The 55,938-nt window shown below is 55.3% G+C and carries 57 protein-coding genes (1 of these 57 only partly in view); 23 read left to right on the forward strand and 34 right to left on the reverse strand.

Annotated elements, in window-relative coordinates; genetic code table 11:
• Positions 1-32 precede the first annotated feature (32 nt).
• The gene (bhsA, locus tag ACOTY5_RS04435; protein ID WP_006809234.1) at positions 33-290 is read left to right on the forward strand and encodes a multiple stress resistance protein BhsA; all 258 of its coding nucleotides are present in this window, start codon (positions 33-35) and stop codon (positions 288-290) included.
• A gap of 77 nt (positions 291-367) precedes the next feature.
• On the opposite strand, the gene ldtC is transcribed toward bhsA, so the two are convergent.
• From ldtC to ACOTY5_RS04450, 3 genes are all read right to left on the reverse strand, one after another.
• The gene (gene ldtC, locus ACOTY5_RS04440) at positions 368-1,333 is read right to left on the reverse strand and encodes a L,D-transpeptidase LdtC (RefSeq protein WP_045141466.1); all 966 of its coding nucleotides are present in this window, start codon (positions 1,331-1,333) and stop codon (positions 368-370) included.
• Between the two features lie 145 nt (positions 1,334-1,478).
• Positions 1,479-4,925, reverse strand: a complete 3,447-nt coding sequence (gene mfd, locus ACOTY5_RS04445) for a transcription-repair coupling factor (protein WP_017693631.1) — start codon at positions 4,923-4,925, stop codon at positions 1,479-1,481.
• A 145-nt stretch (positions 4,926-5,070) separates the two neighbouring features.
• The gene (locus ACOTY5_RS04450; protein ID WP_045141467.1) at positions 5,071-6,144 is read right to left on the reverse strand and encodes an acyltransferase family protein; all 1,074 of its coding nucleotides are present in this window, start codon (positions 6,142-6,144) and stop codon (positions 5,071-5,073) included.
• A 256-nt stretch (positions 6,145-6,400) separates the two neighbouring features.
• Between ACOTY5_RS04450 and lolC the strand changes: the two genes are divergently transcribed.
• The 5 genes from lolC to cobB are packed head-to-tail and all read left to right on the forward strand — an operon-like array spanning position 6,401 to position 11,340.
• The gene (gene lolC, locus ACOTY5_RS04455; protein WP_033487228.1) at positions 6,401-7,600 is read left to right on the forward strand and encodes a lipoprotein-releasing ABC transporter permease subunit LolC; all 1,200 of its coding nucleotides are present in this window, start codon (positions 6,401-6,403) and stop codon (positions 7,598-7,600) included.
• A complete protein-coding gene (lolD, locus tag ACOTY5_RS04460) occupies positions 7,593-8,294 on the forward strand; it encodes a lipoprotein-releasing ABC transporter ATP-binding protein LolD (RefSeq protein WP_045141468.1) in 702 nt (233 codons plus the stop codon). Before lolC ends, lolD begins: the two co-directional genes overlap by 8 nt.
• Positions 8,294-9,538 carry a lipoprotein-releasing ABC transporter permease subunit LolE gene (gene lolE, locus ACOTY5_RS04465; RefSeq protein WP_017384711.1) on the forward strand — a complete coding sequence of 415 codons (1,245 nt, stop codon included), beginning with the start codon at positions 8,294-8,296 and terminating at the stop codon, positions 9,536-9,538. Before lolD ends, lolE begins: the two co-directional genes overlap by 1 nt.
• 54 nt (positions 9,539-9,592) lie before the next feature.
• A complete protein-coding gene (nagK, locus tag ACOTY5_RS04470) occupies positions 9,593-10,504 on the forward strand; it encodes an N-acetylglucosamine kinase (protein WP_045141469.1) in 912 nt (303 codons plus the stop codon).
• 14 nt (positions 10,505-10,518) lie between these two features.
• The gene (cobB, locus tag ACOTY5_RS04475; protein ID WP_045141470.1) at positions 10,519-11,340 is read left to right on the forward strand and encodes a Sir2 family NAD+-dependent deacetylase; all 822 of its coding nucleotides are present in this window, start codon (positions 10,519-10,521) and stop codon (positions 11,338-11,340) included.
• A gap of 34 nt (positions 11,341-11,374) precedes the next feature.
• On the opposite strand, the gene potD is transcribed toward cobB, so the two are convergent.
• Genes potD through potA form a run of 4 tightly spaced genes read right to left on the reverse strand, consistent with a single transcriptional unit; the run spans position 11,375 to position 15,183 of the window.
• Positions 11,375-12,409, reverse strand: a complete 1,035-nt coding sequence (gene potD, locus ACOTY5_RS04480; protein ID WP_015570806.1) for a spermidine/putrescine ABC transporter substrate-binding protein PotD — start codon at positions 12,407-12,409, stop codon at positions 11,375-11,377.
• Entirely contained in the window at positions 12,406-13,197 is a 792-nt protein-coding gene (gene potC / locus ACOTY5_RS04485; RefSeq protein ID WP_015570805.1) for a spermidine/putrescine ABC transporter permease PotC, read from the reverse strand. Before potC ends, potD begins: the two co-directional genes overlap by 4 nt.
• Positions 13,194-14,051 carry a spermidine/putrescine ABC transporter permease PotB gene (potB, locus tag ACOTY5_RS04490; protein ID WP_015570804.1) on the reverse strand — a complete coding sequence of 286 codons (858 nt, stop codon included), beginning with the start codon at positions 14,049-14,051 and terminating at the stop codon, positions 13,194-13,196. Before potB ends, potC begins: the two co-directional genes overlap by 4 nt.
• Positions 14,035-15,183, reverse strand: coding sequence for a spermidine/putrescine ABC transporter ATP-binding protein PotA (potA, locus tag ACOTY5_RS04495; RefSeq protein ID WP_162837483.1), 1,149 nt, complete (start codon positions 15,181-15,183; stop codon positions 14,035-14,037). Before potA ends, potB begins: the two co-directional genes overlap by 17 nt.
• Positions 15,184-15,420: 237 nt before the next feature.
• Between potA and pepT the strand changes: the two genes are divergently transcribed.
• Complete coding sequence (gene pepT / locus ACOTY5_RS04500; protein WP_045141471.1) at positions 15,421-16,644, forward strand: peptidase T; 1,224 nt, start codon at positions 15,421-15,423, stop codon at positions 16,642-16,644.
• Positions 16,645-16,741: 97 nt separating this feature from the next.
• Entirely contained in the window at positions 16,742-17,233 is a 492-nt protein-coding gene (locus ACOTY5_RS04505) for an REP-associated tyrosine transposase (protein ID WP_017384707.1), read from the forward strand.
• Positions 17,234-17,321: 88 nt separating this feature from the next.
• Here the strand turns inward: ACOTY5_RS04505 and ACOTY5_RS04510 are convergent, their stop codons facing one another.
• The 3 genes from ACOTY5_RS04510 to phoP all read right to left on the reverse strand — a co-directional run bounded on the left by ACOTY5_RS04510 (position 17,322) and on the right by phoP (position 20,670).
• Positions 17,322-18,443 carry a cupin domain-containing protein gene (locus ACOTY5_RS04510; RefSeq protein WP_017384706.1) on the reverse strand — a complete coding sequence of 374 codons (1,122 nt, stop codon included), beginning with the start codon at positions 18,441-18,443 and terminating at the stop codon, positions 17,322-17,324.
• A 91-nt stretch (positions 18,444-18,534) separates the two neighbouring features.
• On the reverse strand, positions 18,535-19,986 hold the full coding sequence (gene phoQ / locus ACOTY5_RS04515; RefSeq protein WP_074132676.1) for a two-component system sensor histidine kinase PhoQ: 1,452 nt from the start codon (positions 19,984-19,986) through the stop codon (positions 18,535-18,537).
• A gap of 12 nt (positions 19,987-19,998) precedes the next feature.
• Positions 19,999-20,670, reverse strand: coding sequence for a two-component system response regulator PhoP (phoP, locus tag ACOTY5_RS04520; RefSeq protein ID WP_026094318.1), 672 nt, complete (start codon positions 20,668-20,670; stop codon positions 19,999-20,001).
• Between the two features lie 412 nt (positions 20,671-21,082).
• On the opposite strand from phoP, the gene ACOTY5_RS04525 reads away from it, so the two are divergent.
• On the forward strand, positions 21,083-21,538 hold the full coding sequence (locus ACOTY5_RS04525) for an anti-adapter protein IraM (RefSeq protein ID WP_032653230.1): 456 nt from the start codon (positions 21,083-21,085) through the stop codon (positions 21,536-21,538).
• Between the two features lie 86 nt (positions 21,539-21,624).
• Here ACOTY5_RS04525 and purB read toward each other — a convergent pair whose 3' ends face one another.
• From purB to rluE, 5 genes are read right to left on the reverse strand one after another with little or no spacing between them, the layout of a single operon-like run.
• Entirely contained in the window at positions 21,625-22,995 is a 1,371-nt protein-coding gene (gene purB / locus ACOTY5_RS04530; protein WP_017693620.1) for an adenylosuccinate lyase, read from the reverse strand.
• Positions 22,996-23,014: 19 nt separating this feature from the next.
• Entirely contained in the window at positions 23,015-23,644 is a 630-nt protein-coding gene (hflD, locus tag ACOTY5_RS04535; protein WP_006809213.1) for a high frequency lysogenization protein HflD, read from the reverse strand.
• A gap of 27 nt (positions 23,645-23,671) precedes the next feature.
• Positions 23,672-24,784 (reverse strand): tRNA 2-thiouridine(34) synthase MnmA, encoded by a 1,113-nt coding sequence (gene mnmA, locus ACOTY5_RS04540; RefSeq protein WP_032667904.1) that lies wholly within the window; start codon positions 24,782-24,784, stop codon positions 23,672-23,674.
• Between the two features lie 40 nt (positions 24,785-24,824).
• A complete protein-coding gene (locus ACOTY5_RS04545) occupies positions 24,825-25,298 on the reverse strand; it encodes an NUDIX hydrolase (protein ID WP_032619915.1) in 474 nt (157 codons plus the stop codon).
• Positions 25,298-25,960 (reverse strand): 23S rRNA pseudouridine(2457) synthase RluE, encoded by a 663-nt coding sequence (rluE, locus tag ACOTY5_RS04550; protein WP_017693618.1) that lies wholly within the window; start codon positions 25,958-25,960, stop codon positions 25,298-25,300. The genes ACOTY5_RS04545 and rluE overlap by 1 nt, the downstream gene beginning before the upstream one ends.
• A gap of 117 nt (positions 25,961-26,077) precedes the next feature.
• On the opposite strand from rluE, the gene icd reads away from it, so the two are divergent.
• Positions 26,078-27,328, forward strand: coding sequence for an NADP-dependent isocitrate dehydrogenase (icd, locus tag ACOTY5_RS04555; protein ID WP_003857898.1), 1,251 nt, complete (start codon positions 26,078-26,080; stop codon positions 27,326-27,328).
• A 75-nt stretch (positions 27,329-27,403) separates the two neighbouring features.
• Positions 27,404-27,649, forward strand: coding sequence for a DUF2543 family protein (locus ACOTY5_RS04560; RefSeq protein ID WP_045141473.1), 246 nt, complete (start codon positions 27,404-27,406; stop codon positions 27,647-27,649).
• Between the two features lie 4 nt (positions 27,650-27,653).
• On the opposite strand, the gene ACOTY5_RS04565 is transcribed toward ACOTY5_RS04560, so the two are convergent.
• Both ACOTY5_RS04565 and yncL read right to left on the reverse strand, forming a co-directional pair.
• Positions 27,654-29,153 (reverse strand): EAL domain-containing protein, encoded by a 1,500-nt coding sequence (locus ACOTY5_RS04565; RefSeq protein WP_023296321.1) that lies wholly within the window; start codon positions 29,151-29,153, stop codon positions 27,654-27,656.
• A gap of 124 nt (positions 29,154-29,277) precedes the next feature.
• Complete coding sequence (yncL, locus tag ACOTY5_RS04570; RefSeq protein ID WP_071524166.1) at positions 29,278-29,370, reverse strand: stress response membrane protein YncL; 93 nt, start codon at positions 29,368-29,370, stop codon at positions 29,278-29,280.
• A gap of 369 nt (positions 29,371-29,739) precedes the next feature.
• Between yncL and ACOTY5_RS04575 the strand changes: the two genes are divergently transcribed.
• Complete coding sequence (locus tag ACOTY5_RS04575) at positions 29,740-29,988, forward strand: GlsB/YeaQ/YmgE family stress response membrane protein (protein WP_003857896.1); 249 nt, start codon at positions 29,740-29,742, stop codon at positions 29,986-29,988.
• 53 nt (positions 29,989-30,041) lie between these two features.
• Here ACOTY5_RS04575 and yoaJ read toward each other — a convergent pair whose 3' ends face one another.
• The 3 genes from yoaJ to ACOTY5_RS04590 are packed head-to-tail and all read right to left on the reverse strand — an operon-like array spanning position 30,042 to position 31,289.
• Positions 30,042-30,116, reverse strand: coding sequence for a protein YoaJ (gene yoaJ / locus ACOTY5_RS04580; RefSeq protein WP_015570794.1), 75 nt, complete (start codon positions 30,114-30,116; stop codon positions 30,042-30,044).
• Positions 30,117-30,215, reverse strand: a complete 99-nt coding sequence (locus tag ACOTY5_RS04585) for a YoaK family small membrane protein (protein ID WP_015570793.1) — start codon at positions 30,213-30,215, stop codon at positions 30,117-30,119.
• A gap of 45 nt (positions 30,216-30,260) precedes the next feature.
• The gene (locus ACOTY5_RS04590) at positions 30,261-31,289 is read right to left on the reverse strand and encodes a sensor domain-containing diguanylate cyclase (protein ID WP_062934096.1); all 1,029 of its coding nucleotides are present in this window, start codon (positions 31,287-31,289) and stop codon (positions 30,261-30,263) included.
• A gap of 311 nt (positions 31,290-31,600) precedes the next feature.
• Here ACOTY5_RS04590 and ACOTY5_RS04595 point away from each other — a divergent pair, with 311 nt between their 5' ends.
• Together ACOTY5_RS04595 and ACOTY5_RS04600 are read left to right on the forward strand one after the other, a co-directional pair.
• The gene (locus tag ACOTY5_RS04595; protein ID WP_045141475.1) at positions 31,601-31,855 is read left to right on the forward strand and encodes a DUF333 domain-containing protein; all 255 of its coding nucleotides are present in this window, start codon (positions 31,601-31,603) and stop codon (positions 31,853-31,855) included.
• An 80-nt stretch (positions 31,856-31,935) separates the two neighbouring features.
• Positions 31,936-32,241, forward strand: coding sequence for a hypothetical protein (locus tag ACOTY5_RS04600; protein WP_015570790.1), 306 nt, complete (start codon positions 31,936-31,938; stop codon positions 32,239-32,241).
• Here the strand turns inward: ACOTY5_RS04600 and ACOTY5_RS04605 are convergent, their stop codons facing one another.
• A complete protein-coding gene (locus tag ACOTY5_RS04605; RefSeq protein WP_015570789.1) occupies positions 32,242-32,586 on the reverse strand; it encodes a DUF488 domain-containing protein in 345 nt (114 codons plus the stop codon).
• Positions 32,587-32,737: 151 nt separating this feature from the next.
• On the opposite strand from ACOTY5_RS04605, the gene ACOTY5_RS04610 reads away from it, so the two are divergent.
• Entirely contained in the window at positions 32,738-33,445 is a 708-nt protein-coding gene (locus ACOTY5_RS04610; RefSeq protein ID WP_023296323.1) for a CTP synthase C-terminal region-related (seleno)protein, read from the forward strand.
• Between the two features lie 31 nt (positions 33,446-33,476).
• Here ACOTY5_RS04610 and ACOTY5_RS04615 read toward each other — a convergent pair whose 3' ends face one another.
• Positions 33,477-34,664, reverse strand: a complete 1,188-nt coding sequence (locus tag ACOTY5_RS04615; RefSeq protein WP_045141477.1) for a CynX/NimT family MFS transporter — start codon at positions 34,662-34,664, stop codon at positions 33,477-33,479.
• Positions 34,665-34,763: 99 nt separating this feature from the next.
• Between ACOTY5_RS04615 and ACOTY5_RS04620 the strand changes: the two genes are divergently transcribed.
• A complete protein-coding gene (locus ACOTY5_RS04620) occupies positions 34,764-35,555 on the forward strand; it encodes an AraC family transcriptional regulator (protein WP_017384695.1) in 792 nt (263 codons plus the stop codon).
• Here the strand turns inward: ACOTY5_RS04620 and ACOTY5_RS04625 are convergent.
• The 3 genes from ACOTY5_RS04625 to ACOTY5_RS04635 all read right to left on the reverse strand — a co-directional run bounded on the left by ACOTY5_RS04625 (position 35,539) and on the right by ACOTY5_RS04635 (position 39,475).
• Positions 35,539-35,985 (reverse strand): DUF441 domain-containing protein, encoded by a 447-nt coding sequence (locus ACOTY5_RS04625; protein WP_017693614.1) that lies wholly within the window; start codon positions 35,983-35,985, stop codon positions 35,539-35,541. The genes ACOTY5_RS04620 and ACOTY5_RS04625 overlap by 17 nt on opposite strands.
• A gap of 106 nt (positions 35,986-36,091) precedes the next feature.
• Complete coding sequence (locus tag ACOTY5_RS04630; protein WP_045141478.1) at positions 36,092-38,128, reverse strand: TIM-barrel domain-containing protein; 2,037 nt, start codon at positions 38,126-38,128, stop codon at positions 36,092-36,094.
• 15 nt (positions 38,129-38,143) lie between these two features.
• A complete protein-coding gene (locus ACOTY5_RS04635) occupies positions 38,144-39,475 on the reverse strand; it encodes a glycoside-pentoside-hexuronide (GPH):cation symporter (RefSeq protein ID WP_015570785.1) in 1,332 nt (443 codons plus the stop codon).
• Between the two features lie 286 nt (positions 39,476-39,761).
• On the opposite strand from ACOTY5_RS04635, the gene yoaI reads away from it, so the two are divergent.
• Positions 39,762-39,863, forward strand: coding sequence for a small membrane protein YoaI (gene yoaI, locus ACOTY5_RS04640; RefSeq protein ID WP_017384693.1), 102 nt, complete (start codon positions 39,762-39,764; stop codon positions 39,861-39,863).
• A 20-nt stretch (positions 39,864-39,883) separates the two neighbouring features.
• Here the strand turns inward: yoaI and ACOTY5_RS04645 are convergent, their stop codons facing one another.
• The 3 genes from ACOTY5_RS04645 to yeaG form a co-directional block, all read right to left on the reverse strand.
• Positions 39,884-40,384 (reverse strand): YbaK/prolyl-tRNA synthetase associated domain-containing protein, encoded by a 501-nt coding sequence (locus ACOTY5_RS04645; RefSeq protein ID WP_023303492.1) that lies wholly within the window; start codon positions 40,382-40,384, stop codon positions 39,884-39,886.
• A 99-nt stretch (positions 40,385-40,483) separates the two neighbouring features.
• Entirely contained in the window at positions 40,484-41,767 is a 1,284-nt protein-coding gene (locus ACOTY5_RS04650; protein ID WP_017384692.1) for a YeaH/YhbH family protein, read from the reverse strand.
• A gap of 89 nt (positions 41,768-41,856) precedes the next feature.
• A complete protein-coding gene (yeaG, locus tag ACOTY5_RS04655) occupies positions 41,857-43,791 on the reverse strand; it encodes a protein kinase YeaG (RefSeq protein WP_006809140.1) in 1,935 nt (644 codons plus the stop codon).
• Between the two features lie 432 nt (positions 43,792-44,223).
• On the opposite strand from yeaG, the gene ACOTY5_RS04660 reads away from it, so the two are divergent.
• The gene (locus ACOTY5_RS04660) at positions 44,224-44,970 is read left to right on the forward strand and encodes a MipA/OmpV family protein (protein WP_017384691.1); all 747 of its coding nucleotides are present in this window, start codon (positions 44,224-44,226) and stop codon (positions 44,968-44,970) included.
• A gap of 66 nt (positions 44,971-45,036) precedes the next feature.
• Here ACOTY5_RS04660 and ACOTY5_RS04665 read toward each other — a convergent pair whose 3' ends face one another.
• The gene (locus tag ACOTY5_RS04665) at positions 45,037-45,921 is read right to left on the reverse strand and encodes a D-hexose-6-phosphate mutarotase (RefSeq protein WP_040117548.1); all 885 of its coding nucleotides are present in this window, start codon (positions 45,919-45,921) and stop codon (positions 45,037-45,039) included.
• 74 nt (positions 45,922-45,995) lie between these two features.
• Positions 45,996-46,991: a glyceraldehyde-3-phosphate dehydrogenase gene (gene gapA / locus ACOTY5_RS04670; RefSeq protein ID WP_006809136.1), complete on the reverse strand. Its 996-nt coding sequence runs from the start codon at positions 46,989-46,991 to the stop codon at positions 45,996-45,998.
• 341 nt (positions 46,992-47,332) lie between these two features.
• Between gapA and msrB the strand changes: the two genes are divergently transcribed.
• Complete coding sequence (gene msrB / locus ACOTY5_RS04675; RefSeq protein WP_017384689.1) at positions 47,333-47,746, forward strand: peptide-methionine (R)-S-oxide reductase MsrB; 414 nt, start codon at positions 47,333-47,335, stop codon at positions 47,744-47,746.
• Between the two features lie 41 nt (positions 47,747-47,787).
• Positions 47,788-48,060, forward strand: a complete 273-nt coding sequence (locus ACOTY5_RS04680) for a YeaC family protein (protein ID WP_017384688.1) — start codon at positions 47,788-47,790, stop codon at positions 48,058-48,060.
• Positions 48,061-48,110: 50 nt separating this feature from the next.
• Here ACOTY5_RS04680 and ACOTY5_RS04685 read toward each other — a convergent pair whose 3' ends face one another.
• From ACOTY5_RS04685 to sppA, 4 genes are all read right to left on the reverse strand, one after another.
• Positions 48,111-49,364, reverse strand: coding sequence for a glycoside hydrolase family 18 protein (locus tag ACOTY5_RS04685; protein ID WP_017693611.1), 1,254 nt, complete (start codon positions 49,362-49,364; stop codon positions 48,111-48,113).
• Positions 49,365-49,583: 219 nt separating this feature from the next.
• Positions 49,584-50,225 (reverse strand): bifunctional nicotinamidase/pyrazinamidase, encoded by a 642-nt coding sequence (gene pncA / locus ACOTY5_RS04690; RefSeq protein WP_017384686.1) that lies wholly within the window; start codon positions 50,223-50,225, stop codon positions 49,584-49,586.
• A gap of 9 nt (positions 50,226-50,234) precedes the next feature.
• Positions 50,235-51,251 (reverse strand): asparaginase, encoded by a 1,017-nt coding sequence (gene ansA, locus ACOTY5_RS04695; RefSeq protein WP_023303507.1) that lies wholly within the window; start codon positions 51,249-51,251, stop codon positions 50,235-50,237.
• 62 nt (positions 51,252-51,313) lie between these two features.
• Positions 51,314-53,170, reverse strand: a complete 1,857-nt coding sequence (gene sppA / locus ACOTY5_RS04700) for a signal peptide peptidase SppA (RefSeq protein WP_045141479.1) — start codon at positions 53,168-53,170, stop codon at positions 51,314-51,316.
• Positions 53,171-53,337: 167 nt separating this feature from the next.
• Between sppA and ACOTY5_RS04705 the strand changes: the two genes are divergently transcribed.
• The 3 genes from ACOTY5_RS04705 to ACOTY5_RS04715 all read left to right on the forward strand — a co-directional run.
• Positions 53,338-53,889: an NAD(P)H nitroreductase gene (locus tag ACOTY5_RS04705; protein WP_032670093.1), complete on the forward strand. Its 552-nt coding sequence runs from the start codon at positions 53,338-53,340 to the stop codon at positions 53,887-53,889.
• 116 nt (positions 53,890-54,005) lie between these two features.
• Positions 54,006-55,049, forward strand: a complete 1,044-nt coding sequence (gene selD / locus ACOTY5_RS04710) for a selenide, water dikinase SelD (RefSeq protein WP_015570773.1) — start codon at positions 54,006-54,008, stop codon at positions 55,047-55,049.
• Between the two features lie 4 nt (positions 55,050-55,053).
• On the forward strand, positions 55,054-55,938 hold the 5' portion of the coding sequence (locus ACOTY5_RS04715; RefSeq protein ID WP_421631848.1) for a DNA topoisomerase III. 1,038 nt of this gene lie beyond the right edge of the window; only the first 885 of its 1,923 coding nucleotides appear in the window; the start codon lies at positions 55,054-55,056; the stop codon falls past the right edge of the window.

Below are 55,938 nucleotides of genomic sequence, written 5' to 3' on the forward strand. Positions count from 1 at the left end.
CCACTACATCATCTGCCTAAAGGTATAAAATCATGAAAAACGTTAAAACCCTCATCGCTGCCGCCGTTCTGAGTTCACTCTCTTTCGCAAGCTTCGCTGCTGTTGAAGTGCAATCCACGCCAGCAGACCAGCAGAAAGTCGGTACCATCTCTGCCACTGCCGGGACTAATCTGGGCTCTCTGGAAGATCAGCTGGCACAAAAAGCTGACGAAATGGGTGCGAAATCATTCCGCATCACCTCTGTGACCGGTCCTAACACCCTGCACGGTACCGCTGTTATCTACAAATAAGCGTAACGCAACCCTCCGTTATGCCACTGCAATAAAAAACGCCCTGCTGATGCAGGGCGTTTGTCGTTATTACTGCTTTACATTGATTGCTGAGCAACCTCATGATGCCGCGTGACATCGGTTGGCATCCCCGAGCGCGCTTCCATCGCCCGCTCCATCACCGCGCCATCGGTATTGACATTCGTTTTAAAGCTCACCATCGAGGCATTCAGATTAATTGGCAGCGTCTGCGGATCGTCATTGATGTTTTTCGATAGCGGCTGGTGGATCTCAACCAGACGGACGCCACCCGGCTCTTCAGACACTTTAATCGGCGTATTAATGATATTCACTTTCGTGCCAGGGGCGATCACGCGGTAGAGCGTTTTGATATCGTCATCGCGCAGGCGAATGCAGCCGGAGCTGACGCGCATCCCGATCCCGAAATCCGCATTCGTTCCGTGCAGAAGATAAACCCCACCGTATGCCGCCAGGCGAATCGCATGGTGCCCCATCGGATTATCCGGGCCAGCAGGCACCACGGCAGGCAGGTCGATACCTTGAGCTTTATAACGGGCGCGAATGTTTGCCGTCGGGGTCCAGGTTGGATTAGCGCGCTTATCAGAGACGGTGGTGACCATGGTAGGCGTGAGCGTATCGCCCCCCAACTGACCAATACCGATAGGGTAGACGGTCACTTCGTTCTTGCCCGGCGGGTAGTAATACAGACGCAGCTCGGCGAGATTAATCACAATGCCCTGACGCGGCGCGTCCGGCAGGATGGTTTGCAGCGGAATCGTCAGTACGCTGCCTGCCCGGGGCACGTATGGATCTACGCCCGGGTTGGCCTGCAACAGCGCCAGGAACCCGACGTTATATTTTTTGGCAATCGCTTCCAGCGAACCGCCATCGTTTTCAACCACGTGAAAGCGGTTTTCACCTACGACGTTGCTGCCGGCAGGCGGAAGAGGCCAGGTATTTGCGCGAGCAGGGAGCGCGACGGCAACCGTCGCGGCCAGCGCAAACAGAGTTAACCAGCGGGTAAAACGCGAAGAAATCATCATTATCATAATCCATGCAAATGATAAGGTTATTGTTTTATAAGGCGTTAATGATAATTATGGCGAATGTATAGTCGGGAAGTTCGGGCGAAGTGCAAAGAGTTTGTAAATTGTCCCCCCGCCAGCCGGGCGCTGGCGGGGGATACCGTTATGCGATGGCGTTCTCTTCCAGCTGACGCATAAAGTTACGCACCCAGTCCATGCGGGTTTTACGTTCCGTCAGATCCTGAGTGAATTTCAGACGCGTCGGGCCATCAAGACGGAAATGCTGCGGCTGTTTTTGCAGGAGGCCAATCAGCCACATCGGATCGACGTGGTTCTTCTCGGCAAACTCAATGACGCCGCCTTTCTCATTGCCTTCAAGCTTGCGAATGCCCAGCTTCTGCGCCTGCTGACGCAGGCGGGCAATATCCAGCAGGTTGCGCGCCGCATCGGGCAATATCCCAAAACGGTCAATCAGTTCGACTTTGATCTCTTCCAGCTCGCCTTCGCTTTTCGCGCTGGCAATGCGTTTGTAGAACGACAGACGGGTATTCACGTCAGGAATAAAATCATCCGGCAGCAGAGAAGGCATGCGCAGTTCCACTTCGGTCTGCTGGCTGGTGAGATCTTCCAGAGACGGTTCACGTCCGGCTTTAAGCGCGTCGACGGCATTTTCCAGCAGCTCCATATACAGCGAGAAACCGATGGTTTCCATGGAGCCGCTCTGGTCTTCACCCAGCAGCTCACCGGCGCCGCGGATCTCCAGGTCGTGGGTCGCCAGCGCAAAGCCAGCACCCAGATCTTCCAGCGAGGCGATAGCTTCCAGACGCTTTTGCGCGTCGGTGGTCATCGCCTTCGGATGCGGCGTCAGCAGCCAGGCGTAGGCCTGATGGTGCGAGCGCCCGACGCGCCCGCGCAGCTGGTGCAGCTGGGCCAGGCCGAAGTGATCCGCACGTTCGATGATGATGGTGTTCGCCGTCGGAATGTCGATCCCGGTCTCAATGATGGTGGTACATACCAGCACGTTGAAACGCTGGTGGTGGAAATCGTTCATCACCCGCTCCAGCTCGCGCTCGCGCATCTGGCCGTGACCAATGGCGATGCGCGCTTCCGGTACCAGCTCTGCCAACCTGTCGGCGGCTTTCTGAATATTTTCAACGTCGTTATACAGGTAATACACCTGGCCGCCGCGCAGCACTTCGCGCAGGATCGCCTCGCGCACCACCAGATTGTCGTACTCGCGAACAAAGGTTTTCACCGCCAGACGGCGCGCCGGTGGGGTGGCGATTATCGACAGATCGCGCATGCCGCTCATCGCCATGTTCAGGGTGCGCGGGATCGGCGTTGCGGTCAGGGTCAGAATGTCGACGTCGGCGCGCATCGCTTTGATGCGCTCTTTATGGCGCACCCCGAAGCGGTGCTCTTCATCCACGATCAGCAGCCCCAGATCTTTCCACTTCACGTCGCTTTGCAGCAGCTTGTGAGTGCCGATCAGAATATCAATTTTGCCTTCGCTTGCCTGTTCCAGGATTTGCGTCTGCTCTTTGGCGCTGCGAAAACGCGACAGCATCTCAATGCGCACCGGCCAGTTGGCGAAGCGGTCGCGGAAGTTGTCGAAGTGCTGCTGGGCGAGGAGGGTAGTCGGCACCAGCACCGCCACCTGCTTGTTGTTTTCCACCGCCAGGAAGGCGGCACGCATCGCCACTTCGGTTTTGCCGAAGCCCACGTCACCGCAGACCAAGCGGTCCATGGCCAGCGGCTGGCACATGTCGCTCAGCACGGCGTTAATGGCCTGGGCCTGATCCGGCGTAGTTTCAAACGGGAAGCTGTCGCAGAACAGCTGATACTGCTCTTTATCATGCTTAAACGCATAGCCCTCTTTGGCCGCACGCTGGGCGTAAATATCCAGCAGCTCGGCGGCCACGTCGCGCACTTTTTCCGCTGCCTTCTGGCGCGCACGCGCCCAGGCATCGCCGCCCAGCTTATGCAGCGGCGCGTTGTCTTCCGCGCCCCCGGCGTAGCGACTGATCAGGTGCAGGGACGACACCGGCACGTACAGTTTGGCGTCGTTGGCGTAGGTCAGCATCAGGTATTCACCTTTGATGCCGCCTGCTTCGAGGGTGGTCATCCCCTGATAGCGACCCACCCCGTGTTCCAGGTGAACGATCGGCTGACCGGGGTGCAGTTCGGCCAGGTTACGGATCAGGGTGTCCGGGTTGATGGTGCGACGGCTGTCCTGACGACGGCGCGCGACGCGCTCGCCCAGCAGGTCGCTTTCACAAATCAACGCCAGGTTATTGAGCGTATCAATGAATCCGTGCTCGGCGGCGCCGATCATCAGGTAACGGCCATTTCCGGTCGCTTCGCTCAGGCGAAGAATGCGCTTCGGCGCAACTTTGATCCGTCCCAGCAGTTCGCCCAGCGCTTCACGGCGACCCTCACTTTCAACGGAGAAGACCACCGGCCCGGTGAAGGACTCAAGAAACTTGCGCAGATTATCAAGCGGGGATTTCTGCTGCGCCTGAACGGCCAGGTCAGGCAGCGTCCGGAACGCGAGATTGGTGTTCGCCGCCTTCTCGGCAAGCGCGTCGGTTTTGAGCTGCATGCGCGGCCAGCGTTTCAGCTCGGCGTTCAGCTCGTCGGTACGTAGCCACAGCATTTCCGGCGGCAGCAGCGGACGCATCGGGTCAACGCCCCGGTTTTCAAAGCGGGCGCGCGTTTCGCTTTCAAAGCGGCTGGCACTGGCGTCGATATCCCCGGTGTTAACAATCAGCGTATTCGCCGGGAAGTAGCTGAACAGCGCCGGCAGCGGTTCGTTAAAGAACAGGGGCTGCCAGTACTCGATCCCGGCCGGAAGGGTGCCCTTGCTGACTTGCTGGTAGATATGTTCGGCATCGCGCTTCACGTCGAACCTGTCGCGCCACTGGCTGCGGAACAGCTCGATGGCGGTTTTATCCGTCGGAAACTCATGGGCGGGCAGTAGGTTAATGGAGTCCACTTCCTCCAGCGTGCGCTGGGTGTCAGCGTCGAACACGCGCAGGCTGTCGATCTCATCATCAAAGAAATCCAGACGATATGGCCGATCGCTGCCCATCGGATAGAGATCCAGCAGCGCACCGCGCGTCGCGTATTCGCCGTGCTCCATCACCTGGTCGACATGTCGATAGCCGGCTCCGTCCAGCTGCACGCGCAGGGCATCGCGTGACAGGCGCTGGCCTTTTTTCATCACCAGCGCATGGCCGTGCAAATAGCTGTGCGGACAGACGCGCTGCATCAGGGTATTCACCGGCACAATCAGCACGCCGCGCTGCATGGTGGGAAGCTGATACAGCGTCGACAGGCGCGAAGAGATGATCTCCTGGTGCGGAGAAAAACTGTCGTAGGGAAGCGTTTCCCAGTCGGCCAGGCTGAATACCAGACTGTCGGTGAACTGACGAATTTCATCGTGCAGGCGCAGGGCGTTTTGCATGTCCGGGGCAACCAGCACCACCGGCCCAGGATGCCGCTCAGCAATTTCCGCCACCAGGGTGGCGCAGGCCGCGCCTGTGAGTTCGCCCAGCTGGCGCTGGTCGCCCGCTTTGACAGGCAAGGAGTAACGATAGTGTTCAGGCATGGCTATGTCAGAGTCTCTTGGGGATATACCAACAGTATTGGGGCATATCACTGATACGCAATGTCTTTATTATCCTCGATCGTTTTACATAAGCAAATCGTAACCGCACAAGAGGGAAAGTGCCCCCGGATGGGGGCCGAGGAGATTAACGGGTAGCAGTCTGTGGCGAAAGCCGCGCGGGAGGGGAGAAGAAAAGATCGCCAAAGAGGGCGGTCGAGAGCTTACGTGCCCCCAGCCCAACCAGCGTGCAGACGAGCAGGCTGATAAATGGATAAACCAGAATCAGCGTTAACTCCGCCCAGATCGGCCAGTACGCCGCATTCATTTCGCGGATCAGGAGCAGGCTAAATGCCTCGATTAAAATGCGGTGGGTGGTATATATCGCGATGGTGTTTGAACCGATGACGTTCAGCAGGTTATTGGGATGAACGGCATAACGCTGCTCGAAGCTGTAAAAGAGCTTCATGATAACTACGATTGACAGCAGAGAGAGCGGCAGAGGGACGTTAGCGAACCACAGTACCACCGACACCGCACCAGAGGCGATGAGGATCAGCCAGCTGCGGCGCAAATTCATCCCTTTCATCCACGCCATCAACTGCGCGCCGTACCATGCGCCGAGGCTGTAGTAGACCATGTTGCGCACCACGCTGTTCATTCCCCACCACGGTAACGGCAGGAAGTTGATGGCGATGCTTGCCAGCGCCAGAAGCCCCAGCATCGGCAGTTTCCAGCGGCTCAGCAGCTTACAGAGCGTAAAGTAGACCACTAAGGCGTACAAATACCATAGGCTGGTGCTGGCCGTGAGCATTCCCCGTACAAACCCTGAAACGGAATCGGCGTAGGCCGCATTGGATGCTGTCGCCAGCTCTCGCTCGGGGGCGAGCCAGGCATTCAGATGAGTCAGCGCCTGCCATTGCAGGACGCCCCACAGGGCCAAAACCCAGACAATGCTCCAGATCCGCTTGTCGAGACTGGTGCGCCAGTTCACCTCGTCAATATATCGACGGATCAAATAGCCGGAGATAAAGAAAAACACCGGCATACGGAACGGGGCAAGGTAAAGATTAAAGTAGACCCAGCATTTGGCGAGCAGGCCCGATAATGGATGCTGTAGCCCGTCCAGGTGAGGATAAAAGGTGATCACCGAGTGGTAAATCACCACCAGGCAGATGCACAGACCTTTTATCTGGTTAATCCATAATGCTTTTTGTTTCATTGTGCGTGACGACCTTGTTGCCATAAACGAAAGGACGATTGTTGTAAAATGAAACCCTGATGTAACGGGTAACAGTCTGTATCAGGACGATTTTCGGAAAAGGTGGAGGCTGTCTGGCGGAAGTTCAGTCAGTAGCATGATGATTTATCTGAATTTTTCGGAAAAATGATTACCGAATCTTACGGTTTCAGTCATTTACGCTTAACGGATTCGCTTATATACTCGTGGGTCTGCTATCAGCAAACAGACGGATTTCATGTATCAACCTGTCGCACTTTTTATAGGCTTACGTTACATGCGTGGGCGCGCCGCGGACCGCTTCGGTCGCTTTGTCTCCTGGCTTTCGACTATTGGCATTACGCTTGGCGTGATGGCACTGGTGACGGTGCTTTCCGTCATGAACGGCTTCGAGCGCGAGCTGCAAAACAATATTCTGGGGCTGATGCCGCAGGCCGTTCTCTCTTCCACTCAGGGCTCCGTTAACCCGCAACAGCTGCCGGAAAGCGCGGTGAAGTTACAGGGTGTCACGCGCGTTGCGCCGCTCACGACGGGCGATGTGGTGCTGCAAAGCGCCCGTAGCGTGGCGGTCGGGGTGATGCTGGGTATCGATCCGGCGCAAAAAGATCCGCTGACGCCGTTCCTGGTCAATGTGAAACAAACCGACCTGGAAGCGGGTAAATACAACGTCATCCTCGGCGAGCAGCTTGCCGGGCAGCTCGGGGTCAACCGTGGCGATCAGCTGCGCGTGATGGTGCCGTCAGCCAGTCAGTTTACGCCGATGGGGCGTCTGCCAAGCCAGCGCCTGTTCAACGTGATTGGCACGTTTGCGGCGAACAGCGAAGTTGATGGTTACCAGATGCTGGTGAACATTCAGGACGCCTCGCGTCTGATGCGCTACCCCGCGGGGAATATCACCGGCTGGCGTCTGTGGCTTGATGCGCCGCTGAAGGTGGATACCCTTAGCCAGCAGATGCTACCGGAAGGGACGAAATGGCAGGACTGGCGCGACCGGAAGGGCGAACTGTTCCAGGCCGTGCGCATGGAGAAAAACATGATGGGGCTGCTGCTGAGCCTGATCGTGGCCGTTGCCGCGTTTAATATCATCACCTCGCTCGGGCTGATGGTGATGGAGAAGCAAGGCGAAGTCGCCATTCTGCAAACTCAGGGGCTGACTCCGCGCCAGATCATGGCGGTATTTATGGTCCAGGGCGCGAGCGCTGGCATCATCGGCGCGCTGCTCGGCGCGGCGCTGGGGGCGCTGCTCGCCAGCCAGCTCAACAATCTCATGCCGATTATCGGCGCGCTGCTTGATGGCGCGGCGCTGCCGGTGGCAATCGAGCCGCTCCAGGTGGTCGGTATTGCGCTGGCCGCGATGGCCATTGCGCTGCTTTCTACGCTTTATCCTTCCTGGCGGGCTGCCGCCACTCAACCCGCTGAGGCTTTACGTTATGAATAAGATCCTGTTGCAGTGCGACAACCTGTCCAAACGCTATCAGGAAGGCACTGTGCAGACCGACGTGTTGCACAATGTGAGTTTTAGCGTGGGCGAAGGCGAGATGATGGCGATTGTCGGTAGCTCTGGCTCCGGTAAAAGTACGTTGCTGCACCTGCTTGGCGGGCTGGACGCGCCAACCGAAGGCGATGTGATCTTCTCCGGGCAGCCGCTGAGTAAAATGTCGTCTACGGCGAAAGCCGAGCTGCGTAACCGCGAGCTGGGCTTTATCTATCAGTTCCACCATCTGCTGCCGGACTTTACGGCGCTGGAAAACGTCGCAATGCCGCTGCTGATTGGTAAAAAGAAACCCGCGGAAATTAATGCCCGCGCCAGCGACATGCTAAAAGCGGTAGGGCTGGGTCATCGCGGAAATCACCGTCCGTCTGAGCTTTCCGGCGGTGAGCGTCAGCGTGTGGCCATCGCCCGTGCGCTGGTCAACAACCCGCGCCTGGTGCTGGCGGATGAACCGACAGGTAACCTCGATGCGCGTAACGCAGACAGCATTTTCCAGCTTCTCGGCGAACTGAACGCCGCGCAGGGAACCGCGTTTCTGGTGGTCACCCACGATTTACAACTGGCTAAGCGGATGGGGCGTCAGCTGGAAATGCGCGACGGTCGTCTGAATGCTGAACTGACGCTGATGGGAGCGGAGTAATGGCTTCACCGTTATCGTTACTCATCGGGTTACGCTTTAGCCGCGGTCGTCGCCGGAGCGGGATGGTATCCCTTATCTCCGTGATCTCCACCATCGGTATCGCCCTGGGCGTGGCGGTGTTGATCGTGGGCTTAAGCGCCATGAACGGCTTTGAGCGTGAACTGAATAACCGCATTCTGGCCGTTGTCCCCCACGGTGAAATCGAGCCGGTTAACCAGCCGTGGTCCAGCTGGCGTGATGCCCTTAACAAAGTGGAAAAGGTGCCCGGCATTGCGGCGGCTGCACCTTACATCAACTTTACCGGGCTGGTAGAGAGCGGGGTAAACCTGCGCGCCATTCAGGTGAAAGGGGTAAATCCTCGTCAGGAAGAGCGTCTGAGCGCGCTGCCGCGCTATGTGCAAAATGGCGCATGGGCAAACTTTAAGGCTGGCGAGCAGCAGATCATTATGGGCAAAGGCGTTGCCGATGCGCTGAAGGTGAAGCAGGGCGACTGGGTCTCGATCATGATCCCGAACGCCAGCGCTGATCACAAATTGCAGCAGCCTAAGCGCGTACGTCTGCACGTCACCGGTATTTTGCAACTGAGCGGCCAGCTCGATCACAGCTTCGCGATGGTGCCGCTGGAAGATGCGCGCCAGTATCTGGATATGAGCGACAGCGTGACGGGCATTGCCATTAAGGTTAACGACGTCTTCAACGCCAATAAACTGGTGCGTGACGCTGGCAGCGTGACCAATAACTATGTCTACATCAAAAGCTGGATCGGCACTTACGGGTATATGTACCGTGATATCCAGATGATCCGCGCGATTATGTATCTGGCGATGGTGCTGGTGATTGGGGTGGCGTGTTTTAATATCGTCTCGACGCTGGTCATGGCCGTTAAGGATAAGAGCGGCGACATCGCCGTGCTGCGTACCTTAGGGGCGAAAGACGGTCTTATTCGCGCCATCTTCGTCTGGTACGGTTTGCTGGCGGGGCTGTTTGGCAGCCTCTGCGGCGTGGCGATCGGCGTGGTGGTTTCCCTTCAGCTGACGCCGATTATCAACGGGATTGAAGCGCTTATTGGCCATCAGTTCCTGTCAGGCGATATCTATTTTATTGACTTCCTGCCGTCTGAACTGCACTGGCTGGACGTTATTTATGTGCTGGTTACAGCACTTTTACTGAGTCTGCTGGCAAGCTGGTATCCGGCGCGTCGCGCAAGCCGAATTGATCCGGCGAGGGTATTAAGTGGCCAGTAATTTCGTCATGGTTTAGCGGTCTTTTGGCCGCTGAATCAAACAGAGGAATGCATCATGTATTACGGATTTGATATTGGCGGCACCAAGATTGCGCTCGGCGTGTTCGATAAAGACCTTAAGCTACAATGGGAAACCCGCGTACCCACGCCGCGCGAAAGCTACGATGAATTTTTAACCGCCATTGCCGCGCTGGTGGCGCAAGCGGATGAACGCTTTGGCGTCAAAGGCAGCGTCGGCATTGGTATTCCGGGTATGCCCGAAACCGACGATGGCACGCTGTATGCCGCCAACGTTCCTGCTGCCAGCGGCAAACCGCTGCGTGCCGATCTTTCTGCTCTCCTTGAGCGCGACGTGCGCTCAGACAACGATGCCAACTGTTTTGCTCTCTCAGAGGCCTGGGACGACGAGTTTCGTCACTATCCGCTGGTGATGGGGTTGATTCTAGGAACCGGCGTGGGGGGCGGGATAATCATTAACGGTAAGCCCATTACCGGGCGCAGCTACATTACCGGCGAATTTGGTCATATCCGTCTGCCGGTGGATGCGCTGGATGTTGTCGGACGTGATTTCCCGTTTATCCGCTGCGGTTGTGGTCAGCACGGCTGTATTGAGAGTTACCTTTCAGGCCGTGGGTTTGCATGGCTTTATGAACACTTCTATCATCAGAAACATGACGCCCCCCAAATCATTACCCTGTGGGAACAAGGGGATGCGCAGGCGCGAGAGCACGTTGAACGCTATCTCGACCTGCTGGCCGTGTGCCTGGGGAATATCCTGACCATCGTCGACCCGGATCTGCTGGTGATCGGGGGAGGGCTGTCAAATTTCACTGCGATTACAGAACAGTTGTCCGGGCGTCTGCCCCGACATTTATTGCCGGTCGCCCGCGTGCCGCGCATTGAACGCGCGCGACACGGGGACGCAGGAGGCATGCGCGGAGCCGCATTCCTTCATCTCACCGATTAGTTTACGAGGTTATTATGCTGTCGCGTCGCCAGGGTCGACTCAGCCGTTTTCGCAAAAATAAACGCCGCTTACGTGAACGCCTGCGTCAGCGGATCTTTTTCAGAGACAGGATGATGCCAGAAGCGATGGATAAACCCAGAGTGGTGGTGTTGACCGGGGCGGGGATCTCCGCCGAATCCGGTATTCAGACCTTCCGCGCGGCGGACGGACTGTGGGAAGAACACCGAGTTGAAGATGTGGCGACGCCGGAAGGTTTCACCCGCGACCCGGCGCTGGTGCAGGCGTTCTACAACGCCCGCCGTCGCCAGCTTCAGCAGCCGGAGATTGCGCCGAATGCGGCGCACCTGGCGCTGGCAAAGCTGGAGGAAGCGCTGGGGGATCGTTTTCTGCTGGTCACGCAGAACATCGACAATCTTCACGAAAGGGCCGGAAACCGCAACATCATTCACATGCACGGCGAACTGCTCAAGGTGCGGTGCGCATGGAGTGGTCAGGTGCTGGACTGGAAAGAGGACGTGCTGGACGAAGACCGCTGCCACTGCTGTCAGTTCCCTTCGCGTCTGCGTCCGCATGTGGTCTGGTTTGGCGAAATGCCGCTGGGAATGGATGAGATCTACAGCGCCCTGGCTATGGCGGACGTCTTTATCGCCATTGGCACTTCGGGACATGTCTATCCGGCGGCAGGATTTGTTCACGAAGCGCGACTGCAAGGTGCCCATACGGTGGAGCTTAATCTGGAGCCAAGCCAGGTCGGGAGCGAGTTTGAAGAGAAACATTACGGTCTGGCGAGCGAGGTGGTGCCAGCCTTTGTGGATAAACTCCTGAAGGGGCTGTAAGAGTAACGGGCGACATTGCGTCGCCCGTTGTGCATTAACGGCCTGCTTTTAGCTTCTGATAATACTCTTCATACAGGCGGCTCGCGTCACCGACGTCGTTCTGCCATTCCCCTTTGCTGATGGTTTCAGCGTCCGGATAAAGCGATTTATCATTTGCCACTTCAGGGCTTAACAGCTTCCGCGCGGCCAGGTTTGGCGTCGGGTAGCCGATGGTTTCCGCCACCTCTTTTGCCACATCCGGGCGCAGCAGGAAATTGATCAGCTTCAGGGCGCCCTCGACGTTTTTCGCATTCGCCGGGATCGCGAGGCTGTCCATCCAGAAGATGCCGCCCTCCTTCGGCCAGACCACCTCCAGCGGCGTCCCGGCCTGACGCGCCACAAACGCAGAGCCGTTCCAGACCATACCCAGATTCACTTCACCTTCCATATACGGGTTAGCCGGGTTATCCGAGTTGAACGCCGCCACGTTTGGCATCAGCTTTTTCAGTTCGTTATACGCCGCTTCGATCTCTTTCGGATCGGTGGTGTTACCGGAATAGCCGAGTTTACGCAGCGCAACCTGGAACACTTCGCGCGCATCGTCGGTTAACAGCAGGCTGCTTTTGTATTCCGGCTTCCACAGGTCAGCCCAGGATGAAACCGTTTTTGGATCAATGGCATCGCTGTTGACGCCAATTGCCGTCGCGCCCCAGATGTACGGAATGGAGTAGTCGTTGTTCGGGTCGAACGGCTTGTTTAGCATCTCAGGATCGAGGTTTGAAAAATTGGTTAGCTTCGTTTTGTCGATCTTCTGGATCATGCCTTCTTTGCGCATCTTGTCGACGAAATAGGTCGACGGCACCACCAGGTCATACGCGCCATCTTTATAGGTTTTGAGCTTGGCGTACATGGTTTCATTCGACTCGTAGGTCGAATAGATCACCTTGATGCCCGTCTCTTTGGTGAACTGCTCCAGCAGGCCCGGCGGCACATACTCGGTCCAGTTGTAGAAATAGAGCGTTTTGCTGTCATCAGCATGCGCGGCGCCCATTCCGAGCACCAGTGCCGCAGCGGCAAGCATTTTTTTCATTTCTGTGTCCCCTGAGATTTTGTTTTATCACGAGCAATAACCTGGCTGGCAATTACCAGAACCAGCGATAACACCAACAGAATAGTCGCCAGCGCGTTCACTTCGGGTGAAACACCGACTTTAACCATTGAGTAGATCTTCAACGGCAGAATTTCATAGCTCGGCCCGGTGACGAAGGAGGACACGACCACGTCGTCCATCGACAGGGTAAAGCTGAGCAGCCATCCTGCTGCCACGGCGGGCATCGCCAGCGGCAGAATGATTTTGCGCAGAATGGTCATCTCGCTCGCACCCAGATCTTTCGCCGCTTCCAGCATGCGTACGTCGAACCCTTTCAGACGCGCGTAGACGGTTACCACCACAAACGGCAGACAGAAGGTGATATGCGAGAACAGCAGCGACCAGAAACCGAGCTGGACGCCCAGCAGCATAAACAGCACCAGCAGTGAAATGGCCATCACGATATCCGGGGACATCATCACCACAAACAGCATGCCACTGACGAACGGCTTACCGCGAAAACGGTAGCGGTACAGCGCCACGGCGGTCAGTGAGCCAATCAGCGTCGCGAAGGTGGCAGAAAATACCGCCATCGTCAGCGAGTGCTGAGCGGCCTGTAGCAGGCTGTCATTGTTCATCAGCAGGCCATACCATTTGGTGGTAAACCCTTGCCAGTTGATCCCGAAGCGTGAGCTGTTAAAGGAGTTCACGATCAAAATGATTATCGGAATATAGAGATACGCATAAATGGCGGTCATAAAACCGCCGCGAAGCAGTCGACCGATCATTCCAGCTCCACCTTCTTATTCAGCAGGCGTGATGCACGCCAGTAAACCAGCAGCATCAGCCCCATCACCACCGTCAGCGTTATGCTGGTGGCCGAGCCGAACGGCCAGTCGCGGATATTCAGGAACTGGCTCTTAATCACGTTACCGATCAGCAGGTTTTTCGCCCCGCCCATCAGGTCCGATACGTAGAACAGGCCCATCGCAGGCAGCATGACCAGCAGACAGCCGGCGATAATACCCGGCATGGTCAGCGGAATAATGATGCGGACAAAGGTTTGTAACTTACTGGCGCCCAGGTCTTTCGCCGCTTCCAGCAGCGGTTTATCGAGCTTTTCAATGCTGGAGTAGAGCGGCATCACCATAAACGGCAGCAGGATATAGACCAGGCCGACAATTACCGCGCCCGGGGTGAACATGATGCGGATCGGCGTCTCGATCACCCCCAGCCACAGCAGGAACTCGTTCAGATAACCTTTGGTGCTGAGAAAGATTTTCAGCCCGTAGATGCGGATTAACGAGTTGGTCCAGAACGGCACAATCAGTAAAAACAGCAGCAGCGGCCGCACTTTTTGCGGCAGGCGGGCCAGGAACCAGGCGAATGGATACCCCAGCACCAGACAGGCGAGGGTGGCAATCAGCGCCATATTGAGCGAGTGCAGCAGCACGTCAAAATAGAGCGGATCGAGCAGGCGCGCGTAGTTGTCCAGCGTAAAGACCATCGTCACGAAGTTCGCGTCGTCGCGGGTCAGGAAGCTGGTCACGATGATCATCAGGTTGGGAAGAAAGACAAACAACACAAGCCAACCGACGATCGTGGCAATCACCACATTCTGGAACTTACTTGTGTTCTTCATCAGCCAGTACAACCTCCCAGCTTTCTACCCAGTTGATGACCATTTTCTGATCCAGCGAGTGGTCGAAGTCCGGATCGTCCTCGTTAAAGAACTCGCTGACCATCACCATTTTACCGTTTTCCAGTTCCACAACGGATTCGAGGGTCATTCCCTTGTAGTTGCGTTCGCGAACGTAACCGATCAGACCTTCGACGTCAGCCGTGTCGTGGATCTCATCAACGCGGAGATCTTCCGGGCGCAGCAGGACGTTGAGCTTTTGACCCTTCTCGACGGCAAAGTTGACGGTAATATTGCATTCGCGGCCTTCCACGTTCGCGCGAACGCGCCGATCGTCCAGATGCTCGATCACCGTGGCGTTAAAGATATTGATTTCGCCAATAAAGCTGGCGACGAACAGGTTTTTCGGCTCTTCGTAAATTTCACGCGGGGTGCCATCCTGCTCAATCTTGCCGTCGCGCATCACCACGATACGGTCTGACATGGTCAGGGCTTCTTCCTGATCGTGCGTGACAAACACGAACGTGATGCCGAGCTTACGCTGAAGCGCTTTCAGCTCGTTCTGCATCTGCTTGCGCAGCTTGTAGTCCAGCGCGGAGAGGGATTCATCCAGCAGGAGCAGGCGAGGTTTGTTGACCACGGCGCGGGCAATGGCCACACGCTGCTGCTGACCACCGGAAAGTTGATGCGGCTTGCGCTGGGCGAACGCCTCCAGCTGTACCATGCGCAGGGCTTCGGTAACCCGAGGTGGGATCTCGCTGGCCGGTGTTTTTTGCATCCGCAGGCCAAACGCCACGTTCTCAAACACGGTCATGTGCGGGAACAGGGCATAGCTCTGAAAGACGGTATTGACGTGGCGATCTTCGGCTGGAACCTGGGTTATGTCCTGGTTCTCAAGATGGATATGGCCGTTATCGACGCTTTCCAGCCCGGCGATAAGGCGCAGGACGGTGGTTTTGCCGCAGCCGGAGGGGCCGAGCAGCGTGAGAAACTCACCGTCATTGATGGTCAGATTAAGGTCGGAAATGACATCTTTGCCATCGAAACTTTTACGAATTCGTTCCAGTTGCACCAGCGGTGAAAGGGAACGGGGTTGTGTATTCAATTTTCGCGCTGTCCCATATAGACGCCTCAGGCAGCAGACTGAAGCGGGGTTTGTGTGTAACCACCTTGGTGACTCGTAATGAGGGCGGACATTCTACGGCAAACCCATTGAATCGCCAATCCTTCTCACTTATTCATAAGCTACATTTATTAACGCACAACGATATAAACGTAAAAAGTTCTCGTTTGCGGGATAAAAGTGACCTGACGCAATATTTGCGTTTTGCTGCTTAATGATAATGTTGTCACAAAAAGTGAGGGTGACTGCATGGATAAACTACTTGAGCGTTTCTTACATTACGTTTCGCTGGATACCCAATCTAAGCCGGGGGTCCGACAGGTGCCAAGCACCGAAGGCCAGTGGAAGCTGCTAAATCTGCTGAAAGAGCAGCTGGAGGCCATGGGGCTGGTTGATGTCACGCTCAGCGAAAAAGGGACCGTGATGGGAACGCTGCCGGCGAATATTGACGGCGATATCCCGGCAATTGGCTTTATTTCTCATGTCGATACCTCACCTGATTTTAGCGGTAAACACGTAAACCCGCAGATTGTTGAAAACTACCGCGGCGGTGATATTGCGCTGGGCATTGGCGACGAAGTGCTGTCGCCGGTGATGTTCCCGGTACTGCATCAGCTGCTGGGGCAGACGTTAATCACCACTGACGGCAAAACCTTGCTGGGGGCCGATGACAAAGCGGGCGTCGCCGAGATCATGACGGCGCTGGCGGTGCTGAAGGGCAAAAATATCCCACATGGCGATATCCGCGTGGCCTTCACGCCGGATGAAGAGGTTGGAAAAGGCGCGAAACACTTTGACGTTGAGGCGTTTAACGCGCAGTGGGCCTACACCGTCGACGGTGGCGGCGTGGGTGAACTGGAGTATGAAAACTTTAACGCGGCATCGGTGACGATCAAAATCGTTGGGAATAACGTGCACCCGGGGTCTGCGAAAGGGGTGATGGTGAATGCGCTGTCGCTGGCTGCGCGTATTCATGCGGAAGTGCCCGCCGAAGAGAGCCCGGAGATGACGGAAGGGTATGAGGGTTTTTATCATCTGACCAGCATCAAGGGGACCGTGGACAGCGCGCAGATGCACTATATTGTCCGCGATTTCGACCGCAAAGCCTTTGAAGCACGCAAACGTAAGATGATGGAGATCGCGAAAAAGGTCGGCAAGGGGCTACATCCGGATTGCTATATTGAACTCATCATCGAAGACAGCTATTACAATATGCGCGATAAGGTGATGGAGCATCCGCATATTCTTGATATCGCCCAGCAGGCGATGCGCGATTGTGACATCGAGCCGGTGATGAAACCGATCCGTGGCGGTACCGATGGTTCACAGCTGTCGTTTATGGGCCTGCCGTGCCCGAACCTGTTTACCGGTGGATATAACTACCACGGCAAGCATGAATTCGTGACGCTGGAAGGGATGGAGAAAGCGGTGCAGGTGATCGTGCGGATAGCGGAGTTAACCGCGAAGCGGTAATGTTTTATGCCGGGTGGCGGCTACGCCTTACCCGGCCTACATTTCGATCGTAGGCCCGGTAAGCGCAGCGCCACCGGGCAATGGGCAAGGAGTGCCAATGTCAAACTACCGCCGCCACTACATCCCCGGTGGGACCTGGTTTTTCACCGTCAATCTGCAAAACCGCCAGAGCGATTTACTTACTCGCCACATCGACAGCCTGCGTTCCGCTACCGCCACGGTTAAGCGTGCGAAGCCCTTCACCATTAACGCCTGGGTTATCCTGCCTGAACATATGCACTGTATCTGGACCCTGCCGGAAGGGGACAGTGACTTTTCAGCGCGCTGGCGCGACATCAAAAAAACGTTTAGCCGCAACATTGAAATGCGCCACGTCTGGCAACCGCGTTTCTGGGAGCACACTATTCGCAATGAGCAGGATTATCGGCGGCATATGGATTACGTCTACATCAATCCGCTGAAGCATGGCTATGTCGGGAAAGTCGTCGACTGGCCATATTCAACGTTTCATCGGGACGTGCGGGAGGGGTTATATCCGGCAGACTGGGCGGGTGAGATTGAGGATTTTGCGGCGGGGGAGCGGAAGTAAAACAAAGCCGGGTGGCGGCTACGCCTTACCCGACCTACATTTCGATCGTAGGCCCGGTAAGCGCAGCGTCACCGGGCATTAAAGCGGCTCAGTCCTCAAAAAACCAGTACCCGCTGTTCACCAGCGCGGCCAGCATGGCGAGGAAGGAGGGATCGTCCAGTGCGTCGCCAAAGGTATCCGCAGTCAGCACCATATGGCTGGCAATCGCTTCCAGCGCCGGGCGATGCGGAGAGTCCAGGCGCTCGCCGTTGACGAATACCTCTTCGCCAATGCGTAGTACGCGTAATCCGCCCAGACGAACCAGCTTATCGCCCTGCTGGAGCGCATCATAAATTTCATCTGCCTGATAAGGCGGCTCTGGCGGTGCGACGTCCAGTTCGTGACGCGACTGGCTGATAAACTCGCCAAACCACTGTCTGAAGTGCTCGGGTTCGTTGATCAGATCCAGCATCATCCCGCGCAGCTTATCCAGCTCCTCTGGCAGAATATCCGCCGGGTGCTCACGCGCCGGAACGTCCGGATCGCTGTAACGGTAGCTGCCCAGCTCACGCTGTAAAACATAGTCAGCAAATCCGCTGATCATCTCGCGCCCGCTTGGCGCGCGGAAACCAACCGAATAGTTCAGCGAGTTTTCCAGGGAATAACCTTCATGCGGGAAGCCCGGTGGGATATAAAGAATGTCACCTGGCTCCAGCTCTTCATCAATGATCCCTTCAAACGGGTCAACCTGAAGCAGATCCGGGTGCGGGCAGTGCTGCTTCATTGGCACTTTTTCGCCCACGCGCCAGCGACGGCGACCGGTACCCTGAATGATAAACACGTCGTACTGATCCAGATGCGGACCCACGCCGCCACCGGGAACGGAGAAGGAGATCATCAGATCGTCCATTCGCCAGTCTGGCAGGGCGCGGAAGGGACGCATTAAGGCTGCGGTGGGTTCGTGCCAGTTGTTGACCGCCTGCACCAGTAAAGACCAGTTGTTTTCGCCCAGATGATCGTAGCTTTCAAAGGGACCGTGGCTGACCTGCCATTTCCCGTCCTGGTGGCTCACCAGACGGCTGTCTACCTCGTTTTCCATCGCCAGACCAGCGAGTTCGTCAGGAGAAATAGGGTCGATAAAATTGCTGATCCCGCGTTTAAGAACGACCGGGCGTTTTTGCCAGTAACGTTCAATAAATTCGGGCCAGTTAAGCGTTAATTGATAATCCATATTTTTGTATTCCGCAGGCTCTTACTGAGACGGATTATAACGGAAGCACCGCCCCCTGACTGCGAGATCCGCGTATTTTTCACATTTCGGGTCAACTATCGTTCGATACGGGATGCTGGCGGCCAAAAATGACTTCCATACGGGCACCGCCCAGCAAACTTTCACCGGTTTCAATCTTGCCCTCGTACTGATCGACGATTTCCCTGGCGACGGATAATCCGACGCCCTGGCCTGGCCGCAGCGTATCGGCGCGCTGGCCGCGATCGAACACCACTTCGCGTTTATTACGGGGAATGCCAGGACCATCATCCTCAACGATAATATGCAGTTCGTTATCCGTTACCCGCGCGGACACCTCGACAAACTCCAGACAATATTTGCAGGCGTTATCGAGCAGGTTTCCCATCACTTCCATAAAGTCATTTTTCTCACCGACAAAGCTAATTTCCGGTGAGATATCCAGACTGATGTTGACCCCTTTACGCTGGTACACCTTGTTCAGCGCAGAGGTGAGGTTATCCAGCAGCGGGGCTACCGGGTGCAGTTCACGGCTCAACAGGGCGCTTCCGGAACGCATGCTCGCGCGGTGCAGGTAATAGCCGATCTGCTGTGAAATACGGCTGATTTGTTCCAGCATCACCGGCTCGGCGTCATCCATGCTCATTTTCGAACTGCGCATGGAACGCAGGGTACTCTGCATCACGGCCAGCGGGGTTTTCAGGCTGTGCGTAAGGTCGGTGAGCGTCGTGCGATACTTGTCGTAGCGTTCACGTTCGCTTTTCAGCAGGCGGTTGAGGTTGCGCACCAGGCTGGTCAGCTCACGCGTGGTCTCCGGGTTTAGCTTCTCGCGGTGATGTTCCTCCAGCTCGCGCACCTCTTTGGCAAGGGATTCAATCGGGCGGAGGCTCCACCACGCAGCCACCCACAGGAGAGGGATCACCAGCAGCAGATTGGCAGCCAGAACATACACAAACCAGTTCCAGACCATATACGAGCGTTTCAGCTCAACCGGTATGGTATCGATCACCACAATGGTTAACTGCGGCATGTTCAGGGTGGCGGGGTAAAGGTTGATGGCCACAGAGTGGGTCATCTCCGTGTCGTCATCTTCGGCACGGATCTCATTAAGCTTGATCTGTAAGGCGCGATCGTCACGCAGCAGGCTGCTGGTGGAGTTGAGGTCGGCTTCTATTTCATGAAAACCGTTGGTTTTCAGCCATTCCGGACGGATGCGCTTTTTCAACCACGGGACATCGCGCTGGGCCCACAGCAATTTCCCTTTTTCATCATAGATCAGCGCCAGCGTCGGGCTCTGCTGATTCAGGTTTTCCGGCATCTCGACGGTGATTCGGTTGTTCTCCCACTTCGCCAGGGTATAAAACAGGTTACTTTCGCCGCGAAGCAGGCGGAAGGTGGTTTTATCGAAGCTCACGCTATAACCGACCAACGCCACCATCCCGTAAGAGAGCGACAGCACCAGCACGACGGCGGCGGTTGCCAGCAAAAAGCGAACCCGCAGCGAAAGGGGTAAAATGTGGCGCAATATCCCTTTCGTTTAGCGTAATTCGAACAGGTAGCCCTGACCACGCACGGTGGTGATCACGTCATGCGGGTACTGCGCCTGAATTTTTTTACGCAGGCGACCCATCAGTACGTCAATGGTGTGGCTTTCGCGCAGCTCGGCATCCGGATAGAGCTGAAGCATCAGGGAATCTTTGCTCACCACTTTACCGTTGTTACGGATCAGCGTTTCCATGATGGTGTATTCGAATGCGGTCAGCTTGATCACTTCATCATTAATAGAAAATTCGCGGCGAGAGAGGTCCACCTGGAACGGCGGCAGAGAGATAACCTGTGACGCCAGCCCGCTGTTGCGGCGCAGCAGCGCCTGCATACGCGCAGCGACTTCTTCAATATGGAAGGGTTTGGTCACGTAGTCATCCGCGCCAGCGCTCAGGACTTCAACCTTGTCCTGCCAGCCTTCGCGGGCAGTCAGCACCAGTACCGGCAGGGAAACGTCATGGCTACGCCAGCGGCGGATAAGGGACAATCCGTCTTCATCCGGCAGGCCTAAATCGACAATGGCGATGTCCGGCAGGTGTTCATTGAGATAATAATCGGCCTCTTTTGCGTCTTCAGCATCATCCACCTGATGACCCATCTCCTGAAGTTGAACTTTCAGGTGATGACGTAGCAATGCGTTATCCTCAACAACCAGTACGCGCATCATCACTTCTCCCTTTATAAATGGTATGAATAGTTTAACGCTGATTATTCAGGTTGACACCAGCGCAATGAAATTAAATGATTTTTTCATGCTCCCGAACACAGGGGGGGATGACGCCAGGCACCTGATTATTAAGTATGTTGACCTGAGCCTGGTTCATATCACCCACCCAACTCACGTAAGCCTCATGCGCCCCCAGCAGGCGCGGGTAATATAAACTGACTTGTTTTCGCAAGCTTTCGCAATCCCGATAAAACAGCCATCCGTTTATGAACTGTTGAAGGCGAGTCGCTTTTTGGACAGCACGGGCACGCCAGTTTTGTAAATATTGCCCTTTTTTTTGTAAGGATGTTCTCACTATGCCTGGCTTTGTCTACGCTTATTTTATGGTGCGAAATTAGATTTGCATAAGATGTGCCAGAAAAGCAGTATTTTTACACAACAAAACAGCAATATAGCGAGTAAAGAGGACTTTATGGAATGGAAGGTTGTTGAGACTATTGCGAGCCCGGAAAGCGGAACCATCTTTTGCAAAGTTGAAACACAGTATGGCCTGAATTATATCCTGTGGTTAAAGGGAGATTATTACGTTCGTACAGGTGAAATCATCACCACTTCAAACCAGGGGATCCTGATTAACGATCGGCGGCGTAGAGTATGGATAGCGCAGGCAATGCCCTTTACATCAATAGGCTGGATGGGGTTCAAACAGAAAAACGCGTGTCCAGGCAACCGACAGGAGATGGATCGCCTGTGCACGGCTGAAACCCCGTGCCAGTTCAAACTGTGCCCGTTCGGCTTAAAACGGTATATTCCGGAAAGTTATTCCACGGCAAAAAATAACAATCAGCCTGACGGCAGGCTCTAATCCCGGCAAAACAGATAATGTGACGTGAAATGTCGGCTCGATGATGTAAAGCAGCCCCCTTTCCGGGTGGAAAGGGGGAAGGGCGATTACTTCAGCTCGTCAACCATAGCGATGGCACGGCCAATATAGTTTGCCGGGGTCATCTCTTTCAGGCGCGCTTTTTCTTCTTCTGGCAGCGCCAGACCGTCGATAAACTGTTTCATACCTTCAGCATCAACACGTTTACCGCGGGTCAGCTCTTTGAGTTTCTCGTACGGTTTTTCGATGCCGTAACGACGCATCACGGTCTGAATCGGCTCCGCCAGCACTTCCCAGTTGTGATCCAGCTCGTCCAGCAGACGGTCGCGGTTAACTTCCAGTTTGCTCACACCTTTCAGGGTGGACTGGTAGGCGATCAGCGCGTAGCCAATACCTACGCCCAGGTTACGCAGCACCGTGGAGTCAGTCAGGTCGCGCTGCCAGCGAGATACCGGCAGCTTGCTCGCCATATGCTGCAACACGGCATTCGCCAGACCCAGGTTACCTTCGGAGTTTTCGAAGTCGATTGGGTTCACTTTGTGCGGCATGGTGGACGAACCGATTTCCCCGGCGATGGTCTTCTGCTTGAAGTGGTTCAGGGCGATGTAACCCCATACGTCACGATCGAAGTCGATCAGGATGGTGTTGAAGCGCGCAATGCAGTCAAACAGCTCGGCGATGTAGTCGTGCGGCTCAATCTGGGTGGTGTACGGGTTCCACTGGATCCCCAGAGAGGTCACAAACTCTTCGCTGAACTGGTGCCAGTCCACTTCCGGGTACGCGGCGATGTGGGCGTTGTAGTTACCCACCGCGCCGTTGATTTTGCCGAGGATCTCAACCTGCTCCAGCTGACGATACTGGCGTTCCATGCGGTACGCCACGTTCGCCATCTCTTTACCCATGGTGGATGGGGTTGCTGGCTGGCCGTGAGTACGGGACAGCAGCGGAATGTCGCGGTATTCCACGGACAGCGCTTTCACCGCATCAATGATTTTACGCCAGTAAGGGAGTACTACCTCTTTCCGCGCGGTAGAGAGCATCAGTGCGTGAGACAGGTTGTTAATATCTTCAGACGTACAGGCGAAGTGAATAAATTCAGATACCGCGTGCAGGGCAGGGACGCTTGCCACTTTCTCTTTCAGGAAGTATTCAACCGCTTTCACGTCGTGGTTGGTGGTGCGTTCGATGGTTTTAATGCGCGCGGCATCTTCTTCGCTGAACTCAGCAACGATTTTATCAAGGTAATCGTTTGCCTTTGCGTCAAAAGCAGGAACTTCCTTGATTGCTGTCTGGGCGGCCAGCTTTTGCAGCCAGCGTACTTCAACCTGAACACGGAACTTCAGCAGGCCATATTCGCTGAAGATCCCGCGCAGCGCGCTGACTTTATCGCCGTAGCGTCCATCGACAGGGGATACGGCGGTCAGTGAGGATAATTCCATAATTCGCAACTCCGGGAGGTTAACAATGAGCAAGAATTTGTTTTGCCTGAGTCGTCAGGCGATGACGAGAAAACATTAACTGTAGGCGGCCACCGCCGACCTGTTGCCACAGCACGGCGGCACGGATGCCTGCCAGCAGCGAAGCGCGTACCTTCGCCTGTACCTGTGGGCTTTGCAATACGGCAGGCGAACCGGTGACCTGAATACGCGGGCCGAGCGGGCTAATCACGTCAACGTAGATACCGGCCATCGCGCTGAGCAGGGTCTCAGACTGGAGGTCAAAGTGGTCGAGCTGGCGCTGTAGCCCGGCGATGCGGTCGCCCAGGGTATTCATTGCGCCTTTTGCCGCATTAAGCTTACGTTCCAGCACCATCAGGCTTAAGGTGTAGCGGGTCAGTTCCGCGTTCAACCCCTGACGGTTGCTGGCGTTGAGCACGCCGAGCAGAGTTTCAAGACCGAGACGAAGATTGGTTTCACTGCCGCCAAAGACGCCCAGCGTGGAGCCTGGGTTAAGATCGATAACGCTGTTGAGTGAAACGTGCAGGGCATCAGCGTCGCAATGACCCTGATGCGCCAGCTGTTGCACCAGACGGGCTGACTGGCAAATTCCCGCCAGCGCCAGGGTGATGTCATAATAGTTCTTCGCCACACGGTCTCCTTTATGTGTGCAAACGGTTTAAACAGCAGGCAGCGGCAGGCGCTGTTCAATGATCCCACCGCCGAGGCAAATTTCGCCGCGGTAGAAAACAGCAGACTGGCCAGGGGTAACGGCGGAAACCGGCTCGTCGAAACGCACGTCAATGCGATCGTCATCCAGTGCGGTTACGGTGCAAGGGATGTCCGTCTGGCGGTAGCGCGTTTTCACTGTGCAGCGTAGCGTGCCTTTCAGCGGCTCGCGATCGACCCAGTGCAGCTGTTGCGCGATCAGTCCAACGGACATCAGGCGCGGGTGGTCGTGACCCTGAGCCACAACCAGAATATTGTTTTCGACGTCTTTGTCGACCACGTACCACGGATCTTCGCTGCCCTCTTTGGTGCCGCCGATACCCAGACCTTTACGCTGGCCGAGAGTGTGGTACATCAGCCCCTGGTGCTGACCAATCTCATCGCCGTCAACGGTGACGATTTTGCCCGGCTGTGCAGGCAGGTAGCGCCCCAGGAACTCGCGGAATTTACGCTCGCCGATAAAACAGATACCGGTGGAGTCTTTTTTCTTCGCGGTGATCAGATCCAGATCTTCAGCAATCTTACGCACTTCCGGCTTTTCCAGCTCGCCGACCGGGAACAGGCTCTGGGCAATCTGTTCGTGGCTCAGCGTATAGAGGAAGTAGCTCTGATCTTTGTTGCCGTCCAGGCCGCGCAGCAGCTGGCTTTTGCCATTCACATCCGCGCGACGCACGTAGTGGCCGGTCGCAATGTAGTCTGCGCCCAGGTCTTCCGCGGCGAATTCCAGGAAGGCTTTGAATTTGATCTCTTTGTTGCACAGGATATCCGGGTTTGGCGTGCGGCCCGCTTTGTACTCTTCGAGGAAGAGTTCAAAAACGTTGTCCCAGTATTCTGCGGCAAAGTTAACGGTGTGCAGTTCGATGCCGAGCTTATCGCACACGGCCTGCGCATCGGCGAGATCCGCAGCGGCAGTGCAGTATTCCTCGCCATCGTCTTCCTCCCAGTTCTTCATGAACAGGCCCTCCACCTTATAGCCCTGTTGCTGCAACAGGTAGGCGGAAACGGAGGAATCGACACCGCCGGACATGCCGACGATTACTTTTTTCTGGCTGTTATCTGACATGGAATACTCACGACATTGAACTTCAAGGCGGCGTATTCTATCACGCCCCCCCACCATTGACACCCTCTGTAAACGGCCAGTTAAATTCTGCAATGACATCCAGCGGCAGGCGCGCCGCAGACTGCCAGCAGCGGATGCTTTCCGCCACCAGCGGCGAACGCAGGTTTGGCGCGTTCAGGATCTCCTCGGCAGTCACCCACAGGCAGCGATCGATATCGTCGTCGTGCGGTTCAGTGGCGCACGTTTCGTTAAGTTCAACGGCGAATAAGAAGCGCAGGAAAGGCGTCTGGTCAGGCGCTATCCACTGATGCATACGGATAAAATGCTGCGGTTCGGCGCGGATACCCGTCTCCTCCCACAGCTCACGGGCTGCCGCCTGGCGTAAGGTTTCATTGGCTTCAAGATGCCCGGCAGGCTGGTTCCACAGCGCTTTGCCGTTGATGGTCTCTTCCACCACCAGGAATTTCCCCTGCGCATGGACCACGCAGGCGACCGTAACATGAGGTTTAAACATCAGTTCTCCTTAGGGGTAACATCCCGCCATTCCCCGTTTGCCAGCGAGTCCAGCGTGTAGCTGCCCATGGCATAGCGAATGAGTCGCAGGGTAGGGAAGCCCACATGCGCAGTCATGCGCCTGACCTGTCGGTTGCGGCCTTCATAAAGGGTGATTTTAAGCCAGCTGGTGGGAATGGATTTCCGCTCACGAATCGGCGGGTTGCGCGGCCATAGCCACTCGGGTTCATTCACGCGCTCAATACCAGCCGGCAGGGTGGGACCGTCGTTCAGCGTTACGCCGTTACGCAGTTTTGCCAGCGACGCGTCGTCCGGCTCGCCTTCAACCTGCACAAAGTAAATTTTCCCGGTACGCTTGCCCGGCTGAGTGAGCCTGGCCTGGAGCACGCCGTCATTGGTGAGCACCAGCAACCCTTCGCTGTCACGATCCAGACGTCCCGCCGCGTACACTCCCTGAACGGGAATAAAGTCCTTCAGCGTGCTGCGCCCGGCCTCGTCGGTAAACTGTGGCAATACATCGTAGGGTTTATTGAACAGTATGACCCGCGTTGGCTGGGGTTCTGGCGTTCTTCTGGTGGCTTGTCGTGAGCTGAATCGCTCAACCCGGTGTTTTCTAAAAGAAGTTTTCGTCATGGTATTTTCAGGCGTTATCAATTGCCGCATTATAGCCTAATAACGAAGACCTTTCATGGCGTCGGACAATCAGGTACTATCGGAAGGCTCATTACAATTTATTAACATAAGATCAGTAACAACCAGAAGCGCTCGAAGGAGAGGTTAATGGAAAGCAAAGTAGTTGTTCCGGCGGAAGGTAAAAAGATCACCCTGCAAAACGGCAAGATTAACGTTCCTCACAACCCGATTATCCCGTTCATTGAAGGCGACGGTATCGGCGTAGACGTTACCCCGGCAATGCTGAAAGTGGTTGATGCCGCTGTTGAGAAAGCCTACAAAGGCGAGCGTAAAATTTCCTGGATGGAAATTTACACCGGTGAAAAATCGACTCAAGTTTATGGCCAGGACGTCTGGCTGCCAGCCGAAACGCTGGACCTGATCCGCGACTATCGCGTTGCTATCAAAGGCCCTCTGACCACGCCAGTTGGCGGCGGCATTCGCTCCCTGAACGTGGCGCTGCGTCAGGAACTGGATCTATATGTGTGTCTGCGTCCGGTGCGTTACTACCAGGGCACCCCAAGCCCGGTTAAGCACCCGGAACTGACCGACATGGTTATCTTCCGTGAAAACTCAGAAGACATCTACGCCGGTATCGAATGGAAAGCGGACTCTGCTGATGCAGAAAAAGTGATTAAATTCCTGCGCGAAGAGATGGGCGTGAAGAAAATTCGCTTCCCTGAGCATTGCGGCATCGGCATCAAGCCATGCTCCGAAGAAGGGACCAAGCGTCTGGTGCGTGCCGCCATCGAATACGCTATCACCAACGATCGTGACTCTGTGACCCTGGTTCACAAAGGCAACATCATGAAGTTCACCGAAGGCGCGTTCAAAGACTGGGGCTACCAGCTGGCGACCGAAGAGTTCGGCGGTGAACTGATCGACGGCGGCCCATGGCAGAAAATTAAGAACCCGAACACCGGTAAAGAGATCATCATTAAAGATGTGATTGCCGATGCGTTCCTGCAACAGATCCTGCTGCGACCTGCTGAGTATGACGTGATCGCCTGTATGAACCTGAATGGTGACTACATCTCCGATGCGCTGGCCGCACAGGTGGGTGGTATCGGTATCGCCCCGGGCGCGAACATCGGTGACGAGTGCGCCCTGTTCGAAGCAACTCACGGTACTGCACCTAAATACGCAGGCCAGGACAAAGTCAACCCAGGCTCTATCATTCTGTCCGCAGAGATGATGCTGCGTCATATGGAATGGTTCGAAGCCGCAGACCTGATCGTTAAGGGTATGGAAGGCGCGATTAACGCGAAAACCGTCACCTATGACTTTGAACGTCTGATGGAAGGCGCTAAACTGCTGAAATGCTCAGAGTTTGGCGACGCGATTATCGCGAACATGTAATCCACTCGCTGGGTTAAATGACAACGGGAGCCTGAGGGTTCCCGTTTTTTATGCACACAAGACGGAAACAACGCTATGACCCTTGATATCCCGCTCAAGTATTATGACATCGTCGACGAGTATGCGACTGAAACGGCGAAACCGGTAGAAGAGGCAGAGCGTACGCCGCTGGCACACTATTTCCAGCTGCTGCTCACTCGCTTATACAACAATGAGGAAATCAGTGAAGAGGCGCAGCGGGAGATGGCTGTCCAGGCGGAGATAGACGAAGCGCGCATTGACGATATTGCGAACTTCCTGAATCAGTGGGGCAATGAATAACGCGTCATCGCGCTGAGTCTGCCAGCAGCCTGGCGAGGTCGTGCCGGGTTAGCGACTTTGAAAAGTACCAGCCTTGTACGAGGGCATCGGGGTATCTCTGCGCGATGAACTGATATTGCGTTTCGCTTTCAACCCCTTCAAAAACCAGGGTTTTGTGCAGTTTAGCGAGCGCGTCGCTGAAGATCACCAGGATATCCTGTTTATAGTGCTCGCTGATGCCGTCCACTAACGACTTATCCACCTTGATTTCGTCATATTTGAGATTTGATAGCCTGGCCAGATTAGAGTTTTGCACACCAAAATCGTCTATTGAAATTTTGACGCCTGCCGATTTAAGCTCCTCACAAAACTCTTCAAGGATGGCCGCGGTGGAAACGCCATTCTCGGATAACTCAACTTTGATTAACGATAAGGGAATCGCGTTCTCTGAGCATTCATGACGTAATACCGCCAGGAATTTGCCGTCTTCAATTTCCGTCCGGCCAACGTTCAGTGAAATCATTAACTGATGTTCAGCGGCCAGCGCGGCAATTTCCGCCAGGGATTTCTTTATCATGTTCTGATAATAAACGTTATACAGGCCAATTTTTTTAATTAACGGGATAAACAGCTCAGGAGAAACCTCTTTGTGATTGTTATCCTGCCATCTTGATAACACTTCAACCCCGACGATTTTCTTATCAGCAACCCGAATAACAGGCTGAAAATGAACGCTGATGGTATTCGCTTTTACCGCTTTGACCAGCGTTCGTTCCAGAGAACGTCGGTCTTCATAAAGTCGAAGAGAAAACAGCGTCAGGGATACCCAGATAAAGTATAAAAACAAGCACAGAAGCACCATCACTACGTGGGAGAGCGAAGCCAGTCCGGCATCATGGTGTGTGACGGTAACGCACAAATCCCAGCGTGTACTGCACTCTGTCACAGCCAGCGTAAATAACAGAGACTGTAAGCGGCTGAAGTTTTCTGATGGCGGCGTAACGGTGAAAAAGGTGCGGCCGAAATCTTTAGTGGAAGAACGAAGCGAATAGTTGGCGGTAACGGGGGCGAATTTATCGTAGGCTGAACGGGAGGTGAAGATAATAAGGTGGTTATAGATTGTCGCATTGCCGACAAAGAAATCTTTCTGCGAAAACTGCGCCAGGCTGAAACCGTTCTGGGTATTATGCAGCTCAGAGGGAAGGGCGATGGGATTTGCCAGCTTGCCCCAAAACGCGGTGCAGGTGATTTTCCCCTTTTCAATAAACCCCACATCGGCGAAATAGAGACTTCGCATCTTTAATTTTCGGTAGACGTTCAGACTGGCGCTATCGCATCCCTGCGCGGAGGTATTTTTAAGCGTACTGGCGATATTTTGCGTTAACTCTTCAGAATAGCTTAAGAGCGTGTGGGAGATCTCCCTCTGCCGGTTCTTTTGCTGCTCAGCGATAATGGCGTTAACAGCATACAGCGACAGGACGACCATAAAGGTTGAGATGATAGCAACGGCAATGGCCTTCTTCATTTTCCTGTTGTCCCACCACGTCCTGAGGTGCAGGGATCTTAACACAGGTCATAAAAGCTACAAGTATGAGAGTTGAGGCTGCACGGAATCGAAAGGAAAGCCACCATGCCAGGCTCCTTTCATCTCAGAACCACTCAAACCGTGTTGAGAGCAGTAGCAGTAACGTACTGGCAGAAACAAGATTAAGGCAGATGACAAACTTGCTTGATACGTTCATGTTATCAACGTTTTTGTTGTTCAGTAGCCACAGAGAATAGCGTTTCACCTCCACTGAAGAAACGCCAGATTTTGGTGGGTTCGGGCAAAAAAAAGCCCACTCAAGAGTGGGCAAGAAATACTGGAAGCAATGTGAGCAATGTCGTACTGAATACCTGAGTAATTTGCTCAACTATTCAGTAATGAGAAAGATAATCTTTCTCAGTAAAAGATGCAACCCCACGATGAGTGTGGAACGGCATTTTTTTACTGCTCATATTTTAATCAAACGAACCGTGTGATTTTTATCACAAATTTCCTTTCTCAGATCCTGTGCTATCCTTTTCTGTGTCGTTGATTTAATGACAAAAACCATACAGAGAGGAAAGCTATGGGAATTTTATCCTGGATTATCTTTGGGCTGATTGCGGGGATCCTGGCGAAGTGGATTATGCCGGGCAAAGATGGCGGCGGTTTCATCGTCACGATCATTCTGGGGATTGTGGGTGCAGTCGTCGGTGGCTGGATCAGTACCCTGTTCGGCTTTGGCAGAGTTGATGGCTTCAACTTCGGCAGCTTTGTCGTCGCGGTGATTGGCGCGCTGGTTGTTCTGTTTATCTACAGAAAAATCAAAAGCTAAATCTGACCTGTGTTAAAAAAGGCTGCCTGACGGCGGCCTTTTTACTTTGGGCGTTACCACCAGCCTAACTGCGTACCGGCGACGGCCACGATGGCGACAATCAACATGATGATGGTCGTTTTTCTCATTTAAGCCCCCGGCGCGGCGTAACCGCCAAGGAAAAACCAGCCTAAAAACACCACCGCTGTGATAAAAATAACCACCGGAAAGAGGATCCCTATTCTCATGCCATCACCTGTTTGAGTTTGTATAAGGCCGTAGAGTGTACGGTTTTAATCTAACGCGACAAAGCCTGTTTTGCTTTTTCCTTTTTTATCCTGATACATCGCGAGGTCTGCGGTGCGCAGGGCGCTATCTTCATCCGTGCTGTGAGGATCAACAATAACGACGCCAAGGCTTGCGCCGGGATAAAGAATAGTGGCATTGCCCAACCCGTATTCGCCCGCAATAAGACCATTGAGGCGGGTTTTGATTGCGTTGACCTCTGTACTGGCGTCGCCATCATCGCTGTGACTCAGGCTGGCAACCAGAAATTCATCGCCGCCGAGCCGGCCAATAATCTCATCCTGCGTTTGCTCGTGAGTCAGCCGCTTGCCAACCTGTACGAGGAAGCGATCGCCCGCCTCATACCCGTACTGGTCATTGATTCGCTTGAAATCATCGAGGTCAATAAAGGCCATCATGACCCTGCGGTTAAGATGGCGCGCCAGTGAGAACAGGGTGGTAAGGTTTTCAAAAATGGCGCGACGATTCGGCAGGCCGGTGAGGGCGTCGGTGTAAGAGTGAGCAATGAGCGCCGCATTTGCTTCGCGAAGCTGAAGCACAAGCGACTCTTTCTGAATGTACTGACCAATTAAACCGGCAAAGAGTCTGATTACCTGCTCGCCACGCTCGCTGAACTGTTTCTGTGCGGTGCTGGCAGCGCAAAGCGTGCCATACAGAGAACCGTCAGCCAGGTGAACCGGCACGCTCATATAGGTTGTAATGCCCAGTGCTTTGGCCGCTTCACACTCCGGCCAGCGGTCGGGCACCTCGTTACTGAACAACGTGTCGCTGTCGATGGCGCGCTTACACAGTGTTTCGTCCCAGGGCACGCTGAACCCTTCCGGGATCTGCATTTGCTTGCTGTTACGGGCATATAAAATGTGCTGCAAACGCGCATTGATATCGACTTTCGTCAGGTAGGTTGATTCCATATCCGTCACAATTTCCAGCATTTCCAGTAGCTGACGCACCAGACTGTCGAGAGATTGCTCAGTGGAGAGGGTTTCTGAAACACGGGCAAGAATGATATCTGACATGAGGCAGGATGACTCCCATGCAGAAGACCTCTGTATCTGCATGTTATGCTGAAAATATAGACTCCGGTCATAGTAAAACATGAACAGGATTAATTTTATAGATTCTTCTGAAGGCAGATGAGGGGAAGACTAAAAAAAGCCCCGATGTTGAGATCGGGGCAAAACATCTTGATTACGGAATGATGTTCTCTGGTCAGTGTGAGAACAGGCATCACTATAAGGGGGAATCGTGCAGGTTTAATGGAGAAATCATGGAGAAAACGGCGATGACCCGTTACTCTGACATTTTTACACCCTGAAGGATCATGATAATGAAATATCTTCTCCTGGCGCTGGTTTTACCGCTGGCCGCCTGCTCAACAAAGACAACCCCTCCTGATGCGCCTCAACCGCCGCACGCTATTGGTATGGCAAACCCGGCGTCAGTGTACTGTCTGGAGAAAGGGGGAGAGCAAATCCCTGTTCAAAGCCCGCAGGGCGTACGTACCGGGTGCAAATTGCCAGACGGGGAAGTGATCGATGAATGGGATCTCTACCGCCGCGATCACCCGCAACCGACCAGATGACAACGGCAATAAAACTGCGATACACTTCTCTTTAGGATTATTCTTAGCCAGTTTCTGGCAGTACGTTTGCGAGAAGAAGTATGTTTCAGTTAAAACCGGGCAGCATGGCGATGATCGTGGGTGCGCGTACGGCGGCAGGCCGTCGAAATATCGGTAAATCCGTCGAGCTGTTTGGACTTTGTCAGCCGGGCCAGCGTTTTGTGAACCCGGTTAACGGCGTCATGACGCAATTACCCGCCACGTCAGCGCGTGCGCTGTGGCTGGTCACCGGTGATGTTTACGCCTTTGATAATCAGCACGGTTTTGCGTTTGTTCGCCCGGAACATCTGATGCCGCTTACTCCCGACGAGATGCCACACAACGTGGATGAGCTGGCGATCGGTTAATCACAGTTTACGCAGCCAGTCCGCCAGTACCTGCGCGTGATTCTGCTCCGTATTTTTCGCCCCATAGAGTAGCGTCACGGTCTGCTGTTTGGCGAGAGCCGCCAGGCGTTTGCCTTCATCCGGATGCTGCGCCAGCTCTTTACGATAGGCTTCACTGAACGCGGTGAAATCTATCGTTTCACTGTGAAAGGCTTTTCGCAGTTCGCTGGACGGCGTTAGCGCTTTACACCACTCATCACAGGCGAGGTCGGTCTTTTTTATCCCGCGCGGCCAGAGTCTGTCGACCAGGATCCGGTAACCGTCTTTTGAGGTCGCCTGCTCATACACGCGTTTACATTGAATCATGGGTCCTCCTCATTTCCTTACGACGTTCTGCAAGAACACTATAGCACCCGGCTTTTATCCACCCAATTTAAGGTATTGTGATAATTGCAAAAGATCGGTAGTCTGAGGTTCCTTATGTTATCTGAAAATCCTCCGGCATAAGGAATCTCTGATGGAACTCTCCCCGGTTAAAACGACGCTGCGCATTGCGCTGGTTGGTGATTACAATCCCGATGTTATTGCGCACCAGGCGATCCCGCTGGCGATTGACGACGCCGCTGCGGTTCTGGAGCTCACCGCTGATTATGACTGGCTCGCCACGCCTGAGCTGACCAGCCCCGAAGACTTGGTCGGGTACGATGCCATCTGGCTGGTACCGGCAAGCCCGTATAAAAACACCGAGGCGGCGTTTATTGCGGCCCGTTACGCGCGTGAGAACAGCATCCCCTTTCTCGGCACCTGTGGCGGGTTCCAGCATGCGCTGATTGAGTATGCGCGTAATGTACTGGGCTGGCACGATGCAGGCCATGCCGAAACCGACACCGAGGGAAGGATGGTAATTGCGCCGCTGACCTGCTCGCTGGTGGAAAAAACCGATGCGATCGAGCTGCGGAATAACACGCTGATTGCTAAAGCGTATGGCAAGCCGGAAATTCAGGAGGGGTATCACTGCAATTACGGCGTCTCACCTGAGTTTGCCGACCAGCTTGAGCGGGGCGACATGCGCGTAACGGGCTGGGACGAGCAGGGCGAGATCCGCGCGGCAGAGCTGGTAACCCATCCTTTCTTTGTCCTCACCCTGTTCCAGCATGAGCGGGCCGCGCTACAAGGGCGCCCGGTCGTGCTGGTACAGGCCATGATGCGGGCGGCGCAGGGTTAAAAAAAGCAGACCTCCGGGTCTGCCTTGAATGTCAGCCGGGTGTGATCTCCCGGTCACGCCCGGCAAGCATACCGCATAACGCCATCACCACCGCGGCCAGCGCGCAGGCGAGCAGCGGAATGCGCCAGTCTCCGGCGGTATCGTGAATTTTCCCCATCAGCGGTGGGCCACAGGCCGCCAGAAGATAGCCAATCGACTGTGCCATGCCGGAGAGCGCCGCGGCCTGATGGGCCGAGCTGGCGCGCAGCCCGATAAACGTCAGGCCTAGGATCATAGTGGCGCCGGATCCAAACCCAAACACCAGCGTCCAGACGACGGCCAGCCCCGGCGCGAACCAGAACCCGGCCGCGCTGACGGCGCACATCAGGGCGACTAGCCCGGCAATGCCACGCTGATCGTTAAGACGGTGCAGGATCAGCGGAATGGCGAGACCGGGAACCGCGGTTGCCAGCTGGAGAAGCCCGTGCATGGAGCCAGCCTGCGTTTCGCTGTAGCCATGGCTAAGCAAAATCGCGGGTAACCAGCCGATAATGACGTAGTAAATCAGCGAGTTAATGCCCAGAAAAAGCGTCACCTGCCAGGCGAGCGCCGAGCGCCAGATAGCCCGATTGTGCAGCGCGCCCGCTCCGGTCAGGGTGGCGGCCGGCTTCTGGCGCCATTGCGGTAACCACAGCAGCAGCGCCACCAGCGGGAAGAACATCAGCATCAACAGCGCCCCGTGCCAGCCACCACTCCCCAGCGACAGCGGGACGATCAGCGCCGACCCTGCGGCAGCAGCGGCTCCCATCGTCAGCGAATAAGCCCCCGTCAGTTTTGCGACCTGGCCCGGAAAATCACGTTTGATTAAGCCAGGTAACAGGACATTGCCCAGCGCAATCCCACAGCCTACGATCGCCGTACCGATAAACAGCAGCGAGGCCGACGGCAGCGAACGTACGCCAATCCCGATGCAAATCAGCAGCAGAGCGATAAAAAGGCTGCGCTCCATGCCCAGGCGCCGGGCGACGCCTGCGGCAAGGGGAGAGATAAAGGCGAAGGCCAGCAGAGGCAGCGTCGTGAGCAGGCCGGTTTGCGCCGTGCTTAAGCCATAGTCCTGTCGGATGGTATCGAGCAGGGGGGCGACACCGGTAAAGGTGACGCGCAGCGTCGTGGCAATCATCAGGATGCCTGCAATCAGCAGCGCACCCTGTTTCCCGGAAGGTTGAATAGCAGTAGTCATTATTGTCTCTTACGTTCAGGCGAGCGCATACCATACCGATTTAAGTCGTGGTTGAAATCAGGCTAAAATGACAGTTTATCGCTAATATCGGACAACTTTATGTACGGACTGGGGCTCGATGGCTACGATCCCGATAGCCAGCACGACGCGGCGGTGGCCTTTCGCATCCGCGTGGTGGCACAGGAACAATATATTCCGCTGCATCAGCACCGCAAAGGGCAGCTGATTATGGCGCTGGGTGGCGCGATCACCTGTGAAGTGGAGAACGCGATGCTGATGGTGCCGCCCCAGTATGCGGTGTGGATCCCGGGACAAACGCCGCACAGCAACAAGGCGACGCCCGGCGCGCAGCTCTGTCTGCTGTTTATTGAACCCGGTGCGCTCGAATTGCCGACGCGTACCTGTACGCTGAAAATATCGCCCCTGGTGCGGGAGCTGGTGCTGGCGCTTGCGGACAGGTCACGGGAGGAACTGCCTCTTCCCGCTACCGGAAGGCTGGTTGACGTCCTGTTTGATGAACTGCCCCTGCAACCGCAGGAGCATCTACAGCTGCCGGTATCTCCGCATCCAAAAATTCGCCTGATGAGTGAGACCATGGCAAACGAACCTGCCGCCTGGCAGACGCTGGCGCAGTGGGCCAGCCACTTTGCCATGAGCGAACGCAATCTGGCGCGGCTGGTGGTGAAAGAGACCGGCTTAAGCTTTCGCCGCTGGCGGCACCAGCTCCAGCTGATTGTCGCATTGCAGTTTTTGATCGGCGGAAAGTCGGTTCAGCAGGCGGCGCAGGCGCTGGGGTATGACTCCACCACCGCCTTCATCACCATGTTTAAGAAAGGACTGGGACAGACGCCCGCCCGCTATATTGCCAGCCTGACTACGACTTCCCGATAAACAGCGAAACCAGTCCGGCAGCAATCAGCGGGCCAACCGGCACGCCACGAAACAGCGCCACGCCTAACACGGTGCCCACCAGCAGCCCGGCCACCAGTGAAGGCTGGCTGCTCATCAGCGTCACGCCGCGCCCGCCAAGCCATGAGACAAAAACGCCCACCGCAATCGCCACCAGCGATTTCCAGTTTACAAAGGAGTGCAGCAGCGTTGAGGCCGGTAGCGTTCCGCTGGCAATCGGGGCCATCACGCCGATGGTCAAAATAATGATCCCGATGGTAAGCCCCTGTTTTTCTATCCACGGGAAGAAGGTATTCAACGGTGTGACGCGAACAATGATCAGGACCAGAATGGAAATCGCGACGGTGGTGTTGTGGCTGACAAAACCCAGAGCAGCCAGGGTCAGAAGTATGAGCAGAGTAGGGTCGAACATGACGGGATCCTTGCCAAAAATAGTAAGCCTGCTTACTTTACGCGCAAACGCGACGGCAGGCAGGCTTTACTGAAAAAATTGTCTATTTTTGGGCACTTGCCTGACGTCAGTCCACCAGCTGCTGGATAAGCGGACTCCCTTCGCGGATAAACACCGGGATGGTTTCCAGCGCCGCAGGCACCCGGATATGCTCCCCACCGGCGTAGCGCTCACCGTTGAGAGCGACCCAGCTATTGCCCGTCGGCAACCAGACATCGCGCTCACGCTGACCGGCCTGCATAACCGGCGCCACCAGAAGATCTTCGCCAAACAGATACTGATCTTCACACGCCCAGCTCTGCTTATCCTGCGGATAGTGCCAGAACAGCGGACGCATGAGCGGGTCTCCGTGCAGATGAGCCTGCTGGTACAACGCGTCAATATACGGGCGCAGGGTTTCGCGGACGGTAAGCCAGTGCTGCATGATGGCGTAATTCTCTTCTCCGTAACTCCACAGCTCATTAGGCGAACCGCTGTTACACTGAGGAATGCCGTCACGGTAGCGCTCCGGGGGCTGGATCTGCGGTTCGCGATAGCCGTGCATGCGCAGAACCGGTGTAAACACCGCCCACTGGAACCAACGGATCAGTAATTCGTGGAACGCCGGGTCGTTAACGTTCCCTCCCTGGAAGCCACCGATATCGGTCGTCCACCATGGGATCCCCGCCAGCCCCATATTCAGTCCCGCGGCGAGTTGATTGCGAAAAGCATGGAACGAGGAGTGGACATCACCCGACCACGCCAGCACGCCGAAGCGCTGGCTGCCTGCCCAGGCACAGCGTACCAGGTTAACAATGTCGGTTTCACCATTTGCCTGGAGCCCATCGTAAAAGCCCTGCGCAAAGTCACGCGGGTAGCGATTGCCCACTTCCAGCACCAGACCGGCGTGGTAGCGATAGTTGTCAAAATCATAGGCTCGGTATTCCGGTTCCGCTTCGTCCAGCCAGAACAGCTTAATGCCCATGTCGTAGTAATTTTTCTTCACCGTATCCCAGACGAATTTCCGCGCCTCAGGATGGGTCGCATCAAAGAAGGTGGTATTGCCCATAAAATCGAGGTTGACCTGCACGCCACGTTCACTGCTGACCAGCCAGCCTTTGGCTTTCATCAGCGGGTAGAGAGGGCTGCGCGCCTCTACCGTTGGCCACACCGACACCATCAGCGCAATACCCATTTCGCGCAGCTCGTCGACCATCGCTTCAGGATCGGGCCAGTCTACGGGGTCGAAGCACCAGGTGCCCTGATTCGGCCAGTGGAAAAAGTCGATGACCATCACCGACAGCGGCAGATTACGGCGGCGATACTCCCGCGCAACCTCCAGCACCTCCTGCTGGGTGCGGTAGCGTAATTTGCACTGCCACAGCCCGCTGATAAACGCCGGGGCGGAGGGTGGAGTACCGGTGGCTTTCACATACTGGCGGGTGATATCCGCCACCGTGTCGGCGGCGGTGATCCAGTAGTCCATTTCTCCTGTGACGCGGGCGCGCCATTCCGTCTGATTTTTTGCAAAGCTTGCTTCACCAATCGCCGGATTGTTCCACAGCAGGCCATAGCCAAGGCTGGACTGCATAAAGGGCACGCTGGCCTGGGAGTTGCGCTGCGCCAGTTCCAGCGTACAGCCTTTCAGATCCAGCCACGGCTGTTGATACTGACCCATGCCATAGATGCGTTCATCCGGACGCGATTCAAACCGGACGGTGAGCTGATATTTCCCCCCCATTAGCGGCTTAAATTCGCGGCCATCCAGCTTCAGGGCGCTGACATATTTATCCTGGCTCTTCTCGCTGGCACCGATACCCACCGTTGAACGCTGGCGCCACATCTCTTCCAGCAGCAGTTCGCCGCGCTGATTGTAGAAGGCCAGCTGACCTTTAAGATTCAGCGTCGCGGTAATATTGCCGTTGCGCAGCGTCAGGCTTTCCGCTTCGGCGACAATCTCAGCCTGGCAAGGGGCGGCGGGCAACAGTGCCTGTAAGGCCTCATCAAAAGCCAGGGAGCAGGTGGCCCTGACGCGCAGGCTGTTTTCACCCCACGGTTCAATACGCAGGATCTGGCGTTCAAAACGCCATTCGATACTGTTGGAATGTTGGATCAGCTCACTCATGGAAAACGCGTCCTTCTAAACAGGGTGTTTGGCAAGATGGATGGATTGCATTGTGCTGTCGTCGAGCTTGTACCAGCGCAGCGTGGCAAACGCGCAGAGTGACAAGACGCCAGGCACGACGGTGAAGAGGGCGATGATGCAGTACATGGCCGTGGTGGTCTGTTCCGGGGCGTTGGCGACATAGCCGCTTAAGCCCAGCGTCCAGCCAACAATCGCGCCGCTGATCGCCATTCCCAGCTTGAGTACGGCGAGGAAGGTGGAGAAGATCACGCCGTCCATGCGTTTGCCCTGTTTCCATTCGCCGTAATCGGCGACGTCCGCCATCATTACCCACATCAGCGTGGTGGTGGCCTGGTAAAGGGTGGAGACGATAAACGTCATGGGCACCAGAATAAGCACTGACTTAGGCGCAAAGAACAGGGCGATGCTGAGTACCCCCGCCAGTACGGAACAGTATCCAAACATCTGCACTTTGCTGACGTTCTGCGTCAGACGTTTGGCCAGCGCACTGCCTGCGGCTTTCCCGAGAATATGCGCCCCGAGCATCCACATAAAATAGCTTGCGCTACCGAGATAATAAGTGACGAAATACATCATTGCGCCAAGGCGAATAACGCCAAAACCAATGTTGGTTAATACCAGGACGGCGACAACCCGCCATTGGTCGTTTCGTAATAAATCCCGCAGTTCCGCAAGATAATTATTGTGGGTGGCGGGAGCCTTAATACGCTCGCGCGTATTGGCGAAGCAGATCCAGAACATGATGACCGCGATGGTCGCCATAATGGCCATCGCCCAGCGGTAGCCCAGTAATTTATCATCGCCGCCTAAAAACTCTGCGAGCGGCATCATAAAGAATGTCGACAGCGCGCCACCCAGCGTGGCCAGGAAAAAACGATAGGACTGGAGGGAAATTCGCGCATCGTTGTCGGGCGTGATCACCGCGCCCATGGAGCAATAGGGAATATTGATTGCGGTATACATCAGCATCATCAGGGTATAGCTGACGGTGGCGAAAATCATTTTACCGTGCAGATCGAGCGACGCCGGAACGGCGTAGGTCAGCAGACAACTTGCGCCAAAGGGCAGCGCCAGCCACAGCATCCAGGGGCGGAATTTGCCCCAGCGCGTGCGCGTCCTGTCTGCGATATAGCCCATCGCCGGGTCTATTATGGCATCGGCGGTTCTCGCCAGAAGAAACATGGTGCCCACGAATGCAGCAGGTAGCCCCACCACGTCCGTATAGTAAAACGTCAGAAAAATAATGACGTTATCCAGCCCAATATGGCTCGCCATATCGCCTAACCCATAACTGATCTTTTCTTTACGGGTAATTATTTCGGTCATTGTATTCACCTTGCCAGTGTAAGGTTTATTTTTGAGGTGCTCCGTAAACAGGGTTAACCATGATGAAAAGTTTAACAATTGCGAGATCTGGCATCGGGGTTACGTAAATTTCTTTTCGTGATACCGGTAACAAATAAAGTATTTAAACAGTGACTTTATACGGGGGAGGATAGTTAACAGCGAATCGTTTCAGCGAAAAAATAGTTATTTCATGGACGCGTCATTGTCATTTAACTGTCATTGTGCGGGGATAAAAAAGAGGCAAACGGGCAAAGCAGAGGGCATCATGAACGATCCTATGTTTGTCGAAACGCTGATTATCTCCTCATCGTTTTTTATTATCGCGATTATTTTGATTGCTTCCGTGCTGCTGCTGGAAAACGGCTGACCGTTAGCCAGCCGCAGTATTTATTGTTTACGGAACGTCACCAGTTCAGGACGGGCGATACGCAGATAGTCCTGGGTGTCCATAATCACCGACTTTTCCAGCAGGCCGGCGTTAAAGGCGATCTCATCGAAGCGCTCAAACAGCAGCGGATCGGCGACCAGCGTCAGATCCGGATGAAAGCTGAAGGGGGGAATGGCGCCGAAAACGCAGCCGGTAAGCGCATCCACTTCAGCCGGACTGGCGAGCGAGGCCTTTAGCCCACCGAAATGACTGGCCAGCAGGCTCAGATCGGCCTGCCGATCGGCGGCGAGGATTGCCAGAATATGTTTCTTAACACCGTTGCCTTTTACCTTGCAGACCAGTGCTTTTGCACCCTGTCGGAGATCGGTCCCGCGAATTTCACTGACCGCTTCGCATTTCCCAACGGCCTCATGCGCCACCACGCGAAAGCGCGCCTCCTGCTCGGTTAATAAGCTGATTAGCCGCTGATGGGGCGTCGTCCCGATCACGTCATCAGACATAACGATTTCACCTGTGCTTTGCCAATACGTAGCTTGCTACATTAGCACGGGACGGAGAGGGCTGAAAGAAAACAGCCAGCGGGTGCGCTGGCTGTTGGGTCATGCGTTGCTGGTGGACGACTGTTTCTGGAACAGTTCCCGGAAGACCGGGTAGATGTCATCCTGGTCACGAATGTGCTGCATCGCAAAGTTATCGAACATCGCTTGCAGATGCTCATACTCACGCCACAGCGTCTGGTGGGCGCGACGGGTAATTTCAATATAGCTGTAGTAACGCACCACCGGCAGGATCTTCTTCGCCAGAATTTCATGACACAGCGGCGAGTCATCCGCCCAGTTATCGCCATCCGATGCCTGCGCGGCGTAGATATTCCACTGCGCCGGATCGTAGCGCTCCTTCACCACCTCGTCCATCAGCTTCAGGGCGCTCGACACGATGGTGCCGCCGGTCTCCTGCGAGTAAAAGAACTCATGTTCATCCACCTCTTTCGCCTGAGTGTGATGGCGGATGTAGACCACCTCCACGTTCTTATACGTTCTGCTCAGGAACAGATAGAGCAGAATATAAAAACGCTTAGCCATATCCTTGGTGGCCTGATCCATTGAACCTGACACGTCCATCAGGCAGAACATCACCGCCTGGCTGGAAGGCTCCGGCCGTTTTTCGTAGTTCTTGTAGCGCAGGTCGAACGTGTCGATAAACGGCACCCGGTCGATCTTCGCCCGCAGTTCGGCGATCTCTTTTCGCAGGCGCTCCTCTTCCAGCAGTTGCGCCGGTTCGGTGTTTTCCACCACTTTCAGGCTGGTTTCCAGCTCGCGCAGTTCGCGCCGTTTGCCTGCCGTCATCGCCGTGCGTCGCGCCAGCGAGTTTTGCAGTGAACGCACCACGCTGATGTTGGCGGGCACCCCGTTTGCGGTATAACCCGCGCGATGGGTTTTGTATTCGTTGAGCTGACGGTGCTGATTCTTTCTCAGATTCGGCAGGGCCAGATCCTCAAACAGCAGGTCGAGATATTCGTCTTTTGAAATCTGAAAGACGAACTCGTCCTGGCCTTCACCGTCCTGGCTGGCCTGTCCCTGACCGCTGCCAGAACCGCCGCCTCCGCCTTGTGGCCGCTCGATTCTGTCATTCTGGACGAAGTGGTCATTACCTGGGTGCACGCGATGGCGAAGGCCGCCACGCCCCTGATGAAACATCGGTTCGCTGATGTCATCGTTAGGGATGGAGACGGATTCGCCGCTGTCGACGTCGGTCACCGAGCGTTTGTTGATGGCCTCGGAGATCGACTGTTTAATTTGCGCTTTATAACGGCGCAAGAAGCGCTGGCGATTCACCGTGCTCTTGTTTTTGCCGTTAAGACGCCGGTCAATAAACCAGGTCATATATCCCCCGTACTGCATTTGCCAACTTGCAGCGTCCGTAAGTGCCGGACATTTTGTTGGCCCGGTAAGCGCGTTACCGGGCACTTGTTTTAAGACGATTTACGCACGCGCAGATACCATTCACAGAGCAGGCGGACCTGTTTGCGGGTATAGCCTTTCTCCATCATACGGTCGACAAAATCGTCGTGCTTTTTCTGCTCGTCGGTTGAGGTTTTGGCGTTGAACGAGATGACCGGCAACAGCTCTTCCGTGTTAGAGAACATTTTCTTCTCTATAACCGTGCGCAGTTTTTCGTAGCTGGTCCAGTTCGGATTGCGGCCATTGTTATGTGCTCTGGCGCGCAGCACGAAGTTCACAATCTCGTTTCGGAAGTCTTTCGGGTTGCTGATCCCGGCTGGCTTCTCAATTTTTTCCAGCTCTGCGTTCAGGGATTCACGGTCAAACAACTGGCCGGTATCCGGGTCGCGGTACTCCTGATCCTGGATCCAGAAGTCAGCGTAGGTGACGTACCGGTCGAAGATGTTCTGGCCGTATTCAGAATAGGATTCCAGGTAGGCGGTCTGGATCTCTTTGCCGATAAACTCGGCGTATTTTGGGATCAGGTAGCCTTTCAGGAACTCCAGGTAGCGTTCAGCCTGCTCCTGTGGGAATTGTTCACGTTCAATTTGCTGTTCCAGCACGTAGAACAGATGAACCGGGTTGGCGGCCACTTCCGCGTGGTCGAAGTTAAAGACGCGGGAGAGGATCTTAAACGCGAAACGCGTCGACAGACCGTTCATCCCTTCGTCGACCCCGGCGTAATCGCGGTATTCCTGGTACGATTTCGCTTTCGGGTCGGTATCCTTCAGGCTTTCGCCGTCATACACGCGCATTTTTGAGTAGATGCTGGAGTTTTCCGGCTCTTTCAGGCGCGACAGGATCGAGAAGCGCGACAGCGTTTCCAGCGTTCCCGGTGCGCAAGGGGCATGAACCAGCTCACTGTGGTTGAGCAGTTTTTCGTAAATCTTGATCTCCTCGGAGATCCGCAGGCAATAAGGCACTTTGACGATGTACACACGGTCAAGGAACGCCTCATTGTTTTTGTTGTTACGGAAGGTCACCCATTCAGATTCGTTAGAGTGGGCGAGGATAATCCCGTTAAACGGCAGGGCGGAAATACCTTCCGTCCCGTTGTAGTTCCCCTCCTGGGTGGCGGTCAGCAGCGGATGCAGCACTTTGATCGGTGCTTTAAACATCTCGACAAATTCCATAATCCCCTGGTTGGCGCGGCACAGCGCACCGGAATAGCCGTAGGCATCCGGGTCGTTTTGCGCGTGATGCTCCAGCTTACGGATATCGACTTTACCCACCAGCGCCGAGATATCCTGGTTGTTCTCGTCACCGGGTTCAGTTTTGGCAATGGCGATCTGCTCGAGGATAGACGGCCACACTTTCACGACGCGGAATTTGGTGATGTCCCCGCCAAACTCGTGCAGACGTTTTGCCGCCCACGGCGACATGATCGTACCGAGATAGCGATGCGGAATGCCAAACTCTTTTTCCAGAATCTGCGCATCCTCTTGCGGATTAAACAGGCACAGCGGATGGTCATTGACCGGGCTGCGCTCGCCGTTGGCGCTCAGCACATAGATCGGCACGCGCTGCATCAGCGCTTTCAGCCGTTCAGCCAGAGAGGATTTACCCCCACCGACCGGACCCAGCAGATAAAGGATCTGTTTCTTCTCTTCCAGCCCCTGAGCGGCATGCTTCAGGTAGGAGACGATCTGCTCAATGGCGTCTTCCATGCCATAGAACTCTTCAAACGCCGGGTATCGGGCGACCACCCGATTCGAAAATAGACGGGAAAGCCGTGGCTCCAGGGCAGTATCAACCATGTTTGGCTCACCAATAGCCATCAATAGCCGTTCTGCCGCATTGGCATAGGCACTGCGATCTTGCCGACAAATGGTAAGAAACTCCTGCAGTGTGAACTCTTCGTCCTTGGCAGCTTCGTAGCGCTGGCGATAGTGATCGAATATATTCATGGCATGCCGTCCTTTCGTTTTTTAGCACAGGATAAGAGCCGTTCGTATGAGTAGTGGAGGCTCCCGGAAGAGAATTTTTCGCACCTCACTGCCAGAGCAGCAACCTGTGTGCCAGGTCGAAGGCTATGAACCGCAGGGTGTTCAGCAAAACCTCTTCTTAAATTAAAGCGTAGATGGCAATTGCAAAACTTGCATACGGATAAAATCTACTTTCAATGACATATCAATAACTCATCCAAAAATTTCCACTGCGGTTATAAGCGAAAAGTGGGTTTTTCATTTATCGGTCACATAAATGAAAGCGGGATGTCATCTGAAAAATGAAAAATAACGGGTTAATCAAACGGATTAGCGCGCAAAAAATTTTGGGATGTACGGGAATGGCGGTTACACTTCACCCGCTGATTATTTGACTACAGGAAAGAATGGATTGTGACCAAACTCAAACTTCTGGCATTGGGCATCCTTGCCGCTACCGCAGCGAGCACCGTACAGGCTGAGAGCCAGTGGACTGTTGGCGCGGGTGCTGGCGTGATTAACAGCCCGTACAAGCAGTATGACCGCGACGTTTATCCTGTCCCCGTTGTCACCTATGAAGGCGATAACTTCTGGTTCCGTGGGTTGGGCGGTGGCTACTATCTGTGGAACGATACGGCCGATAAGCTCTCCATCATGGCCTATTACGATCCAACGCACTTTAAACCAGGCGACAGCGACAGCAATGCGCTTCGTCAGCTGGACAAACGCAGAAGCTCACTGATGGCGGGGCTTTCTTACGTCCATAATACCGAGTATGGCTTCCTGCGCACTGCGCTGGCGGGCGATACCCTGGACAACAGCAACGGCTTCATCTGGGATCTGGCGTGGCTTTATCGCTATACCAACGGCGCAGTGACGCTGACGCCGGGTATTGGTGTGCAGTACAGCAGCGAGAATTACAACGACTACTACTATGGCGTGTCTAAAGCGGAGTCTCGCCGCAGCGGTCTGAAGAGCTACAGCGCGGATGATGGCTGGGACCCGTACCTGGAACTCACCGCCTCGTATAACTTCCTCGGTGACTGGAATGTGTACGGTACTGGCCGTTACATTCGTCTGAGCGATGAGGTGAAAGACAGCCCGATGGTCGACAAGTCCTGGTCTGGCATCTTCTCCGTGGGTGTGACCTACAAGTTCTGACCAGAACGTGATGCATTAAAACGGGGCGCTAGCGCCCCGTTTGTTTTTTATGATGCCTGAACAATATTAGCGCTTCACAATCTTGATCGTCTGGCCTAAGCGGGACGGTTTTTCTTCGCTGGTTTTCTGCGGCGCGGTCACGCACGCGGTTTCCACGCACACGAAGGTCTTGTAACCGTCATCCGGGATATCCGCCATGCTGACGGAAAGGGCAGGGCCCGGGTTCCAGCCCACCACGTTGCTGTGGTGGTGATGAACCACATCAATACCGCGGTTCAGCGCGCTGTCGTGGATGACGCTACAGGCTTCCGGGTGCAGATACACGCGGTCGGTACGATCCGGGAAAGTCTGCACGCCGTCGTCCAGCTTGCCTTCTTTCGCGTTATCCACTTTGTCGATAAAGGTATCGCCAAGTCCGCTCACCTTAACGGCCTGAATGTCGCCTACGTTGAAATAGGTGTGCAGGGCGGACGTTGTTTCGAATTCGCCGTGCGCTTCCAGTTCAATTTCGCAGGTTTTACCCAGCTTGAAGCGGGCATACAGGGTGAACTCGTGTGGCCACAGGGCACGCGTTTCATCATTCGCCTGGAGTTCAAAGGTCAACACCGCAACGTTTTCATCTTCGTTGTGGGCTTTCAGCGTCCACTGCTGGTTACGGGCGAAACCGTGTGAGGGTAAACCCTGCTGCGCTGACGGGCCAAACCATGGCCAGCAGATCGGTACGCCGCCGCGGATCGCCGCCCCTTTTTTGAACGAGGTGGCCTCGCTCAGCCACAGGCCTTCTTCTTCACCTTCTGGTTTCCAGGAGAGCAGGTGGGCACCATTGAGCGCTACGGAGGCTTTAACGCGCGGATGATCAACGACGATGATATCAGCACCGTCGATCTGACGGCGGGAGAGCACAGGGGTAAGTTGTTCGACTACCGGAAGTGCAAAAATTTTATTAATCATTAAGCAATCCTCTGTCTAAAAACAATAAAAAAGGCGACCGAAGTCGCCTTTTAGGATCAAGCACTCATCTCAACTTATTTGGAGATGTGAGCGATCAGGTCCAGTACTTTGTTAGAGTAGCCAGTTTCGTTGTCGTACCAGGAAACCAGTTTCACGAAGTTGTCGTTCAGTGCGATACCTGCTTTAGCATCGAACACGGAAGTGCACACTTCGCCGTTGAAATCGGTAGATACAACGTCGTCTTCGGTGTAACCCAGAACGCCTTTCATTGGGCCTTCGGAAGCAGCTTTGATTGCTTTCTTAATTTCTTCATAAGAAGCAGCTTTTTCCAGACGAACGGTCAGGTCAACAACGGATACGTTAGGAGTTGGAACGCGGAACGCCATACCAGTCAGTTTGCCATTCAGTTCTGGCAGTACTTTACCTACTGCTTTAGCAGCACCGGTAGAAGATGGGATGATGTTCTGAGCCGCGCCACGGCCGCCGCGCCAGTCTTTGTGAGACGGGCCATCAACGGTTTTCTGAGTAGCGGTGGTTGCGTGAACGGTAGTCATCAGACCTTCGATGATGCCGAAGTTGTCGTTGATAACTTTAGCCAGCGGTGCCAGGCAGTTGGTGGTGCAGGATGCGTTGGAAACGATGTCCTGGCCAGCGTAAGTTTCGAAGTTTGCACCGCGAACGAACATTGGGGTGTTGTCTTTGGAAGGACCAGTCAGAACAACTTTCTTCGCACCCGCAGTGATGTGTTTACGTGCAGTTTCGTCGGTCAGGAAGATACCGGTAGCTTCAGCTACAACGTCAACACCGATTTCGTTCCATTTCAGGTTAGCTGGGTCTTTCTCAGCAGTAACGCGGATGGTTTTGCCATTAACAACCAGGTGGCCGTCTTTCACTTCAACGGTGCCGTCGAAACGACCGTGAGTTGAGTCGTACTTCAGCATGTACGCCATGTATTCAGCGTCCAGGAGATCGTTGATACCAACGATTTCGATGTCAGAACGTTTCTGAGCAGCACGGAAAACAATACGGCCGATACGGCCAAAACCGTTGATACCTACTTTGATAGTCATATATTCCACCAGCTATTTGTTAGTGAATAAAAGGTTGCCTGTAAAATTACAAAAACCTTACGCAGCGTCAAGCGGAATCGTGTCAATCATTGCGACAAATCAATCCTGTGACTAACGTTTGTGCGACTGACTCGCCTCACTTTCCCTTTGAGCTAGCAACCACATGGGGGCTGCGCCCGGAATTTTAAAGGCCTCGCAGGATTAAAATGTGAAATTGATCACAATTGCCTGACCGCCTTTTCGCGACACATAAGTTTAGAACAAAAGTGCACGCGCGGGTGTTAATGTTTTGTTAGAATCTGGGTTAAAAGATGTCTGTTTCAACAGCGAGATGTAAGCATATGTCGAACCAACGTAACCCCGACGATTTGAAAAAAAACCTTACAGAGATGCAGTTTTACGTGACGCAAAATCACGGCACAGAACCGCCGTTTTCCGGGCGTTTGCTGCACAATAAACGGGAAGGCGTCTACCACTGCCTGGTGTGTGATGCACCGCTGTTTAACTCCCAGACGAAGTACGATTCTGGCTGCGGCTGGCCGAGCTTTTACGAGCCTGTCAGCGATGATGCGATCCGCTACCTGACGGACACCTCGCACGGCATGGTGCGCACCGAAATTCGCTGCGGGAACTGTGACGCCCATCTCGGGCATGTCTTCCCGGATGGCCCGCAGCCGACGGGGGAGCGTTTCTGTGTAAATTCGGCTTCCATGAGCTTTACCGATGATGAAAACGGCGACCATACCAAGGGTTGAAAAAACGATTCAGCAAATTATTCCTTTGAAAGGGAGAGATCATGAATATTGATGACATGATTGCAGGTATGACCCCGGAGGTTTATCAGCGTCTGGTAACGGCCGTTGAGCTGGGAAAATGGCCGGACGGTGTGGCGCTCACACCTGAGCAAAAAGAGAACAGTTTGCAGCTGGTGATGCTGTGGCAGGCGCGTCACAATACCGACGCCCAGCACATGACCATCGACACTAACGGTCAGATGGTGATGAAAAGCAAGCGCGAGCTGAAAGAAGAGTTCGGCATCGCGCCGAAGCCGATTGCGACCTTCAAATAAAGCTCCCATGTAGGCCGGGTAAGCGCTAGCGCCACCCGGCACACTACATCTTAGTGCGGGATCCCAAGCGACTCCGCCAGCTGTTTCGCGAGCTGGTTTTCGTCGTCAGCACCGTACTCCCAGAACATGGCGCCAGCCAGACCTTTCTCCTTAATGTAATCCGCTTTGATCGCCACGGAGCGCGGGTTCTCATAGGAAATCGCAAACAGCGCCTTCCCGTCGGCGGATTTCACCGACAGCCACGGCACCTTCGCCTGTTCGTCCCAGTGCTCGGTAAAGCGTTTCTGCGGATCGTTCAGCAGCTTGCGGACGATATCGTTGTATTTCACATAGGTATCTTTGGTCAGATCATAGCCAAGCGATTTGAACAGGCCCAGTTCCTGCGGCCCGAAGTAGGGCTGCGTCACCGGATTGTTCTGCGCGTCCGATTTGCTCCAGTCGATACCCGGTTCAACGGCGCGCTTCGGCACGCGCCCATAGAAACCAATTCCGAGGTTCATCTGCTGCGGCTTCAGCCCGGCGGCCAGATAGTTATTCACCACAAAATCGACGCTGTACTTGTCTGCGGCAGCCACCGTTGGCCAGGCGCTGGAGTCATACAGATTCGCGTTAAAATACTGAGTACCGTACGCCATGTCGTAGGTCATCAGGTTGATGTAATCGAGCAGGGGGGCAATGGCTTTCACATCCACCCAGCTTTTCGGACTTTCTGCATTCGCGCCCACCGCAATCGTGACCAGCTTTTTCTTACCAAACGCGTCACGCATCTCTTTTAACAGCGCGGTGAAATTATCCCGGTCGGCAGGGGTGCTCTCGACCAGTCCCCACGCGCCGTTGACCGGATATTCCCAGTCCAGGTCGATCCCGTCCAGGCCGTATTTACTGACGATCTCCTGTGCGGAGCGAATAAATACCGCGCGACTCTCTTTGGTTGCCGCTGCGCCAGAAAAACCACGCGCCCCCCAGCCGCCAACGGAAAGCAGGACTTTCAGGTTCGGGTTTTGTTTACGAAGCTGAGGAAGCAACGCCAGATCGGATGCCACCTTAGATGATAACCAGATTTGATGCAGTTTTGCCGGATCTTTCAGCGCGGCGTTGGTTTCGTTTTTCTCGTTGTTATAAACCAGACCAAACGAGTAGTTGAGGTGGGTGATCTGGCGGACGTCGAGTTTATTAATATCGCCACCCGGTCCGGCGGTAACATCGCCACCGCCATTGAAGTAACCCACGGACATCAGGGGCGCGGCGGAAGCCAGTGACGCGCAAAGCAAGGGTAATGCTGCCAGCAAGGGCAAACGTTTCATATAATTTCCTCTTTGACTGAATAAAAATAACCACGCCACAGAAAAGGCGTGGCGAAAAAACAGCCTGAAGAGAATAGCATCGCCGTTTCGCTTGTGATGCGAGGGAGTTCACTTTATGGGGATTGGGGAAGAAATGCCGGGTGGCGCTGACGCTTACCCGGTCTACAAAACCAGAGAAAGTAGGCCGGGTAAGGCTAAGCCGTCACCCGGCTAAAAAGCTTACGCCTGCGTCTCCATCCAGTCAGCCAGCGTATACAGCGTTGCGCCTTCTGCGGCCATATCCATAAACGCCTGAGCGCTGTCATGCGGCTGAATATTCACCCCGCGACAGCCGTCGGTGATGACATTCACGGTATAGCCCAACTGGAGCGCATCCAGCACGGTGAACTTCACGCAGTAATCCGTCGCCAGGCCCAGCACAATCAGCTCGGTGATCTCATGGTGGCGCAACCACGCGTCCAGCGCCGTCTTCTGACGATGACCGTTATCAAAGAACGCGCTGTAGCTGTCGATGGTTGGGTTTTCACCTTTGTGGAACACCGCGTCGATGGCCTTCTGGTTCAGCAGCGGATGCAGCTCAGCGCCTTCCGTCTGCTGCACGCAGTGATCGGGCCAGAAGGTTTGCGCCAGCCCGTCCAGTTCGCCCTGGCTGTAAGGCTCAACGTTGTGCTGGCTGGCAAAGCTGCCGTGGTTTGCCGGATGCCAGTCCTGACTCGCCACCACCGCTTCACCACGAGCTTTACACCACTCAATCAGCGAATTCGCGACGTCTACGGTGCTGTCGCCTTCGGCAACGGCCAGCGCACCGCCCGCACAGAAATCATTTTGCAAATCGACCAGTAACAGGGCGCGTTGCTTCATGGGACCTCCTTATTCGTCCGGCGTCAGTTCACCGCGCAGGTTTTGCATCATGGCGCGGCGAATGGAATCAATATCCAGATCCTGACTCAGTAAATAGTGAAGTTTAGTCAGCGTTGCCTCAACGGTCATATCGAAACCACTGATCACGCCAGCGTGCGCCAGGGCATTACCGGTGGCGTAGCCGCCCATATTGACTTTGCCGGACATACACTGGGTGAGGTTGACCACCACAATCCCGCGATCGCTCGCCTCCTGAAGCTCTTTCAGGAATTCACCGTTCTGCGGGGCGTTACCCACACCATAGGAGCGCAGGATCAGCGCCTTCACCGGCTGGCGCAGGAAGTTGCGCACCACGTCGGCGGAAATACCCGGATAAATCGTCACCACGCCGATCGGCTGCGGGGTGATCGGGTGAACGATCAGTTCGCCTGCGGTATTTGGCGCGGGCGGCGTGCCCAGACGACGGATATGGATCCCCGCTTCCAGCAGCGGTTGCAGGTTAGGTGAGGCAAAAGCGTCAAAGCCATCGGCGTGCGCTTTAGTGGTACGGTTCCCGCGGTACAGCCGGTTGTTGAAGAACAGCGTTACCTCGTTGATCGGGTAATTAGCGGCCACGTACAGGGAGTTAAGCAGGTTGATCTGCCCGTCTGAACGCAGTTCCGCCAGCGGGATCTGCGAGCCGGTCACGATGACGGGCTTGCTCAGGTTCTCCAGCATGAAGGAGAGCGCCGAGGCGGTGAACGCCATGGTGTCGGTGCCGTGCAGGATCACGAAGCCGTCGTACTGGTCGTAATGGGCTTTAATATCGTCCGCAATATGCTGCCAGTCTTCCGGCGTCATGTCGGAGGAGTCCATCAGCGGCTCATATTCGTGGATGGTAAAGTCCGGCATTTCCGGACGGTGGAATTCAGGCATCAGCGCCAGCTGGCGCTGTAAGTGGCCGGAAACCGGGATATAGCCATTTTCTGAGCGCTGCATACCGATGGTACCGCCGGTATAGGCGACATAAATTGATTTCTTCTGCATGGTAATGAGTTCTTGTTCTTCAAAAGAAAAAATCCCCTCTTCACGGGAAGAGGGGACGGTTTTTAACGCACGTTCGCACAGGTCAGGCAAAACGCGTAGCGGCTTTGTGGATCATTAAAGGCTGCGAGCTTGTCGCTCTCTGCTCTCATGGCTTTCGCCGCGGTCGCCACCGGCGCCGGCAGATAAGCCTGAAGCGCGTCCGGCAGCATGGCACGAACGGAGCCGGACATGCTGTCCATGACCATATCGAAGAACGTTGGTTCGTCCTGATAATAGTCCACGTGCCACTGCTTGAGCTTCGCCAGCTCCGCCGCTTTCTTCACGGCGTCGTCGAAGTCACCCAGGCTGTCTACCAGGCCGTTGCTCTTCGCGTCCTGGCCGGTCCAGACGTGGCCCTGAGCGATCTGGTCAATCTGATCGGGCGTCTTTTTACGGGAGTCCGCAACAAGCGTGATGAAACGTTTATAGCCACTCTCAATGCTGAGCTGCATCATCTCAGACACCTCAGGCGGCAGGGATTTGGTAACGGACACGTCCGCCAGCGGCGAGGTGGAGACGCCGTCGGTGTGGACGCCGAGATAATCCAGGCTGTTCTCTACGGTGTTGATCACGCCGAAGATGCCAATCGAGCCGGTCAGCGTGCTTGGGTTAGCCACAATGTAGTTGGCTGGCGTCGAGATCCAGTAGCCCCCGGAAGCCGCCATGCCGCCCATCGAGACCACTACCGGCTTGCCTGCGGCGCGCGCGGCGGCCAGTTCAGCACGGATTACTTCAGAGGCGCTGACGCTGCCGCCAGGGCTGTTCACCCGCAGGACAATCGCCTTCACTTTCGGATCCAGGCGCGCATCGCGGATCTGCGACGCGGTGGTGTCCCCGCCGACGTTCCCCGGCGTTTCTTCGCCATCCATAATGGCCCCGTTAGCAAACACCACGGCGATGCTGTCACCGCTGTCGTCCGGCTTTTTCGCGGCGTAGTCATACATGCTGATGGCGCTGTAGTTTTTATCCTCTTTACTCCAGCCGAACTGTTTGGTCAGCGCTTTTTCAATTTCAGCGCTGGAACCCAGCTGATCGACCAGTTTGTTATCAAGCGCGTATTTCGCTGTATCGCCGTCCACTTTGCGCAGGCCGTCCAGCACGCCGCGCGCGCCCGGGAAGACCTGCTCAGCGGTAATCTGACGGTTAGCGGCAATGGTGCCGAGGTAGTTCTGCCACAGCTCGCCAATCCAGCGGCTGTCCGCTTCACGGGCGGCAGGGGACATATCATCGCGGATAAACGGCTCCACGGCGGATTTATAGGTCCCGACGCGGAAGACGTGGGTGGTGACCTTCAGCTTGTCGAGCAGCGATTTGTAGTACAGACCGTTAGTGGCAAAGCCATGCAGATCGACCGTGCCCTGTGGCGAAAGCCAGATCTTATTGGCAAAGCTCGCCAGATAATATTGTCCCTGGGTGTAGCTGTCGCCAATGGCAATAACCGGTTTACCGCTGTCGCGGAATTCGCGCAGCGCTTTACCGATGTACTGCATTGACGGCTGATCGGCGCCGGCAAAATCTTTCAGGTCCAGCACGATACCGGTAATGTTACGATCGTCTTTAGCCTGACGGATGGTGTCGACGATATCAAACAGGGAGTTTTCCTGAAGACGGTCTGACGTTGCGCCGAACAGCTGGCGACCAATCACGCCCAGACGGTTGCTGGTCGATGGCTTATCAACAATCACCCCGGTGATATCGAGTAACAGCGCGCCGCGCGTCGAATGCTGCGACTGGTTTGCGTTGCTGATATGCATCCAGATACCTGCGCATACCAGGACCAGGAAGATGAAGAAGATGTTCATCACCAGGTTGCGGACGAAGTTGAGCAGTCGCCACGTCCATTTAAAGAAACCGGCAAAGATTCGCCAAAGGGTTCGCATGTATTCTCCCTAACCAGAAAAGGACTGTTTCCGTCGCCACGGGACGGTAATGTGCGGTTATCGTAATGACCCAACCGCCACTTGTCAGCAGGAATCGCCTGCCACGCTGTAACAAATTCTGCTGTCGTGTTAATTTTGTGAGTAAATTTCATGAAAGGAGTTAACCAATGGACGCACTTGAACTGCTTGTTAACCGTCGTAGCGCTTCCCGCCTGGCCGAACCGGCACCCGTCGGCGAGCAGCTGGAAAACATTCTGCGTGCCGGAATGCGTGCGCCGGACCATGGCACATTGCAGCCGTGGCACTTCTTTATCATTGAAGGCGAAGGGCGCGACCGCTTCAGCCAGCTGCTGGAGCAGGGGGCTGTTGCCGCAGGCCAGGATGAGAAGGGGATTGATAAAGCCCGCAACGCGCCGTTCCGTGCGCCGATGATCATCGCGGTAGTCGCAAAATGTCAGGCCGATCATAAAGTGCCGGTCTGGGAGCAGGAGATGTCTGCCGGTTGCGCGGTAATGGCAATGCAGATGGCCGCCGTCGCGCAGGGCTTTAACGGCATCTGGCGTACCGGGCCGCTGACCGGGAGCGCCGCCGTGCGGGAAGGTTTCTCCTGCGGCGAACAGGATAAAATTGTCGGCTTCCTCTATCTCGGCACCCCGCAGCTTAAAGCTTCCAGCACCATTAGCGTGCCGGACACCACGCCTTTCGTCAGCCGTTTTTAATCACCCGCGCTAAACTGTCTGGATTCTGAGCATCCGCCGCAGAATTCAGACAGTCATACTTACCTCTTTATGGAATGAGCGCTACCATAGCGCGATTGAGATGACAGGAGACGTCCATGAGCGAGCAAACCATTCGTTTAACGCAATACAGCCACGGAGCCGGTTGCGGTTGTAAAATTTCCCCGAAAGTGCTGGAGACCATCCTGCACAGTGAGCAGGCGAAGTTTGTCGACCCGAACCTGCTTGTCGGTAACGAAACGCGTGACGATGCAGCGGTTTATGACTTAGGTAACGGCACCAGCATTATCAGCACCACTGACTTCTTTATGCCGATTGTCGACAACCCGTTCGACTTCGGGCGCATTGCGGCCACCAACGCCATCAGCGATATCTTTGCGATGGGCGGTAAACCGATTATGGCGATCGCCATTCTGGGCTGGCCGATTAACACCCTCCCGCCGGAGATTGCCCGCGACGTGATCGAAGGCGGACGCTTTGCCTGCCAGCAGGCGGGTATTGCCCTGGCCGGTGGTCACTCTATCGATGCGCCGGAGCCGATCTTCGGCCTGGCCGTCACCGGCGTGGTGCCGACCGAGCGCGTGAAGCGCAACAGCACGGCGCAACCGGGCTGCAAATTGTTCCTCACCAAGCCGCTGGGCATTGGCGTACTGACCACTGCCGAGAAGAAATCCCTGCTGAAGCCCGAGCATATCGGTCTGGCAACGGAAGTGATGTGCCAGATGAACCTCGCCGGTGCGGCATTCGCCAATATCGACGGCGTGAAGGCCATGACCGACGTGACCGGTTTTGGTCTGCTGGGGCACCTCTCTGAAGTCTGTCAGGGCGCGGGCGTGCAGGCGCAGGTCTGGTATCAGGATGTGCCTAAGCTGCCGGGCGTGGAAGAGTACATTGCTCAGGGCGCAGTGCCGGGCGGGACGCAGCGCAACTTCGCCAGCTACGGCCATTTAATGGGCGAAATGCCGGAAGCGTGGCGTAACCTGCTGTGCGATCCGCAAACCTCCGGCGGCCTGCTGCTGGCGGTGACGCCGGAAGCTGAAGCTGACGTTCAGGCGACGGCTGCCGAGTTTGGCATCACCCTGACGGCCATTGGTGAGCTGGTGACCGCCCGCGGTGGTCGACCGATGATTGAGATCCGTTAATTCGATGCGGTTGTTTATTGCCGAAAAGCCGAGTCTGGCGCGTGCCATCGCCGATGTGCTGCCCAGGCCGCATCGCAAAGGCGACGGCTTTATCGAATGCGGTAACGGGCAGGTGGTCACCTGGTGTATCGGTCACCTGCTTGAACAGGCGCAGCCGGATGTCTACGACAGCCGCTACGCCCGCTGGAATCTCAACGATCTACCGATTGTGCCGGAAAAGTGGCGTCTGCAACCGCGTCCTTCCGTCACCAAACAGCTCAACGTCATTAAGCGCTTCCTGCATGAGGCGACGGAAGTGGTCCACGCGGGTGACCCGGACAGGGAAGGGCAACTGCTGGTCGATGAAGTGCTGGACTACCTGGAGCTGGCGCCGGAAAAGCGCCAGCAGGTGCAGCGCTGCCTGATCAACGACCTCAACCCTCAGGCGGTAGAGCGGGCCATTTCACGCCTGCGCGCCAACAGCGAATTTATTCCCCTGTGTGTCTCCGCGCTGGCGCGTGCCCGTGCGGACTGGCTGTACGGGATCAACATGACCCGCGCCTACACCATTCTCGGGCGCAACGCGGGTTATCAGGGCGTACTCTCCGTCGGTCGTGTCCAGACACCGGTGCTGGGGCTGGTGGTGCGTCGCGACGAAGAGATCGAAAATTTCGTCGCCAAAGACTTCTTCGAAGTCAAAGCGCATATCGTCACGCCGAAAGACGAACGCTTTACCGCCGTCTGGCAGCCAAGCGATGCCTGTGAGTCATATCAGGACGAAGAGGGACGGCTGCTGCATCGCCCGCTGGCGGATCACGTGGTCAACCGCATTACCGGCCAGCCCGCAATCGTCACCAGCTATAACGACAAACGGGAAACGGAGCCCGCACCGCTGCCGTTCTCCCTTTCG

The organism is Enterobacter cloacae complex sp. SHL018 (assembly GCF_049237905.1).
Taxonomy (GTDB): Bacteria; Pseudomonadota; Gammaproteobacteria; order Enterobacterales; family Enterobacteriaceae; genus Enterobacter; species Enterobacter hormaechei_C.

Bases quoted from the DNA above. Each gene is read 5' to 3' on its own strand.
- yeaG (WP_006809140.1), bottom strand. From the start codon at position 43,791: ATGAATATATTCGATCACTATCGCCAGCGCTACGAAGCTGCCAAGGAC.
- ACOTY5_RS04600 (WP_015570790.1), top strand. From the start codon at position 31,936: ATGTTTCAGTTAAAACCGGGCAGCATGGCGATGATCGTGGGTGCGCGT.
- ACOTY5_RS04525 (WP_032653230.1), top strand. From the start codon at position 21,083: ATGTGCCAGAAAAGCAGTATTTTTACACAACAAAACAGCAATATAGCG.
- ACOTY5_RS04560 (WP_045141473.1), top strand. From the start codon at position 27,404: ATGACCCTTGATATCCCGCTCAAGTATTATGACATCGTCGACGAGTAT.
- ACOTY5_RS04635 (WP_015570785.1), bottom strand. From the start codon at position 39,475: ATGACCGAAATAATTACCCGTAAAGAAAAGATCAGTTATGGGTTAGGC.
- ACOTY5_RS04565 (WP_023296321.1), bottom strand. From the start codon at position 29,153: ATGAAGAAGGCCATTGCCGTTGCTATCATCTCAACCTTTATGGTCGTC.
- icd (WP_003857898.1), top strand. From the start codon at position 26,078: ATGGAAAGCAAAGTAGTTGTTCCGGCGGAAGGTAAAAAGATCACCCTG.
- cobB (WP_045141470.1), top strand. From the start codon at position 10,519: ATGCTGTCGCGTCGCCAGGGTCGACTCAGCCGTTTTCGCAAAAATAAA.
- pncA (WP_017384686.1), bottom strand. From the start codon at position 50,225: ATGAAGCAACGCGCCCTGTTACTGGTCGATTTGCAAAATGATTTCTGT.
- gapA (WP_006809136.1), bottom strand. From the start codon at position 46,991: ATGACTATCAAAGTAGGTATCAACGGTTTTGGCCGTATCGGCCGTATT.
- ACOTY5_RS04610 (WP_023296323.1), top strand. From the start codon at position 32,738: ATGGAACTCTCCCCGGTTAAAACGACGCTGCGCATTGCGCTGGTTGGT.
- mnmA (WP_032667904.1), bottom strand. From the start codon at position 24,784: ATGTCAGATAACAGCCAGAAAAAAGTAATCGTCGGCATGTCCGGCGGT.
- pepT (WP_045141471.1), top strand. From the start codon at position 15,421: ATGGATAAACTACTTGAGCGTTTCTTACATTACGTTTCGCTGGATACC.
- potB (WP_015570804.1), bottom strand. From the start codon at position 14,051: ATGAAGAACACAAGTAAGTTCCAGAATGTGGTGATTGCCACGATCGTC.
- ACOTY5_RS04595 (WP_045141475.1), top strand. From the start codon at position 31,601: ATGAAATATCTTCTCCTGGCGCTGGTTTTACCGCTGGCCGCCTGCTCA.
- lolD (WP_045141468.1), top strand. From the start codon at position 7,593: ATGAATAAGATCCTGTTGCAGTGCGACAACCTGTCCAAACGCTATCAG.
- purB (WP_017693620.1), bottom strand. From the start codon at position 22,995: ATGGAATTATCCTCACTGACCGCCGTATCCCCTGTCGATGGACGCTAC.
- ACOTY5_RS04615 (WP_045141477.1), bottom strand. From the start codon at position 34,664: ATGACTACTGCTATTCAACCTTCCGGGAAACAGGGTGCGCTGCTGATT.
- potD (WP_015570806.1), bottom strand. From the start codon at position 12,409: ATGAAAAAAATGCTTGCCGCTGCGGCACTGGTGCTCGGAATGGGCGCC.
- ACOTY5_RS04505 (WP_017384707.1), top strand. From the start codon at position 16,742: ATGTCAAACTACCGCCGCCACTACATCCCCGGTGGGACCTGGTTTTTC.
- sppA (WP_045141479.1), bottom strand. From the start codon at position 53,170: ATGCGAACCCTTTGGCGAATCTTTGCCGGTTTCTTTAAATGGACGTGG.
- potC (WP_015570805.1), bottom strand. From the start codon at position 13,197: ATGATCGGTCGACTGCTTCGCGGCGGTTTTATGACCGCCATTTATGCG.
- ACOTY5_RS04645 (WP_023303492.1), bottom strand. From the start codon at position 40,384: ATGTCTGATGACGTGATCGGGACGACGCCCCATCAGCGGCTAATCAGC.
- ACOTY5_RS04685 (WP_017693611.1), bottom strand. From the start codon at position 49,364: ATGAAACGTTTGCCCTTGCTGGCAGCATTACCCTTGCTTTGCGCGTCA.
- lolC (WP_033487228.1), top strand. From the start codon at position 6,401: ATGTATCAACCTGTCGCACTTTTTATAGGCTTACGTTACATGCGTGGG.
- ACOTY5_RS04575 (WP_003857896.1), top strand. From the start codon at position 29,740: ATGGGAATTTTATCCTGGATTATCTTTGGGCTGATTGCGGGGATCCTG.
- lolE (WP_017384711.1), top strand. From the start codon at position 8,294: ATGGCTTCACCGTTATCGTTACTCATCGGGTTACGCTTTAGCCGCGGT.
- mfd (WP_017693631.1), bottom strand. From the start codon at position 4,925: ATGCCTGAACACTATCGTTACTCCTTGCCTGTCAAAGCGGGCGACCAG.
- selD (WP_015570773.1), top strand. From the start codon at position 54,006: ATGAGCGAGCAAACCATTCGTTTAACGCAATACAGCCACGGAGCCGGT.
- ACOTY5_RS04705 (WP_032670093.1), top strand. From the start codon at position 53,338: ATGGACGCACTTGAACTGCTTGTTAACCGTCGTAGCGCTTCCCGCCTG.
- rluE (WP_017693618.1), bottom strand. From the start codon at position 25,960: ATGCGGCAATTGATAACGCCTGAAAATACCATGACGAAAACTTCTTTT.
- ACOTY5_RS04620 (WP_017384695.1), top strand. From the start codon at position 34,764: ATGTACGGACTGGGGCTCGATGGCTACGATCCCGATAGCCAGCACGAC.
- yoaI (WP_017384693.1), top strand. From the start codon at position 39,762: ATGAACGATCCTATGTTTGTCGAAACGCTGATTATCTCCTCATCGTTT.
- ACOTY5_RS04665 (WP_040117548.1), bottom strand. From the start codon at position 45,921: ATGATTAATAAAATTTTTGCACTTCCGGTAGTCGAACAACTTACCCCT.
- ACOTY5_RS04605 (WP_015570789.1), bottom strand. From the start codon at position 32,586: ATGATTCAATGTAAACGCGTGTATGAGCAGGCGACCTCAAAAGACGGT.
- ACOTY5_RS04510 (WP_017384706.1), bottom strand. From the start codon at position 18,443: ATGGATTATCAATTAACGCTTAACTGGCCCGAATTTATTGAACGTTAC.
- ACOTY5_RS04650 (WP_017384692.1), bottom strand. From the start codon at position 41,767: ATGACCTGGTTTATTGACCGGCGTCTTAACGGCAAAAACAAGAGCACG.
- ACOTY5_RS04590 (WP_062934096.1), bottom strand. From the start codon at position 31,289: ATGTCAGATATCATTCTTGCCCGTGTTTCAGAAACCCTCTCCACTGAG.
- ldtC (WP_045141466.1), bottom strand. From the start codon at position 1,333: ATGATGATTTCTTCGCGTTTTACCCGCTGGTTAACTCTGTTTGCGCTG.
- ACOTY5_RS04545 (WP_032619915.1), bottom strand. From the start codon at position 25,298: ATGTTTAAACCTCATGTTACGGTCGCCTGCGTGGTCCATGCGCAGGGG.
- ACOTY5_RS04585 (WP_015570793.1), bottom strand. From the start codon at position 30,215: ATGAGAATAGGGATCCTCTTTCCGGTGGTTATTTTTATCACAGCGGTG.
- phoP (WP_026094318.1), bottom strand. From the start codon at position 20,670: ATGCGCGTACTGGTTGTTGAGGATAACGCATTGCTACGTCATCACCTG.
- ACOTY5_RS04625 (WP_017693614.1), bottom strand. From the start codon at position 35,985: ATGTTCGACCCTACTCTGCTCATACTTCTGACCCTGGCTGCTCTGGGT.
- ACOTY5_RS04680 (WP_017384688.1), top strand. From the start codon at position 47,788: ATGAATATTGATGACATGATTGCAGGTATGACCCCGGAGGTTTATCAG.
- ACOTY5_RS04450 (WP_045141467.1), bottom strand. From the start codon at position 6,144: ATGAAACAAAAAGCATTATGGATTAACCAGATAAAAGGTCTGTGCATC.
- bhsA (WP_006809234.1), top strand. From the start codon at position 33: ATGAAAAACGTTAAAACCCTCATCGCTGCCGCCGTTCTGAGTTCACTC.
- yncL (WP_071524166.1), bottom strand. From the start codon at position 29,370: ATGAACGTATCAAGCAAGTTTGTCATCTGCCTTAATCTTGTTTCTGCC.
- nagK (WP_045141469.1), top strand. From the start codon at position 9,593: ATGTATTACGGATTTGATATTGGCGGCACCAAGATTGCGCTCGGCGTG.
- ACOTY5_RS04630 (WP_045141478.1), bottom strand. From the start codon at position 38,128: ATGAGTGAGCTGATCCAACATTCCAACAGTATCGAATGGCGTTTTGAA.
- msrB (WP_017384689.1), top strand. From the start codon at position 47,333: ATGTCGAACCAACGTAACCCCGACGATTTGAAAAAAAACCTTACAGAG.
- ansA (WP_023303507.1), bottom strand. From the start codon at position 51,251: ATGCAGAAGAAATCAATTTATGTCGCCTATACCGGCGGTACCATCGGT.